This window comes from Fulvivirga sp. M361 (genome assembly GCF_007097395.1).
GTDB lineage: Bacteria > Bacteroidota > Bacteroidia > Cytophagales > Cyclobacteriaceae > Fulvivirga.
This window is the reverse complement of record NZ_VKDC01000012.1, coordinates 57,672-115,342: the sequence shown is the minus strand read 5'-3', so window position 1 is coordinate 115,342 and position 57,671 is coordinate 57,672. Positions and strand designations below refer to the sequence as shown.

General features: G+C 40.6%; 52 protein-coding genes and 1 tRNA gene (2 of these 53 cut by a window edge). 31 read left to right on the top strand and 22 right to left on the bottom strand.

Annotation, left to right across the window (positions count from 1 at the left end):
• Positions 1-728: the 5' end (the start) of a GAF domain-containing protein gene (locus tag FNH22_RS15210; RefSeq protein ID WP_143399264.1), read on the bottom strand. 1,552 nt of this gene lie to the left of the window's left edge; 728 of the gene's 2,280 nt are visible here — the first part of the coding sequence; its start codon is at positions 726-728; its stop codon lies off the left edge, out of view.
• A 78-nt stretch (positions 729-806) separates the two neighbouring features.
• A complete protein-coding gene (gene cdd, locus FNH22_RS15205) occupies positions 807-1,271 on the bottom strand; it encodes a cytidine deaminase (protein WP_143399263.1) in 465 nt (154 codons plus the stop codon).
• A 139-nt stretch (positions 1,272-1,410) separates the two neighbouring features.
• Here cdd and FNH22_RS15200 point away from each other — a divergent pair, with 139 nt between their 5' ends.
• Positions 1,411-2,742 carry a saccharopine dehydrogenase family protein gene (locus FNH22_RS15200; protein WP_143399262.1) on the top strand — a complete coding sequence of 444 codons (1,332 nt, stop codon included), beginning with the start codon at positions 1,411-1,413 and terminating at the stop codon, positions 2,740-2,742.
• On the opposite strand, the gene FNH22_RS15195 is transcribed toward FNH22_RS15200, so the two are convergent.
• Positions 2,739-3,257: a hypothetical protein gene (locus FNH22_RS15195; protein WP_143399261.1), complete on the bottom strand. Its 519-nt coding sequence runs from the start codon at positions 3,255-3,257 to the stop codon at positions 2,739-2,741. The two genes, FNH22_RS15200 and FNH22_RS15195, sit on opposite strands and share 4 nt — an antisense overlap.
• A gap of 20 nt (positions 3,258-3,277) precedes the next feature.
• Here FNH22_RS15195 and FNH22_RS15190 point away from each other — a divergent pair, with 20 nt between their 5' ends.
• The 5 genes from FNH22_RS15190 to FNH22_RS15170 all read left to right on the top strand — a co-directional run bounded on the left by FNH22_RS15190 (position 3,278) and on the right by FNH22_RS15170 (position 5,686).
• Positions 3,278-3,751: a DUF456 domain-containing protein gene (locus FNH22_RS15190; RefSeq protein ID WP_143399260.1), complete on the top strand. Its 474-nt coding sequence runs from the start codon at positions 3,278-3,280 to the stop codon at positions 3,749-3,751.
• Between the two features lie 61 nt (positions 3,752-3,812).
• Positions 3,813-4,289, top strand: coding sequence for a Spy/CpxP family protein refolding chaperone (locus FNH22_RS15185; protein WP_143399259.1), 477 nt, complete (start codon positions 3,813-3,815; stop codon positions 4,287-4,289).
• Positions 4,290-4,338: 49 nt separating this feature from the next.
• Complete coding sequence (locus tag FNH22_RS15180) at positions 4,339-4,887, top strand: RNA polymerase sigma factor (RefSeq protein WP_221420279.1); 549 nt, start codon at positions 4,339-4,341, stop codon at positions 4,885-4,887.
• A 2-nt stretch (positions 4,888-4,889) separates the two neighbouring features.
• Positions 4,890-5,192: a hypothetical protein gene (locus tag FNH22_RS15175; RefSeq protein WP_143399258.1), complete on the top strand. Its 303-nt coding sequence runs from the start codon at positions 4,890-4,892 to the stop codon at positions 5,190-5,192.
• Positions 5,189-5,686 carry a Spy/CpxP family protein refolding chaperone gene (locus FNH22_RS15170; RefSeq protein WP_143399257.1) on the top strand — a complete coding sequence of 166 codons (498 nt, stop codon included), beginning with the start codon at positions 5,189-5,191 and terminating at the stop codon, positions 5,684-5,686. Before FNH22_RS15175 ends, FNH22_RS15170 begins: the two co-directional genes overlap by 4 nt.
• Positions 5,687-5,750: 64 nt before the next feature.
• Here the strand turns inward: FNH22_RS15170 and FNH22_RS15165 are convergent, their stop codons facing one another.
• The gene (locus FNH22_RS15165) at positions 5,751-6,191 is read right to left on the bottom strand and encodes a Dps family protein (RefSeq protein WP_143399256.1); all 441 of its coding nucleotides are present in this window, start codon (positions 6,189-6,191) and stop codon (positions 5,751-5,753) included.
• 154 nt (positions 6,192-6,345) lie between these two features.
• Here FNH22_RS15165 and FNH22_RS15160 point away from each other — a divergent pair, with 154 nt between their 5' ends.
• From FNH22_RS15160 to FNH22_RS15135, 6 genes are all read left to right on the top strand, one after another.
• Positions 6,346-6,822 carry an NADH-quinone oxidoreductase subunit A gene (locus FNH22_RS15160; protein WP_143399255.1) on the top strand — a complete coding sequence of 159 codons (477 nt, stop codon included), beginning with the start codon at positions 6,346-6,348 and terminating at the stop codon, positions 6,820-6,822.
• A 121-nt stretch (positions 6,823-6,943) separates the two neighbouring features.
• Complete coding sequence (locus FNH22_RS15155; RefSeq protein ID WP_143399254.1) at positions 6,944-7,462, top strand: NADH-quinone oxidoreductase subunit B; 519 nt, start codon at positions 6,944-6,946, stop codon at positions 7,460-7,462.
• A gap of 2 nt (positions 7,463-7,464) precedes the next feature.
• On the top strand, positions 7,465-7,950 hold the full coding sequence (locus tag FNH22_RS15150; RefSeq protein ID WP_143399253.1) for an NADH-quinone oxidoreductase subunit C: 486 nt from the start codon (positions 7,465-7,467) through the stop codon (positions 7,948-7,950).
• Positions 7,950-9,167: an NADH-quinone oxidoreductase subunit D gene (locus tag FNH22_RS15145; RefSeq protein ID WP_143399252.1), complete on the top strand. Its 1,218-nt coding sequence runs from the start codon at positions 7,950-7,952 to the stop codon at positions 9,165-9,167. Before FNH22_RS15150 ends, FNH22_RS15145 begins: the two co-directional genes overlap by 1 nt.
• Positions 9,164-10,654, top strand: a complete 1,491-nt coding sequence (locus FNH22_RS15140; RefSeq protein WP_255518063.1) for an NAD(P)H-hydrate dehydratase — start codon at positions 9,164-9,166, stop codon at positions 10,652-10,654. The genes FNH22_RS15145 and FNH22_RS15140 overlap by 4 nt, the downstream gene beginning before the upstream one ends.
• Before the next feature lie 144 nt (positions 10,655-10,798).
• Positions 10,799-11,167 (top strand): T9SS type A sorting domain-containing protein, encoded by a 369-nt coding sequence (locus FNH22_RS15135; RefSeq protein ID WP_143399251.1) that lies wholly within the window; start codon positions 10,799-10,801, stop codon positions 11,165-11,167.
• Between the two features lie 25 nt (positions 11,168-11,192).
• On the opposite strand, the gene asnS is transcribed toward FNH22_RS15135, so the two are convergent.
• Positions 11,193-12,635 (bottom strand): asparagine--tRNA ligase, encoded by a 1,443-nt coding sequence (gene asnS / locus FNH22_RS15130; protein WP_143399250.1) that lies wholly within the window; start codon positions 12,633-12,635, stop codon positions 11,193-11,195.
• 145 nt (positions 12,636-12,780) lie between these two features.
• Here asnS and rpoN point away from each other — a divergent pair, with 145 nt between their 5' ends.
• Together rpoN and FNH22_RS15120 are read left to right on the top strand one after the other, a co-directional pair.
• Entirely contained in the window at positions 12,781-14,220 is a 1,440-nt protein-coding gene (gene rpoN, locus FNH22_RS15125; protein ID WP_143399249.1) for an RNA polymerase factor sigma-54, read from the top strand.
• Positions 14,221-14,270: 50 nt separating this feature from the next.
• On the top strand, positions 14,271-14,840 hold the full coding sequence (locus FNH22_RS15120) for a phosphatase PAP2 family protein (RefSeq protein WP_143399248.1): 570 nt from the start codon (positions 14,271-14,273) through the stop codon (positions 14,838-14,840).
• Between the two features lie 17 nt (positions 14,841-14,857).
• Here FNH22_RS15120 and FNH22_RS15115 read toward each other — a convergent pair whose 3' ends face one another.
• Positions 14,858-15,511 carry an outer membrane beta-barrel protein gene (locus FNH22_RS15115; RefSeq protein WP_185154242.1) on the bottom strand — a complete coding sequence of 218 codons (654 nt, stop codon included), beginning with the start codon at positions 15,509-15,511 and terminating at the stop codon, positions 14,858-14,860.
• Positions 15,512-15,724: 213 nt separating this feature from the next.
• Here FNH22_RS15115 and FNH22_RS15110 point away from each other — a divergent pair.
• Both FNH22_RS15110 and FNH22_RS15105 read left to right on the top strand, forming a co-directional pair.
• A tRNA-Arg gene (locus tag FNH22_RS15110) sits at positions 15,725-15,798 on the top strand.
• Between the two features lie 173 nt (positions 15,799-15,971).
• The gene (locus tag FNH22_RS15105; RefSeq protein ID WP_185154241.1) at positions 15,972-16,556 is read left to right on the top strand and encodes a phage integrase SAM-like domain-containing protein; all 585 of its coding nucleotides are present in this window, start codon (positions 15,972-15,974) and stop codon (positions 16,554-16,556) included.
• 132 nt (positions 16,557-16,688) lie between these two features.
• Here FNH22_RS15105 and FNH22_RS15100 read toward each other — a convergent pair whose 3' ends face one another.
• The 5 genes from FNH22_RS15100 to FNH22_RS15080 all read right to left on the bottom strand — a co-directional run bounded on the left by FNH22_RS15100 (position 16,689) and on the right by FNH22_RS15080 (position 26,377).
• On the bottom strand, positions 16,689-16,985 hold the full coding sequence (locus tag FNH22_RS15100) for a HigA family addiction module antitoxin (RefSeq protein WP_143399245.1): 297 nt from the start codon (positions 16,983-16,985) through the stop codon (positions 16,689-16,691).
• A gap of 11 nt (positions 16,986-16,996) precedes the next feature.
• On the bottom strand, positions 16,997-17,278 hold the full coding sequence (locus FNH22_RS15095) for a type II toxin-antitoxin system RelE/ParE family toxin (protein WP_143399244.1): 282 nt from the start codon (positions 17,276-17,278) through the stop codon (positions 16,997-16,999).
• Between the two features lie 1,073 nt (positions 17,279-18,351).
• The gene (locus FNH22_RS15090) at positions 18,352-19,743 is read right to left on the bottom strand and encodes a hypothetical protein (RefSeq protein WP_143399243.1); all 1,392 of its coding nucleotides are present in this window, start codon (positions 19,741-19,743) and stop codon (positions 18,352-18,354) included.
• A 45-nt stretch (positions 19,744-19,788) separates the two neighbouring features.
• Positions 19,789-25,413, bottom strand: coding sequence for a T9SS type A sorting domain-containing protein (locus FNH22_RS15085; RefSeq protein WP_143399242.1), 5,625 nt, complete (start codon positions 25,411-25,413; stop codon positions 19,789-19,791).
• Between the two features lie 79 nt (positions 25,414-25,492).
• Positions 25,493-26,377, bottom strand: a complete 885-nt coding sequence (locus tag FNH22_RS15080; protein ID WP_143399241.1) for a type IX secretion system membrane protein PorP/SprF — start codon at positions 26,375-26,377, stop codon at positions 25,493-25,495.
• A gap of 147 nt (positions 26,378-26,524) precedes the next feature.
• Here FNH22_RS15080 and FNH22_RS15075 point away from each other — a divergent pair, with 147 nt between their 5' ends.
• Positions 26,525-27,097: an RNA polymerase sigma factor gene (locus FNH22_RS15075; protein ID WP_185154240.1), complete on the top strand. Its 573-nt coding sequence runs from the start codon at positions 26,525-26,527 to the stop codon at positions 27,095-27,097.
• A gap of 3 nt (positions 27,098-27,100) precedes the next feature.
• The gene (locus tag FNH22_RS15070; protein ID WP_143399239.1) at positions 27,101-28,243 is read left to right on the top strand and encodes a hypothetical protein; all 1,143 of its coding nucleotides are present in this window, start codon (positions 27,101-27,103) and stop codon (positions 28,241-28,243) included.
• A gap of 70 nt (positions 28,244-28,313) precedes the next feature.
• Here FNH22_RS15070 and FNH22_RS15065 read toward each other — a convergent pair whose 3' ends face one another.
• Positions 28,314-29,390 carry a hypothetical protein gene (locus tag FNH22_RS15065; RefSeq protein WP_143399238.1) on the bottom strand — a complete coding sequence of 359 codons (1,077 nt, stop codon included), beginning with the start codon at positions 29,388-29,390 and terminating at the stop codon, positions 28,314-28,316.
• Positions 29,390-29,737: a lipocalin family protein gene (locus FNH22_RS15060; protein WP_143399237.1), complete on the bottom strand. Its 348-nt coding sequence runs from the start codon at positions 29,735-29,737 to the stop codon at positions 29,390-29,392. Before FNH22_RS15060 ends, FNH22_RS15065 begins: the two co-directional genes overlap by 1 nt.
• Before the next feature lie 305 nt (positions 29,738-30,042).
• Here FNH22_RS15060 and FNH22_RS15055 point away from each other — a divergent pair, with 305 nt between their 5' ends.
• From FNH22_RS15055 to FNH22_RS15045, 3 genes are all read left to right on the top strand, one after another.
• On the top strand, positions 30,043-30,912 hold the full coding sequence (locus FNH22_RS15055) for a GyrI-like domain-containing protein (protein ID WP_143399236.1): 870 nt from the start codon (positions 30,043-30,045) through the stop codon (positions 30,910-30,912).
• A gap of 69 nt (positions 30,913-30,981) precedes the next feature.
• The gene (locus FNH22_RS15050) at positions 30,982-32,058 is read left to right on the top strand and encodes a DUF418 domain-containing protein (protein ID WP_143399235.1); all 1,077 of its coding nucleotides are present in this window, start codon (positions 30,982-30,984) and stop codon (positions 32,056-32,058) included.
• A 191-nt stretch (positions 32,059-32,249) separates the two neighbouring features.
• Positions 32,250-32,585, top strand: a complete 336-nt coding sequence (locus FNH22_RS15045; RefSeq protein WP_143399234.1) for a YopX family protein — start codon at positions 32,250-32,252, stop codon at positions 32,583-32,585.
• 51 nt (positions 32,586-32,636) lie between these two features.
• Here the strand turns inward: FNH22_RS15045 and FNH22_RS15040 are convergent, their stop codons facing one another.
• Genes FNH22_RS15040 through FNH22_RS15030 form a run of 3 tightly spaced genes read right to left on the bottom strand, consistent with a single transcriptional unit; the run spans position 32,637 to position 35,649 of the window.
• The gene (locus FNH22_RS15040; RefSeq protein WP_143399233.1) at positions 32,637-32,873 is read right to left on the bottom strand and encodes an acyl carrier protein; all 237 of its coding nucleotides are present in this window, start codon (positions 32,871-32,873) and stop codon (positions 32,637-32,639) included.
• A gap of 39 nt (positions 32,874-32,912) precedes the next feature.
• A complete protein-coding gene (locus FNH22_RS15035; protein WP_143399232.1) occupies positions 32,913-34,268 on the bottom strand; it encodes a PAS domain-containing sensor histidine kinase in 1,356 nt (451 codons plus the stop codon).
• A complete protein-coding gene (locus FNH22_RS15030) occupies positions 34,258-35,649 on the bottom strand; it encodes a sigma-54 dependent transcriptional regulator (protein WP_143399231.1) in 1,392 nt (463 codons plus the stop codon). The genes FNH22_RS15035 and FNH22_RS15030 overlap by 11 nt, the downstream gene beginning before the upstream one ends.
• A gap of 215 nt (positions 35,650-35,864) precedes the next feature.
• Here FNH22_RS15030 and FNH22_RS15025 point away from each other — a divergent pair, with 215 nt between their 5' ends.
• The gene (locus tag FNH22_RS15025; protein WP_143399230.1) at positions 35,865-36,539 is read left to right on the top strand and encodes a hypothetical protein; all 675 of its coding nucleotides are present in this window, start codon (positions 35,865-35,867) and stop codon (positions 36,537-36,539) included.
• 283 nt (positions 36,540-36,822) lie between these two features.
• On the opposite strand, the gene FNH22_RS15020 is transcribed toward FNH22_RS15025, so the two are convergent.
• Positions 36,823-37,368 (bottom strand): redoxin domain-containing protein, encoded by a 546-nt coding sequence (locus tag FNH22_RS15020; RefSeq protein ID WP_143399229.1) that lies wholly within the window; start codon positions 37,366-37,368, stop codon positions 36,823-36,825.
• A gap of 442 nt (positions 37,369-37,810) precedes the next feature.
• On the opposite strand from FNH22_RS15020, the gene FNH22_RS15015 reads away from it, so the two are divergent.
• Together FNH22_RS15015 and FNH22_RS15010 are read left to right on the top strand one after the other, a co-directional pair.
• Positions 37,811-39,811, top strand: coding sequence for a PAS domain S-box protein (locus tag FNH22_RS15015; protein WP_143399228.1), 2,001 nt, complete (start codon positions 37,811-37,813; stop codon positions 39,809-39,811).
• Positions 39,812-39,841: 30 nt separating this feature from the next.
• Complete coding sequence (locus FNH22_RS15010) at positions 39,842-40,222, top strand: hypothetical protein (protein ID WP_143399227.1); 381 nt, start codon at positions 39,842-39,844, stop codon at positions 40,220-40,222.
• Positions 40,223-40,729: 507 nt separating this feature from the next.
• Here the strand turns inward: FNH22_RS15010 and FNH22_RS15005 are convergent.
• From FNH22_RS15005 to rsfS, 4 genes are all read right to left on the bottom strand, one after another.
• Positions 40,730-41,566 carry a hypothetical protein gene (locus FNH22_RS15005; RefSeq protein ID WP_143399226.1) on the bottom strand — a complete coding sequence of 279 codons (837 nt, stop codon included), beginning with the start codon at positions 41,564-41,566 and terminating at the stop codon, positions 40,730-40,732.
• Complete coding sequence (locus FNH22_RS15000) at positions 41,511-42,290, bottom strand: UDP-2,3-diacylglucosamine diphosphatase (RefSeq protein WP_143399225.1); 780 nt, start codon at positions 42,288-42,290, stop codon at positions 41,511-41,513. Before FNH22_RS15000 ends, FNH22_RS15005 begins: the two co-directional genes overlap by 56 nt.
• Before the next feature lie 64 nt (positions 42,291-42,354).
• On the bottom strand, positions 42,355-44,412 hold the full coding sequence (ftsH, locus tag FNH22_RS14995) for an ATP-dependent zinc metalloprotease FtsH (protein ID WP_143399224.1): 2,058 nt from the start codon (positions 44,410-44,412) through the stop codon (positions 42,355-42,357).
• A 59-nt stretch (positions 44,413-44,471) separates the two neighbouring features.
• A complete protein-coding gene (rsfS, locus tag FNH22_RS14990) occupies positions 44,472-44,849 on the bottom strand; it encodes a ribosome silencing factor (protein WP_143399311.1) in 378 nt (125 codons plus the stop codon).
• 40 nt (positions 44,850-44,889) lie between these two features.
• Here rsfS and FNH22_RS14985 point away from each other — a divergent pair, with 40 nt between their 5' ends.
• The 7 genes from FNH22_RS14985 to FNH22_RS14955 all read left to right on the top strand — a co-directional run bounded on the left by FNH22_RS14985 (position 44,890) and on the right by FNH22_RS14955 (position 56,160).
• Entirely contained in the window at positions 44,890-45,642 is a 753-nt protein-coding gene (locus tag FNH22_RS14985) for a biotin--[acetyl-CoA-carboxylase] ligase (protein WP_143399223.1), read from the top strand.
• 374 nt (positions 45,643-46,016) lie between these two features.
• Positions 46,017-49,286 carry a hypothetical protein gene (locus FNH22_RS14980; RefSeq protein WP_255518062.1) on the top strand — a complete coding sequence of 1,090 codons (3,270 nt, stop codon included), beginning with the start codon at positions 46,017-46,019 and terminating at the stop codon, positions 49,284-49,286.
• Positions 49,287-49,290: 4 nt separating this feature from the next.
• Positions 49,291-51,210, top strand: coding sequence for a CocE/NonD family hydrolase (locus FNH22_RS14975; protein WP_143399222.1), 1,920 nt, complete (start codon positions 49,291-49,293; stop codon positions 51,208-51,210).
• Positions 51,211-51,356: 146 nt separating this feature from the next.
• Positions 51,357-52,493: a hypothetical protein gene (locus tag FNH22_RS14970; RefSeq protein ID WP_143399221.1), complete on the top strand. Its 1,137-nt coding sequence runs from the start codon at positions 51,357-51,359 to the stop codon at positions 52,491-52,493.
• Between the two features lie 85 nt (positions 52,494-52,578).
• Complete coding sequence (locus FNH22_RS14965) at positions 52,579-53,493, top strand: glutaminase (protein WP_143399220.1); 915 nt, start codon at positions 52,579-52,581, stop codon at positions 53,491-53,493.
• 96 nt (positions 53,494-53,589) lie between these two features.
• Entirely contained in the window at positions 53,590-54,687 is a 1,098-nt protein-coding gene (locus tag FNH22_RS14960; RefSeq protein ID WP_143399219.1) for a hypothetical protein, read from the top strand.
• A 138-nt stretch (positions 54,688-54,825) separates the two neighbouring features.
• Positions 54,826-56,160 (top strand): sialidase family protein, encoded by a 1,335-nt coding sequence (locus FNH22_RS14955; protein WP_143399218.1) that lies wholly within the window; start codon positions 54,826-54,828, stop codon positions 56,158-56,160.
• Between the two features lie 7 nt (positions 56,161-56,167).
• On the opposite strand, the gene FNH22_RS14950 is transcribed toward FNH22_RS14955, so the two are convergent.
• Positions 56,168-57,671, bottom strand: the 3' portion of a protein-coding gene (locus FNH22_RS14950; RefSeq protein WP_143399217.1) for an ABC-F family ATP-binding cassette domain-containing protein. 113 nt of this gene lie beyond the right edge of the window; only the last 1,504 of its 1,617 coding nucleotides appear in the window; the start codon falls outside the window, past its right edge; it ends in the stop codon at positions 56,168-56,170.

Sequence of the window (57,671 nt, the reverse complement as noted above, 5' to 3'; positions counted from 1 at the left end):
GAAATTACCTCATGATCACCTTCGCTTATTTTTTTGGCAGTATCACTGATGTTTTTCAACGGTTTGAAAAAGTAATGGATGATGGTGAAAACAATTATCATTAAAATGACAAGGTTAACTCCCAAAAAGAAAATGAGGGAATAGTTCAGCCGACTGCCCTTTTCTTCTAATTCGCTTAATATGGTCTTTGCCATTTCCTTGCAATCCCTGAGCAGCGTCTCAGAATTTTTATTGATAAAGCCTAACGCCTCTTCTTTTGACGTAGCAATGTCCCAATCCTGGTTATTTTCATCCGAATTAGTTTTTTGGTTGGGAGCTTGTCGGGCACCTAAAAGTATTTCGAGATTTACTTTATAGGTGTTCCAGCCTTTCACAACTTTTAACAAACTAGCTTTTGCAGCGCCGGTGAGAGGCTCCATAGTAGAATTATATCCAGGTACTTTACCGCCAAATTCAAATGCACCCAGAATGTTTTCTTGTTCGTCTATTGCTTTTTTTAATTCATTTTTCAGATCGTCATCACCTCCATCAATACGATTTGCTATCAATGCAATTTGTTGCGATAGCATTCTGGTTTTTCCCGCAATATCCATTTTTTGCGAAGCTGTCTGATGCCTTCTTACAGCATCGTTCAATACCAGAAAATTGATGATCGACAATAAGGTGAGAACGCCAAAAATAACAAACGCCTGCGCTTTTATACTAAGGTTTCGGAGATCAAATTTCATATTAACGCCTGAATACTAAAGACCGAGATGGACTAAATTACAATTTATTGTTAAATATTATACTCTTAATAGATGTGCCTACAGATTATCTCTATCAAAGCAAAAGGGAAGTAATACCCTGCTATTTTTAGTGATGATCCACTGCTTGTCTTGTGTTTGAAAAATCAATTGAATTGGAACACCTTGTTTCATTTCATACTCCAAAACCACTTGCCGGCAGATTCCACAAGGAGATACAGGCTTAAATTCTGTTTCCCTGGCGCTTCTTGCCACAACAGCTACAGCTTTGATCACCTGATCAGGATACGATGAAGCAGCATAAAATAAGGCTACTCTTTCCGCACATAAACCGGCAGGGTATGATGCATTCTCCTGATTTGATCCTGTTAAAATTTGTCCATTTTCCAGTAACAAAGCTGCGCCTACGCGATAATTGGAATAGGGGGAATAACTTGAATTAGTAACACTTCTTGCACGGTTGATCAATTTTAAAAAATATGGATCGAGAGTGCCTTCATTTGTGTAGGTATTAAAACCTTCCATAGACTTTTAACATCCATTTATTGTCAAATAATTGCAATATAACACTAGATATCGGGCATCAAAATATTATGTATGATTATTGCCAAATAAGCTTGACAAATCTTTTATCTTGGTCGCCCTTGATATACATTTGGATCATATGAAAACAATCCTTGTTCTTGGGGCCGGAAGGTCTGCTACCTCTTTGATAACCTATCTGTTAGGCCATGCCAGTGATGGCTGGAAAGTGAGAATCGGAGATTATTCATTGGAGTCGGCCCGAGAGAAGTGCCCGCCACAGTCTTCTGGTGAAGCATTTCAGTTTGATATCCATAATGAAAGCCAACGGGAGCAGGAAATTGCCCGGGCCGGCATTGTAATTTCTATGTTGCCGGCACGTTTTCATCCTTTGGTAGCTACCTTGTGTGTGCAACATAGTGTTAACCTTGTCACGGCCTCCTATGTGAGCGATGAGATGCGTGCACTTGATGCAGATGCCAGGAAAAAAGGAGTGACCTTATTGAATGAATGTGGGTTGGACCCGGGTATTGACCATATGTCGGCGATGAAGGTGATTGATAAGATCAGGCACGCAGGTTCACAGCTTATCGGTTTCGAGACATTTACCGGAGGATTGTTGGCGCCAGATGCAGATCAGGAAAATCCCTGGGAGTATAAATTTACCTGGAACCCAAGAAACGTGGTATTGGCAGGTCAGGGTATTGTTAAATTCATACAGGAAGAAAAGTCCAAATACATTCCATATCACAGACTTTTTCGTAGAACGGAGCAGGTCCATATACCAGGTTATGGCTATTTCGAAGGATACGCTAACCGTGATTCTTTAAAATACCTTGACGTATATGGACTTCGTGATATTAAAACTATGTATCGTGGGACTTTCAGGAGACCGGGTTTTTGTCGTGCCTGGAATATTTTTGTTCAGCTAGGCGCTACAGATGATACTTATGAGATGGAAGCTGTGGGTGATATGACACACAGGGATTTCATTAACTCATTCCTGTCATACAACCCTTCTGATTCTGTAGAGTTAAAACTGGCGCATTACATGGGAGTAGATCTGGATGGCCCGGAAATGTATCGGCTAAAATGGGCAGGCATGTTTGATGATACCAAAATAGGGTTAGATAATGGCACTCCTGCGCAATTACTTGAACACATCCTGAAGAAGAAATGGACGCTGAAGGAAGAGGATAAAGATATGATTGTTATGTGGCACAAATTTATTTACCTTGAAAACGGTGTTCAAAAAGAGATTAACAGTACATTGATTGCTGTAGGAGATGATTCACGTAGTACTGCTATGTCCAAGACAGTAGGTTTACCGGCGGGAATTGCCGCCCGGCTTATAATGGAAGGCAAGATTGATCAACCAGGTGTTCAAATCCCTATAAAAAAGGAGATTTATGATCCTATTTTACAGGAGCTCGCAGAGCTTGGTTTTAACATGACCGAGCAGCAGGTGAATTAAGCCCGGCTTCTGAGTTTTTTTAGGATCTTTCCCCCTCGATTTTTAAATCCAGCGGATCCGTAGGGCATCTGGTCTTCGATTAAGAGTGCCAGTTCATTTTTGAGTTCCGGTTCTTGTTCACAAATATTAGCCAGTACAGTCATGGCGAAAACTTTTACAGCTATAGGTTGATTGCCAGATTCCATGATCTTAAAGCCAATATCTGCCATTTCACCTAGTAGCTCATTGGGAATTTCAATGAATTGAAGTATTCTCAATGTATTTCGGGTAACAGCTACAGGTATAGGGCCTCTAAGATTTGAAATTACCTTTTTTAAATGCGGTACTATCAGGTGCTGATGGGTGTCAACACAATGACTCATTACCCAGGCCGCCCGCTGGCTTATCCTATATTCCTGATCTAATAGAAGGTCTAATAATTCCTCAAACCGCTCTTTATCGTCTGCTATATAATTGGCGATTTTAACAACCTGCTGTTTGGAATGTTCCTTAAGAATTTCTTTTTTGATGTCCACTGTCCTAATATAGTAGAAGTATGGATATTGTATTGTTTGTTATTGTGGGAATTTTAATGCTGGTAGGCATCATAGGCTGTTTTCTTCCAATACTTCCCGGTCCGCCGATCACGTATACCGGGTTGTTACTGCTACAGTTGCGTTCGGAAGCGCCTTTCTCCACTAAATTCATGGTCATTTGGCTGCTCATCACTATTGCAGTGACCGTGTTGGATTATATCATCCCGGCATATGGTACAAAGAAGTATGGAGGGAGCCGTTTGGGGGTGATAGGCACTTTCGCAGGATTGATCATTGGCCTGTTTTTCAGCCCGGTAGGAATTATCGTGGGACCTTTGTTAGGTGCGTTGATCGGTGAGTATGTGGCAGGTAAAAATTCAAAACAAGCGCTTAAGGCTGCCTGGGGCTCTTTTGTTGGGTTTTTATTGGGTAGTTTAATAAAGTTAATCGCCTGCCTGTTTATGTGCTACTACTATTTTTCAGTTTTATTTTAGTTGTAGCCGCAAGTTTTTCAGTTGGATGGCATCCAAAACATTGAACTAAATAAATAATGTTATGAAAAACTCAAAATTATTAATGACGGGTGCCATATTATTTATCATGATATCGGCATTTACAACTACTTATGCTCAGCAGCATGAGAGGGGCCGGGGAATGAGAGATAATGTTTCACGGAGAGGTGCACTATTAGACCAAATACCCGATCTGACAGATACTCAAAAAGAAAAGCTGAATGATTTGAGAGTGGATATGCAGAAGCAAATGCTTCCTTTGAGAAACCAGCTACGTGAAAAAGAGGCCAGACTCAACACCCTTTCTACCACTGAAAAAACCAATTTGAATGATCTTAACAAACTGGTTGACGAGATGGGTGTGATAAAAATCCGAATGATGAAGGTAGCAGTAGCACATCGTCAAAAAGTAAGAGCTGAATTAACGGAAGAGCAGCGCCTGTTTTTTGATAGTCATGCTGGTAGAATGACTGGTCACAAAAGAATGAAACGATCAATGGGACAAAGAGGCGATAAATAACGTGCAACTGACGTCACCAGGGTTGAAAGAAGATGATCTAGTTAATCAATTGAAGAAACACAATGAAGATGCCTTCAAAACGCTGGTGACATATTATCAAAACAAGGTTTACAATTTATGTTATAGTTATCTCAGAAGCCGGTCTGAGGCAGAAGATTTAGCACAGGAAGTTTTTATTGAGGTTTATCAGTCCATCGGTAACTTCCGGGAGCGATCCGGACTGGGTACCTGGATATATCGTATCACAGTGAATAAGTCTCTTGAATATATACGGAGGCTCAATCGCAACAAAAGATGGGCGTTCGTATATTCTCTATTCGGAAAGGAAGAGTACGTGGCCCGGTATCATCGGGATGAGATGCATCCTGGGGTAAAACTTGAAAACAAAGAGAGAGTGACGTTACTGTTTTCCAAGATAGATGAGTTACCGGAAAAGCAGCGTACTGTTTTCTTATTGCATAAAGTAGAAGGGCAAAGCTATGCCGAAGCAGCAAAAATTATGGAAACTACTGTTTCATCTGTGGAATCATTAATGCACCGGGCTAAAATGAATCTGAGGAAGAGTTTAAGGGAATATTATAAAAGCGAAAAAGATTGATTATGGAAGAAAGTTTCAAAAATGAAGTGGAGAAAACACTGGCTAGTGTAGATCAGGTCGATCGATTGGAAGCAGGTTCTTATTTCTACTCAAAGTTAAGAGCCAGGATGGAGGTATCGGAACAGCCTGTTTTCAAATTAAAGTGGGGCCTGGCAAGTTTGTGTATCATTACTATTTTTAACGTTTTTACTTATCTCAATTTTTCGATGAACCAGGAAGAGGATAACACCGATAATGTAGCGCAACTGGCCTCCGAATATAATATGGAGTGGACTTCGATTTATACTAACGAACTTGTAGAATGAGAAAAATAAATAATAAAAGGTGGGTATTCACGGTGGCAGTACTGATTGTCATTAATCTGATCACCTTATCATTTCTTTGGTTTTCAAGATCGATTAAAAAAGATCACGTCAACTTATCCGATGAATTTAGGGTAGAACGTTACCTGCGAAAAGAATTAAACCTTAACGAAGAACAGATCAGGTTTTTTAAGGGCGCCCGGCGCGAACATTTTAAATCTATACAAACGTTGACACAGGATATGCATAGTGCCCGTGTAGCACTAACCCGATTATTGGCAGAAGAACCTGATACGGCAGCCGTGGAAGAATTGATCCGTGCGGTAGTTACTAAACAGGCTGAATTAGAAAGGTATAACTTTCAGCATTTAAGGAAATTACGCAGTGTGTGTAATGAGGTTCAAAAACCTAAGTTCGACAGTGTCATGTTAAAAGTCGTCAACAGAATGCAACGCCTCAGGCACGCCAGACATAAAAGAAAGAAAAGGCCCGAATAAACCTAACACAATATTATAGTTAGTTATAAAGGGGCCTTGTTTGTTGCTGAAAAAGGCCCTTGGTTTATTTCATCCAGGCCTTCATCATCCACATGGTCTTTTCCTGTTCGTCAATAAAACCAGACATAAGATCTTCCGTGGCGTTGTCATTGACCTCTGCGGCCATTTCTTTGATTTTGCGTTCCAGTTCCAATACCGCAGTGAGGTTTTCAATAATTGCACCGACAGCTTTTTCGCCGTCATGTACATTCTTTTTTGCAGCGATATTGGCGGTATCGATATAGTCAGCATAGGAATGAAGCGGGACTCCTTCAATGGTTAAGATTCGTTCCGCAATTTCATCTATTTTTTCCGCTGAGTCGGTGTATAGCTCTTCAAACTTGGCATGCAGTTCGAAGAAGTGTTTTCCCTGTATATTCCAATGGAAGCCACGCAGGTTTTGATAGTAGATCTGGTAGTCTGCCAGTAGCAAATTCAGTTGGTCAATTATTGCTTGATTATTCATAACTTCTGATTATTTATTTAAGTCAAAGGTACCCATTAGGGGATTTGAAGGATAATATTCCAGATCATTTATTCCAATGGTAAGATAGCTTTTACTTATAATTAATTCAGTGTGGCTAACATGCTCAAAGTACTTTTTCTATCTTTGATTAGATATGGAGCAACTGACAGTTTCAGGCTTTGGAGAAGTGCTGCTTTTTTTTGTAGGAGGGTTGGTTTTTTTGTGTGGAGGGTTACTTACCTCCTGGATTATCCGTCCTTCCCGACCTAACGAAGAAAAGCTGACCACTTATGAAAGTGGTGAAGAACCCATGGGGAGTGCCTGGGGGCGGATCAACATTAGATTTTACCTTGTTGCATTGGTCTTTTTACTTTTTGAGGTGGAAATTATTTTTCTTTTCCCATGGGCCACAATATTTGGCAACAAATCATTAATAGAAAGTACGAATGGGATGTGGGGGAGGTATGCGTTAACTGAGATGTTTATCTTTATCGCTATACTCGGCCTTGGGCTGGCATATGCTTGGGTAAAAGGGTTTCTTGACTGGCCTAAACCGTCTGTTAAAAAAGAGGAATACAATTCTCCTGTGCCCAAAGAATTGTATGAGAAAATTAACGATCGATATAAATAGTTTAGTGATTATGAAGTCTTTCTATCCAATTTTTTCATACATACGTGAGCAGCAGAAGGATGAATTTGGTGAATTACACTGGGGAAAGTTAAGTAAAGCAAAGAAATGAAAAGAATACACGATGGGGTTATTGGATAAGCAATTTAACAGCGGCGGAGTAATGATTACCAAAGTGGATGACTTCATCAATTGGGCCCGCCTCTCTTCGATGTGGCCCATGACGTTTGGTTTGGCCTGTTGTGCCATAGAGTTCATGACAGCCGGAACACCTATTTATGATTTAGATCGGTTTGGGATAGTTCCCTTTGCCAGTCCCCGGCGATCAGATGTTATGATCGTAGCGGGTACTGTTACGTTTAAAATGGGCGACAGGTTGAGAAGGCTTTATGAACAAATGCCAGAACCAAGGTATGTGATCTCCATGGGATCCTGTGCGAATTGCGGAGGACCATACTGGGAGCACGGCTATCATGTGGTCAAAGGGGTAGACCGGATAATACCCGTAGATGTTTATGTGCCTGGCTGCCCGCCCAGACCGGAAGCATTGATAGGTGGATTTTTAAAGCTTCAGGAGAAAATACGTAGTGAGTCGCGTATGGCACCCAAAGCCCTGGAAAAGATGATGAGCGAAAAGGCCTGAACATGCAGCTTGAAGATATTATAAAAATACTGGAGAATAAGTTAGACAAGACGTCATTTCTGACCATAGACGAGCAATCATCTCCGACAGCGCTAATAGTGCCAGACACGGATCTAAGATCGGTTTGTCAGGTGCTTTTTGAAGACTCTAAGCTTTATTTTGATATGTTGTCTTGTATTAGCGGGATTGATAACGGTGTGGAGGCCAATACATTTGAAGTAGCCTACAACCTGTACTCTATTCCTTTTGATTTTCAGCTTATGCTTAAGGTGATACTGGATAGAGAAAATGCAAAGATAGATACGATCTCAGACATATGGAAAACAGCCAACTGGCATGAGCGGGAAACGTATGATCTCTTCGGTATAACGTTTGAAGGGCATCCGGATTTGCGTCGAATATTACTTCCTGCTGATTGGGAGGGATATCCGTTAAGAAAAGACTACAAGCATCAGGAGTATTACCGTGGAATAAAAGTGGAGTATTAATGGCAGGTAAGATCCAATACGAATACAAAGACGACAATCTTGTAAAGTCGGAGCCAAACAAATATGTTGAGGAAGAACTTAAGTCGACGGAAGTAGTCATTAACCTTGGCCCTCAACACCCTTCTACCCATGGGGTATTACGTCTTGAAGTACTGGCAGAGGGTGAGTTGATCAAAGACATCGTTCCACATCTGGGTTACTTACATCGTTGCTTTGAAAAGCATGCTGAGTCGCTGCCATACAATCAGATCATCCCCTATGTAGATCGTATGGACTATCTGGCAGCTATGAATTCGGAGCATGCTTATGCCATGGGGGTAGAGAAAATGTTGGGCATTCAAGATAAAATACCCAAACGTGTGGAATTCATACGGGTATTGGTAGCTGAATTAAACCGTATGTCATCCCATTTTGTTGCGATAGGCACTTATGCTATGGACATTGGGGCTTTTACCCCATTTTTCTGGATGATGCGTGATAGAGAGCACATCCAACGCCTGCTGGAATGGGTTTCCGGTGCCAGAATGCTTTACAATTATATTTGGATAGGTGGGTTGTTTTATGATCTGCCAGTGGGGTTTGAGGAGAGATGCATGGAATTTGTGCGTTATTTTAAGCCTAAACTCAAAGAGTTGGAGGAGATCGTGATCCAAAATAAGATATTTATAGAACGTACGGCTAATGTAGGGGTACTCTCACGTGACGTGGCTATTAATTATGGAGTTACGGGCCCTATGCTCAGGGCTTCCGGACTACGTTTGGATCTTAGAAAAGTAGATGGGTATTCTGTATATCCTGAATTAGATTTTGATATACCCATTGGAGAAGGTAAAATGGGAGCGGTAGGTGATTGCTGGGATAGAACTTATGTACGTGTTTTAGAAGTTCATGAATCTATTAAGATCATAGAGCAATGTCTCCATCGCTTGAAGACGGACCACAAGCGTACCAGGGAGTTCAACCCCCAGGAAGTAGTGCCAAAGAAAGTACGTCCTAAATCCGGTGATTTTTATGTACGTGCTGAAAATCCGAAAGGAGAGCTTGGATTCTTTTTTCGATCGGATGGCCGGAGTGACATCCCATTTCGATGTAAAGCCCGGGCTTGTTCCTTTGTTAATTTATCTGTGATACCTGAACTTGGCAAGGGAAATCTAATTGCAGATCTGGTAGCCATTTTGGGATCAATAGATATTGTACTTGGAGAAGTGGACCGATGATCAAAATACTGTCAGCAGAACAAATCCGGCAGGCTGATCAATTTACCATTCGAAATGAACCTATCCCGTCCATTGCTTTAATGGAACGTGCATCACTGGCATTCACGAACTGGTTTGTTACTCATTTTAGCCCCATTCACGTCGTACATGTCATATGTGGTACAGGCAACAATGGTGGAGATGGATTAGTTGTGGCGCGTCTACTGCTGGAAAGAACGTACAAGGTGCAAGTTTATGTGGTGGGGAACATTGAGGCTGGTTCAAAAGACTTTACTACCAATTTGAATAAGTCAAGTGGATTTTCTCATGTAAAAGATGTCGAAGACCTACCCAAACCCGGACCTGAAGATGTTATCATTGATGCTCTTTTTGGCTCGGGACTGAGCAGGCCGGTAGCTGGATTGTATCAGGAGATTATTACTCATTTAAATTTACTTCCATCCATTAAAGTGGCAGTAGACATTCCCTCAGGGCTGTTTGCCGATCAATCGTCACAAGGAACTATTTTCACAGCTGATCATACGGTTTCTTTTCAACAGCCCAAACTGGCTTTCTTTTTTCCTCAGAATGCTCCATACGTTGGAGAGTGGTATACAATACCTATTGGTTTGGATCAAAGCTTTATTGAAGAACAACCCACTTCGCATTTTGCGCTGTCCCGTTCCTACATACAGGATAAGATCAAATCAAGGAAAAAGTATGATCATAAGGGGACATATGGTAAAGCATTGATCATGGCAGGGAGTTATGGAAAGGTAGGGGCAGCTGTACTAGCCGCTCGTGCGGCACTACGATCGGGAGTAGGCCTGCTGACAGTTTATACACCTGCATGTGGGTATACTATAATTCAAACAGCAGTACCTGAGGCAATGGTTATTGCTGATAATCAGGATAATGAGCTCAGCGATATCCCTTCATTTGATAATTATGAAGCTATTGGCATAGGCCCCGGAATCGGGAAGAGTAGGTATGCTCTTGAAAGCATTAAAAAAACGTTGGAAGTGGCACAGTTACCTTTGGTAATTGATGCCGATGGACTGAATCTTATCTCAGAAAACCGTGAACTCCTGCAAATGGTGCCGGAGCACTCTATACTGACCCCACATCCTACAGAATTCAGGAGGCTGGCCGGAGATTGGAAAGATGACTTTGAGCGCCTTGGAAAACAAAAAGCATTTTCTCAAGAGTATAATGTAATTCTTTTAGTAAAGGGGGCACATTCCACGTTGACTACACCTGCAGGAGATGTTTATTTTAATGTAACAGGTAACCCTGGTATGGCTACGGCTGGTAGTGGTGATGTACTTACCGGCATCATTACGGCATTACTGGCTCAAGGATATGCACCGGAAGATGCGGGAATAATTGGCATGTTCATACATGGTATGGCCGGAGACATAGCTTGCGAAGAAAGAGGACAAACAGGGCTGATTGCCAGCGATATAGTCGCTAATATCTCTGCTGCATTCAAAAAAAATCACAGATAAACTGGCAGAAGAGGTGAACAAATTGCCAGTTCATGCGTATTACTTTAAAGCTGTAAACGGAAAACAGTTGGAAAAATTATAATTTGATCAAAATAATGGACTGATTTTTGCTTCATTTTGATTGTTGATTAATCCCCTGTTGATATGAAGAAAATAGTACTTTTGTTTTTTATTGGTTGTGTATTAGTCTCTGTAAATACCTCTTTTGGTCAAGGTCAGAGTGGTGAGCTCGAGAGGTTTACCAATGAAGAACTCACTCCTACAAATGAGATAAAACTCTACCCAAACCCTGCTATAGAGTACCTTAAAGTCAGAATTAGTAATTCAACGATTAAATCACCAAGAATTGTCATCCACACTATTATAGGTAGTGTAGTAGAAGCAGATATAAGACCCATTGGAGCTTCTGAATATATGGTGAAGGTCAAAGATCTGTCACCGGGTTATTACCTTGTCGCCATCCGGGACGATCAGGGTTCTTTCAAGGAGACCTATAAATTTTTGAAACGTTAAAATCAGTTTCTCAATCTTTTCTGAATTAAAATTCAGCGCTCTCAGGTGTTCTTGGAAAAGGTATCACGTCTCTGATGTTTTCCATTCCTGTTATAAATTGGATGAGTCTTTCAAACCCCAGGCCAAATCCGCTATGAGGTGCGCTACCAAATTTTCTTAGTTCCAGATACCACCAAAGATCTTTTTCGGGAATATCAAGTTCTTCAATACGTTGCTTTAATACATCATAACGCTCTTCTCGTTGTGAGCCCCCAATGATTTCTCCTATACCGGGAAATAGTACATCCATGGCGGCCACGGTTTTATCGTCATCATTTTGACGCATGTAAAAGGCCTTGATGTTTTTAGGGTAGTTATAGAGTATAACCGGTCTTTTGAAATGTTTTTCAACTAAAAAGCGTTCATGTTCGGATTGAAGGTCTGCGCCCCATTCATTGATAAGGTATTGAAATTTCTTTTTCTTATTAGGCTTGGAGTTTCTTAATATGTCAATGGCCTCCGTATAACTTATTTTTTCAAAACTATTAGTTACTACAAACTGTAGTCGCTCTAACAAGCTTAATTCGTTTCTTTCAACCTGTGGTTTTGATTTTTCTTCCTCCGTTGCTCTTTTATCCAAAAATTCGAGATCTGACTTACAGTGGGCCAACGCATAATTCGCCAAATATTTTAGAAATTCTTCGGCGAGGTCCATCGTATCATGAATATCATAAAAAGCCATTTCAGGTTCTATCATCCAGAACTCTGCCAGGTGCCTTGATGTATTAGAGTTTTCAGCCCTGAAGGTAGGGCCGAATGTATAGACATCGGATAATGCCAGACACGCTGTTTCTACCTCAAGCTGACCAGATACAGTCAGGTTGGTTTCTTTTCCAAAGAAATCTTTGCTGTAATCAACTTCACCGCTATCTGTTTTTACCGGATTGGCAGGGTCAAGTGTGGTAACACGAAACATTTCCCCGGCACCTTCTGCATCCGATCCTGTAACGATTGGAGTATGGATATTATAGAATCCCTTTTCTGTAAAAAATTTGTGTACTGCAAATATCATCGCGTGACGCACACGGTAAATCGCGCCAAACGTATTTGTCCTTACTCTTAGATGCGCAATTTTCCGCAAAAATTCAAGCGTATGTTTTTTAGGTTGCAGAGGATATTTTTCCGCATCAGCATCTCCTAAAATATCGACCTTTTTGGCAGTAATTTCTATTTTCTGACCTTTACCTTGTGATTCCACTACTTCACCTGTAATGGACACACACGACCCGGTAGTGATCCTTTTAAGTATGGACGGGTCCAGGTCCTCATAGTTTACCACTACCTGGATATTTTCTAGCGCAGATCCATCATTCAATGCTATGAATTGGTTATTCCGAAAGGTGCGTACCCATCCTTTTACGATTACCTTTTCTCCTACAGGAGCAGTGCTCAGTAGTTCATTTATCTTGGTTCTTTTACCCGGCCTCACCTTTTTAAAATGCTTAGATTTACAGTTTGATTTTGCGAAATAAGCGGCAAAAAAACGATTATTTGAGCTTTTTGTCAAAGAATGCTGGAAATATAATAACTTTAAGACATCTTTAACTTGCACATCTTTTAATAGTCTTTACCGGATGCAAAAACTTGGTTTAACCCAAAGTTTACAACAGAAATTATCTCCTCAACAGATACAGTTTATTAAACTGTTGCAAATTCCTACAGCAGAACTGGAAACACGTGTAGAAGAAGAGATGGAAGATAATCCCGCCTTAGAAGAAGGTGCCGATGAACCTGAGGATTCTGCTGATGAATATGGAGATGAAGAGGCTGGGGATAATAATGATGAGTTGGATGTAGAAGATTACCTGGGAGATGACGACCTCAGCGGATATAAAATGCAGGGGGATGGAGATAACTCGGAGGATAAAGAGATGCCTATTGCCATGTATAATACCCTGAATGAGCAGCTGAAAGACCAGTTGGGTTTTCTTAAGCTGGATGACAGGCAACAGGCTATTGGCAATCAGCTTATAGGTAGTATTGAAAGTGACGGATACATACGCAGAGAAATTGAGTCCATCATCAATGATATGGCATTCTCACAAAACATCGAGACCGATATAGATGAAGTAGAAGAGATACTCAGAAAAATACAGAATTTTGATCCTCCCGGTATTGGAGCCAGGAATTTACAGGAATGTCTTTTACTACAGTTAGAAAGAAGAGATGATGAACAGAATGTAGACGTTTACGTAGCAAAACAGATCTTGGAAAACTGTTTTGAGGAGTTTACTAAAAAGCATTACTCCAAGATCATGAAAAAGCTTGATATCGAAGACGAGGACTTTGTCAAAGATGCCATAGAACTTATCCGGAAATTAAACCCAAAGCCAGGAGGAAGTTCTGCAGGGTTGCTACGGACGCAGTACCTCATACCTGATTTTATGCTTACTAATAATGATGGAGTACTTGAAATAGCGCTGAATAGCCGTAATGCTCCTGAACTAAGGGTAAGTAGATCTTATTCTGAAATGCTTCAGGCCTATGATAAGAGTAATAAAAGGGATAAAAAATTGCGTGAGACGGCAAGTTTTGTGAAGCAAAAGCTCGATGCTGCAAAATGGTTTATTGATGCTATCAAGCAACGGCAGAATACCTTACTCAATACTATGCAGGCCATCGTTGATTTTCAGTATAACTATTTCCTTGAGGGAGATGAGAGTAAATTACGCCCAATGATCTTAAAGGATATTGCTAACCTTATTAATATGGATATCTCCACAGTTTCCAGGGTGGCTAACAGCAAATCAGTGCAAACAGATTTTGGCATTTTTCCTTTGAAGTATTTCTTTTCAGAAGGTATTGCCACTGATTCCGGTGAGGATGTAAGTAGTAGAGAAGTGAAAAATGAGCTGAAAAAACTCATTGACGATGAAGATAAAGCCAAACCTCTGTCTGATGATAAGCTGGAGAAACTTTTGAAAGCTCAGGGGTATAATATAGCCAGGCGTACAGTGGCAAAGTATCGTGAGCAGTTGGGCATACCCGTCGCCCGATTAAGAAAAGAGCTGTAGTGTTAAAAAAGGGAGCTGAAATAATTTCATACGCGTTTCACCCATTACTAATGTCTACGTTAGTAATGATCATATTGTATTTGTACGCTCCTTCATCGCTCAGGCCCATAGATGCTGAGAGTATTTTATCAATTCTCACCATGGTTTTTATTATCACTTTTCTGGTACCTGCCTTGAGCATAGGTATGCTTAGACTTACAGCTTCTATTACCAGTATGAAACTGGAAGACAGACGTGAAAGGATAATGCCACTTTTTTTTGTAGCGGCTTATTACGCATTGACAGTTTACCTTTTTTCTTATAAGCTGGTATTGAGTGAGACACTGATTGTTCTGTTCAGCGCTATTACCGCCACTATTTTACTCGTTGCTATAGTGACCACTTTTTTTAAAGTAAGCGCTCACGCTGCCGGTATTTGGGGAGTTACAGGATTACTACTTTCTATTCAGATTAAATTTCCTGATAGCAGGCTCTTATGGCCCGTGTTCTTTATGATGTTGCTTTCAGGACTGATCAATTCATCACGGCTGTTGCTCAACGCGCATAGCCCCAAAGAAGTGATGCTTGGCTCTGTTCTGGGCTTTGGCACCTGTTTTGGTGCGATTTACCTGTTTATTTGAAAGAGTATGAGAGTTTTTCAAAAACCAGTAAAGGATAGTCCTACGGTAATATTGGTAGCTGTCGATTCTAAGGGACCTTCTCCACTTTCGAAAAGATCTGAAAGACTTTGATAGTAGAACACGTTAAAACCACCAATGCCAATTCGTCCGGTGACACCGTACCTGAAGCGATTTAAACCAAAGCTGCGTTTGTTCTTGTTCTTGATGGCATCACCGTCATCCTCATATTTGATCTTGGTATGTGAGCTGAATCGTATGCCAGCTTTAAAACCTACACCCACTTTGAAACTTCTGCGTTTATCATTTGGGTTAGCATAAAAGCGTAACTCCACGGGAATATCGAAATAGTTAGCCACTAACATTGACTTACTTACGTCGTCGAGGTCCAGCGTGTCTATAGAAACGACACCGTTACTACCATTACTTTCAGTAAGAGTGATATCATCATCAAATTTATAACGGTCAAGCCCTACACCAAAACCGGGCATAAGCTCGAAACGCCCACCACCTATAGGCAGTTCAATATTGTAGAAGTAATACAAATTCAGTGAACGTGACCCTATGGTGGAAATCTTCATAGCATCCGGGTTGTCTTGAAGTACATTCCAGCCCAGTTCAATAAGAAATGTTCCGGGAATGTCAGGTCTTGCATTTCTTTTTCGGATTTTCATGGGCGACAACTTTTTTGAATGAGGCTTGTCCCCGTCACTTGCCATTGAACCAAAAGATATGCTGGTGATTATAAATAAAAGAAAAAGCTTTTTGATCATACCTACCTAAACCTAAATTCCTGTGAATTATTGTGGCGGCAAAGATAAGGTTTTTTGAAAAAGTACCTTTTTTTCAGCTAGATAATTATATACCTTTGCAATCGCAAAATAAATGGCCTCCTAGCTCAACTGAATAGAGCACTTGATTACGGCTCAAGAGGTTGCAGGTTTGAATCCTGCGGAGGTCACGAAAGTGGGATGAATCGGTATCCTGTAGAAGAAAAAAGCCTTCAAATTAAATTTTGAGGGCTTTTTGTTTCTATGCCTTCCCATCGTATTCCAGGTTTTTGTCACAATTTTGTCACAAAAATACTAACCTTTAACTTACAGGTTCATTTATTTAGTGCCGTACAAATTGAAATTGGCTAAGATCACACCGGTATACAACTACAATAATTCTGCTAATAAGAGAGGGGAAAGTGCTATACATATCAGAGTATATTATGGTAGCAAAAGAAAATTGGTGGGGACAGGTACTCATTTGAGGCCCGAACAATGGGATGCCAAACGCAATAAAGTCAAAAATCATCCGGCTAAGGAGAGTTTTAATATCCGAATTAAGAATGAGCTCAGGCGTATAGAAGATAATGAACAATGGTATATCGCCAGGCGAAGAAAATATTCCGTCACAGATTTAATCGCGGATCGAAAACTGAATCAAGAATACCAATCCTTTTCTCAATTCATTAAATTGGATTTAGCAAAAAGAACTGATCTGTCTCCTGGGACGATCAGGAACCATCAGGGATTTATTAATCGCTTGGCTGAATTTAAAAGCTTTATAGCCTTTGATGACGTCAATTATTCATTTCTTAATAATTTTGAGATTTTTTTGCGCGGATATTCCTTCACTAAGGGTGGTATTACTAAAAGGTTGGAGCTTACCCGTGTGGTTAAATATCTGAAGACATTAAACACTTATGTTAAAAGAGCGATTAAAGATTAAATTTGATCTCTTGGAAGATAGAAATAATCCTTTCAAACTTTTTAATTGGTCAGATTATTCGAAAGCAGAACGCCAGTCCAGGTATTCTTTCTTTTCATACAATCTGTCTAAAAGAATTCATGAAACTGAGAATCATGCGGCATTAGTGATACTTTTAATCTCGTTTAAGAGCTCTATTTTATCTGATTTTTCTTCTTCAAGATCATAGTCGTCCTGAAGACCAAGCCAGAATTTAGCCGTAGTACTAAAGAACTTTGACAGCCTCAGGGCTGTGTCAGCTGTAATTCTTCGTTTCCCTTTTATGATTTCGCTGATCCTGGTTTGTGGAATAAAAGTAGCTTTCGCTAATCTGTAAGCTGATATATTCAATGGAACTAAAAACTCTTCTTTAAGAACTTCTCCTGGATGTATGTTAGCTAATTTTTCCATATCATTTTCGTTTAATGGTAATCTGTAATTTCCACGTCAAATGCATTATCATCACTCCAAATAAAAATGACTCTCCATTGCTTATTGATCCTTACACTGTGAAATGCCTCTAGATTACCTTTTAGTTTTTCTAATCGGTTAGCCGGTGGTATTCGAAGATCATTAATATCTTGGGCGTTATTGATCATTCTCAATTTCCTTCTAGCGATATTTTGAATCTCATTTGGAAGTTTTTTTGAACGAAATCCCTCCCAAACCTTCTGAGTTTCTTTGTCGCCAAATGATTTTATCATGTAGTAATGCTATCCGTTAGTAACGAGTAAAGTTACTAAATGGTTTCCGGGCTATGTCAAATAGAATAAAATATTTTATTCATTTGTTTGTCACAAGAACTGCAAAAAAATGCTTTGGGGGCAGTTTAACGGCTATTTTCACAATCCTGTGGAAGTCACAAAAGTGGGATGTAATCGGAATCCTTCGAACATCAAAGGCTCTTGGATTTTATTCTAAGGGCTTTTTTATTGATTAATGCATTGACATATTTTATGCTCTTCAGAAAAAAAGTGTCAAAACTTAGATTTCCGGCAATCAATAGGTTGTTTTAATTCTATTGGTATTAACACTCGATTGATCCAGACTGATAGCTTAATATCCACGATACCCCAAGAATGATATTGCAAGGTTAAAGTATCACATTTCCAGTGTATCTGAGCTTATGATATGAAGGAATCTGGAAATACGACAGGTAAAACGGTTATCATATGCTGGCAATTGAGCTATTTTCTTGAAATGGTTATTGGGTCAGTTAATGTAACCTTTCAAAAGAGTGATGAATCATTGGTAAGCATTATCCAGTACCATAAGCTTAAAATAACCAACCTTGGTCATTGACTATGTCATAAATTATTTTTCATATTTGCCCTTAGGGATAATGCAAGTAGTTTTAAACTAAGCTGTAACCATCGGGGCTCTGTCAAACGTGTGTTCTTTTAAGAATAAATTCAATGATACAAATCGTTCCGCAGAAACACCTCCCTTTAAAATGAGAGACTCATTGGTAAACCGGGGCCGTGTAGGGTTTATTTTAGTTTTGTCCCTGTCCATGCTGTTTTCATGCAGTTCAAGTCGTGGATATACACGATACACTTCTGATATGATGAAAAAAGACAATCAATCAATTTGCCCGGCTTATCGTAGTACTAAGCCGGTAAAACGAGAAAATTGGAAGAGATATGCCAAGTACAAAAGGAACTGAGAGAGGTATGGGCGGAATAACCTATATGAATGTCAGGTACTTGCTCATGAGTTAAGGAATGCCATAGGGTTCTTTAAAAAGGCATGATTTGGATAGCCAGGTTTGACTTATTTATTTAACAATAGTGACGGTCATTTTTTTTGTGCCGTTGACTATGATCAGGTAGGTACCCATGGGTAATACATTTCCGGATTCATTTCTACCATCCCAATATGCAGGAATAATGATTTCATTTCGGATTACCCCATTACGATCATAGATCTTAGCCAGTCCGTTTTCTTCAATATAAAGTGATTCCAATGAACCATCATTATTTGGAGTGAGTACGGCGTTTTTACAAGATTGTTGATTTCTGAATTCAACACTATAAGACTCCGATAAGCACTTTAAAGAGTCAGAAACTGTAAGTTGATAATTACCTTCCGGAAGTGATCCAAATATGCCATTGGATGAAGTAAATACATTTCCTGTTATATTTTCCATTGTGAAGCTAAGCGGAGGAATACTGCCGGTCGTTGATTCAAGTTTTATAATAAGCTCTCCTTCAGTACCACATGGGATGAAATTTTTTTCAAGATTGATATTGTCAATGGATATGGGTGAACTGACAAGGACCTCGATTGTTTTTTCCAGCGTGCATTGATTGGAATTAGTAACTCGCAAAGTATAATTTCCGCTATTTTTAATGGTTATTTCTGCTGATTGGCCTATCCCATCTGACGTATCTTCATTTACCCAACGATAATTATATTCTGTGTCTTCACCAACGTCGATAAATACCGAGTCACAACCTGAAAAAAGGGTGGCCAGGTCAACAATGGGGGCTTCCCGAATGGTAATTTCAAATTCATCTGATAACAGACAGTTGGTTGATTGAAAGGAAATGGTATAAATACCTGCTTCACTTTGTGCAGGATCAACGGTACCTGTGTTCCCATCGAGCCATAACCCATTGGAAGAAGAGAAAAAGGTTTGTTCTGTGTTGTCCGGAACGTCAGGTACCAGTATCGGATCACCGGTACATAACGCAGCTGTCGAATAAGTAATCCCGATGGGAGTTCCTGCTAACTTTGATATTCCGCTGATCCCATTGGTTTGAAATTCCCCTGCACTATTGTAAATTCCTCCGGTTAAAAAATCTACGTCAAATTCCAATAGAGTACATTCGTTCACCCTACGCCAGATCCTAAAACCAAATACTTCTCCCGGTTGGAACCCGTCCGTAATGCCATCGTCACCATAAGCGGTTATAAATGTGTCGTTTCCCTTCCATTGCGTAAAACCAGCATTCTGAGCTTTTTGGTTATCATCCAGGAAAAAAACACCTATGTAATCACCGGAATCCAGTGGTACCTGGCTAATGGTGGGTACGTTTTCTTTAGAGATGAATATAGTATGTGATAACGCAGAGGGAGTAAAGGTCCAGGGTACTTCCTGAGCGTAGGCGGAACTGACGCTCAGGAAGATAATGAGTATTGAAATAATTTGATTTCTAGTGATCATACCCTGTGACCTTATTTTTCTACTTTAAAACTAATATAGATTCCATTAATCGGCAATTGCAATTCTTTTGACTACTGACCATGTGGTATCGTTTACACTCATATTGATCTCAAGCATGTAAATACCTTTTTCCATGTCAGAGACATCAATGTCAATAGGATCATTAACCGCTTTAATGTCACCATTCCAGATCACTCTACCGGTTACGTCAGTAATATTCATTACACCCGTTTCATTATTATTAAAGGGTATACGAACATGTAACTGCGTTGTAGCGGGATTTGGATATGCCATGAATTCAGTCGCTGGTAACATTGGATTTCCCTTTGGTGCATTTTTCAAATCTGATACTTTCATCAATCTTCCGGATTGATAACCTTGATCTGTTGTAAACGAAGTTTTCAATTTTTCTACCTCGTTGGATGCTGAATGCCATACCTCTATTTGTAATAAATCCCCAGGCTTTAATCCTTCCACATCCCATGCAGTTATTGCCATAGACTCGCCAGAGAAGATACCTATGCCCATAACACTCCCTGAAGGTGTTTTTATGGCTAGTTCATCTCCATACTCAATACCTTCCAGTTTTTTCAAAACATCTGCAGGTACAATTATAATGGTATTGTCCAGACTTTTTTGAGGGCTCTGACCGTAGTATCGGAAGCTATGATCGTGTGTCCTGGTAAAGATATCTGCTATTCTGCCATTTTGGACAGACACATTTGGGAATGCGTACCGTGCCGGGCCATTCATTTTAACTTTGTATGCGAGTCCAGGTTCCATACTTCCTATTTGGTCTATAGGTGGATCTATGATGTGTGAGGGGATGTAGTTATCAGCAATAAAACGTCGCTGCCTGACATCATACTTCACTCTTTGCAGGTAATCATACTTTCCTTCTACCGACGCCATTATTTCATTCACTGGTGCAGGCTGTGCATCCCAGTAAGGCAGGAAGTAAGGATATGTATTGAGGGGAACATCAATGGAAGAACCGTCCTGAACAGGAGAGCCACATAAATGGAGTGTATCTTGCGTTATGACAAATACCTGGTAACCCTGACGGTGGTCCCATAGACCTGTTGTGATCCCGTTTTGCGGAGCGTAAAGAATGCTTCCAAGGTCATCTTTTACGATTATCTGATTGAAACCTTCAAAAATATCATTCATAGTAGTTTCTTCCGGAATGATATAACTTGAAATGAGGTTCCATCCAGGGTATAATGGAATAGATTGAGTAGTGCAGGGAGGGTCAGCTTGAATAGCGTTGACCTTGCTCATACTATTAGGATTAAACAGGCCAGTGGCATCAAAAGGCACCTGATCTTCATAAACAATTACATCCACAATGAACTCCTCTCTACTGTCCTGTTTCCAAACTTTCATTTTCAACGTTTCATTGAGCGCATATCCGTCCTTTGGGATACTGCCTGATGATAACCACGGATTCAGCGCTAAGCTTTCTCCTGTCCATTGGGCCAGATCGCTGCAAACCCATGCTCCATCTTCTGCTTCAAAGAAGAGTCCTATATAATCGCCTGTTTCCAAAGGCTGTCCCTGTATATCTGCTGAGACATCTGCAGGTATAATGACCAGTTGATTGTCCGGACCTCCGGATATTACTTCCCATGGAGGGGTATTTTTACCTACCAGGTTTGTTACTATAGAAAACGCAAAATTTATTCCAACTACTTTATTTTCGGCATCTAGTATAGCATTTGACGGGTGGAATAATCCGTCATTATGTACTTCGGTAGTATAACTTAAGCCTTCTTCTTCATTTAAACCTGACGGCTCCTGGAAAATAGAATTAGCAAGCCAGCGGTCACTATATTCTGCCTGAACATCGTATTCTTTTTCCCGTACAGGGTCCCAAAGTTTGTAACGTAATGGCTCATTTTCTTCAAAGCCTGTCTTGGGGTCTACGCCATCCACATCTATCTGCAAATGAAAGAGACCTCTAAGCTCTTTTCCTGACCAGATCCCAGCCTTGGCCGCCTGCATAACACCATTTTCATCTTCATAAAATACACCTACTACATCACCGTGTTCAATGCCTCCTTCGATTAAGAGGTCATTATTACTGAATGTCAGTAAGGCATCTCCATAGGCGTCCCCGGCACCATGAACAGGTACTTCATGGGGCCACCAGGAAGGGATGTTATCAATCGCAAGAAAAATCGATGCAAAATGAAGTGTATCTCCGGGGAATAATGGGTTCGTTACCCGGGCAGAATAAATACCTACATCGCTCCGTTGGTGGAAAGGAATACTGACCCCATCTTCTTGTCCTGATTGGATAATCACATCATCTTTATACCAATGCCAGATACTTTGTTCATGTATATCTTTGAGAGAAGTATTCTTAAGAGTGATATCTGTACCCAAATCAAAAAATCTCCCATCAGATTTGAATAGTGTCCGGTAGGGTTCTTGTGGCTGGAATACGAAATGACCATTACTAATGTTTATAGAATCAGCAACGAGATTTTCCAGTCCCAATAGTTGGTTGAAAGACAGATTGGCACCGGTAGCTACGAAAGTCTCGAGAGCATTCAGCCTGGAAAGGTCGGGAACTCGTTGGATATTGGATTTGCTGGTAAATTCACGAAGTTGAGTGAAATATTGCAAACCATCCAGGTCTTTTATGCTGGTAGTGCCAATATTCATACTTGTGATCTCAGTGGCTTTTGCTATGTCCAGTTGATCTCCGTTGACGATCAAGCCATTGATATTGCTATCAAGCCAGTTGGCAAAAGCAGGATCTTTGAGTGTATAATAAGACAGCTGTTTGCCTGTAATATTAGAGATCAAGGACCAATTCCAGCCCTTGCCTTCATCATCAGCTACATCATTACCTTTGGTGGGATGGAACAGGCCATCGGTATGGAAAGTGATTCTATCCAGAAATTCTTCAGCTATAACCCATCCTGTAGACTCTAACAAGGGTAGGGCTTCTGCAGGCTGTACGTATTCCGCCATAACATTATACTCTTTTTCGATGAGGGGATCCCACAGCTTATACCTGAACGGCTCATCTTTATCAAAACCGATCTTTGGATCGATGCCGTCAGGATCTCCTTGTAATATACTTAGCGCTCTTAAGAACTTTCCATCCCAGATCCCGGCTGAGCTTACTTGTAAGGCACCTTGTTCATCTTCAAAAAAAACACCCATGTAATCACCTGGTTCTATAGCCCCTGCCTGTAAGTGATTATTTTCAACAAATAACATGAAGAATGTACTGTCAAGGCCCGGGTTTATTATTTTGAACTCTGCAGGCCACCATGAAGGTTTGTTGCTGCTGGCAATAGTACGAGGCCAAAAACGTAATGTATCTCCGGGAAACAGGGGATTCGTTACTTTCGCTGAGTAGGTGGCAATATCTGAACGTCTGAATTCTTCTATCATAAGAGAGTCGGGTTTGCCGGATTGTATGAGTCCATCATTTTTGTACCAATGGAAAGTACTTTGCTCGTGCATTGACTTCAAAGAGTTATTCTTTAGTGTGATCTTATCACCAAAATCAAAGCCGCTTATGGATGGCCTCAAATTCTCGTAGGGTTCCAATGGCTGGAAAATAAAATCAGTGTTTTCGATCAGCATTGAATCTGACTTTAGACCTTCCAGCGACTGCAGGTAGGTAAACGATAAGTTAGCATGTTGAAGGATAAACAACTCATTGATAGCCAAATTAGAAAGATCAGGTACGCTTTGGACGGATGAATGACTACTTGTAAACTTTTTCAGGTAAACAAAATGTTGCAGGCCGTCCAGGTCTGTTATTTTTGTTATCCCATCTATGTGAAGTTCTGTGATCTCCGCAGCCCTTGAGATATTCAGTTCATTTCCATTTACGATCAATCCATCGAAATTCGTATTGAGCCAATCGGCAAAGACCGGATCATTCAGGGTATAAAAACCGGGGCCGGGACCATTGATGTCTTTCACGTTATATACTCCTGAGAGAATGCTGTTTCCCGGAAACTCCGGATGGATGATCCGGCACCGGTAAAGCCCTTCATTATTGGCCGAGAGGCTTGGTATCACCAAACGGCCTTCGTTCGTACTCGTTACATATACTCCGTCTTTATACCACTCGTATACATTACCCGGTAGTGGATCACTGATCGCTAAGTCAAGCGTAACAGGATCACCCAGGGACGCTTCCATTAACCCCCCGTCGTTAAATGCTTTTTGCGGGAAAAGTTTCAGGCGCCTGATATCCAGGTCTTTTAACGGATACAGGTCTTCAAAGGTGAGTCGGTTATTACTTACATCTACAATGGATAATGCGGTATTGTTGGCCAGAGCGGGAATTTTGGTCAACTTGTTGTCGTTGAGTTCTACAATACGTAATTGACTAAATCCCGTGAGTGGTGGCATGATCTCAGCCGTAGAGTGTGAGATCTGTATTTCCTCTGCATAGATAGCTTCTTCAAGAAATGAAAGGTCCTTTAGTTGTGCTTTGAGAGAATCAGAATCTTCGACCCGGTCAAGATAGATATACTTTAGTGCTTTGACTGCATTTTGTATCAAATCACCGTCTGAAGTGAAATACGCGCCATGCGAATGTCTTCGAAGGTATTCCTTTGCTATCGGATCATTGACAGGAGTGGTAGGGAGATCATCAGGGCTGTTGGCCACGCTCAAAACAGATACATCCGATCGTAACGTTACTTTGGGGTAATTGACATTGGTGATTTCACAATAATATGCCCCGGCATTTGTTGTGGTGGCATTTGATGTCAAAGTGAATGTTATATCTTCCGTGGTTGACAGGAAAGCGCCATCCTTGTACCAGTGATACCGATTGTCGTCATGGAATAGACCTGATCCCCCTATGTACTGGGTGAGGCTTACGGTGACCTGATCACCCGGTTGGGCTATCATGAATTGATGTGTTCCACCACCATGAAGCCCGGGTCTTATTTCAAAATTCTGGACCTGGAGCCTCACACGGATCTTCTGAAAGTTATCGAAAAGAAAATCGTTGTAGACCTTTAAGCCGTCTACAGAGTTAAAATCCAGAAAAGTAAGAAAAGTATTGTTCACTGATACAATCGGCGGAGTACCGTCTTGGTAGAGGTACTGAGATATACCATGAAAGTGGTAGATCGGATTTTCATCTACAATAATACTGTCCATGTTGATAAAATAACCTATCCCGCGGATATCACTAATATTTTGATTAAATAGATCCAGTGTGCCGGTGGTGTTAATCGCTTCAGTAATAATGAGTTCTCCGTTGGAAGTAACTGCGTTGGGCAAGTTTCTACGTAGCGCATTGCGAAATGGAATGCTCACAGGGTATTCATTGGGTACACGCTTTTCGGTAATGTTAGAGTAACGGTCTTCTTCGGGATAATAGACCCTGTAATAATAGGTTTGACCATATTGGCGTTCGGGCAGGTCCGTATAAAGATTGTTCTCTATGGTATCCAATGTGACGAAATTCTGATCGTTACCTATGGATTCCTGCACATATACAGGTTTCATGTATCCAAAGCACCCATACGTCCAATTCAACTCAAACCTAACGTTTACGGATGCATTGGAGGCTACAGTCCTGACCTGAATATCACAGTCTGTGGGTGGGGGTAGTTGCGCCTGGGTAAGATTGAGCCAAGCTACGCCCAAGATTAAAAAAATTGTGAATAAGTGTCTCATTTCAATAGATTAAAAATTTGATTCTATACTTAGACTACATGGCATATCATCAAAAGTAACCGTGCATGGATGAAATAAATTAAAAGTCATTCAACCCCATATGTGCTTCATATAATTTGAACTGATCAAATACTTCAGGCCCAAAGGGTACGGTATAAGAAAACTGAATACTGAGATCAGCTTGGATGAACCGGATATTTTTCATTCCTACTGAGAAACTTAAATTTCTTTCGTGAAACCATAACGTTTGAAAAGAAAATACCTCATTCAATTTTGCTTCCAGACTCAAGGTGTATTCATGAAAACTATCCCTCAGCCAACGTGACCATAATGCCGGTGTCAATACCAATGCGTTACTTATTTGCAGGTCATAGTCAGAAGTTAAATTGATATGACGATTCAAGCGTATGGGCTGTTCCACAGGGACCAGTATGGCCTGGTTAGCCTGATTGATGGCAATGCCTAGATGGCCGTGGTCATTACGGAGCTTCAGACCTACGGAGATGACAGGGGCAATGTCAGAGCCACCGGCGCTTAAGGCCGTATTTTGCACACCGTAGTTCATAAGCCCTATATGCGCCCCACTTCCGATCTTGACGTTTTGGGAAATGGGTATTTCAATAGCATACATTAGTTTTAACCAACTCCGTGAGATCAACTCTCCTTCCCAATCCCCAATGACAGAAATACCCAGACGATGGGAAGGCCTTCCATTAGGAAAAATAGTTAGCGCTCCATTTACATAGAAGGAATATACATTATCAAAACCGCCAGCGGTCAGCTGGGTGCCCATGGCCAATGATCTGGGGTCTTTCATATTGATCAAAGCAGGGTTTAGCATAGGGTAGTTTGCCGTGAACAGGGAAAAGCGGACCGGTAATAGTTCCTCTTGCTGTGCCCGAATGGAAGAAAATTTTGACAGACAGAAAATGAGAATAATAAAAACGGGAGTTGGTTTTCTCATTTAACTTCAAATTGCACTTTACTATAGACAGAGGGCTTTTGTTTTGCTAATATGCCCTTTTTTTAATTATGAGTAACAGGCCATAAATTTTTTCTATTAGCGGTTACTTTTAAGGGTTGACATTGTAGCCGTAATAAACGGACCATTTTGAAAAGGAGAGATACAGAGATCTTGAAGTATATCCGTGCTGGAAAAAATGACAAAGCCATAGCGCTATTGTACAAGAGTGAATTTAAAAAAATTGCTTCTATGGTTAGGAGCAGAGGAGGAGATGAAGAGGACGCCAAGGATGTCTTTCAAGACACTGTCTTAGTTTTCTACAGGCAGTTGAAGTTAGGGAGGTATAACGAAAGCTATGAGGTCGGAGCTTTTATTTTTACCATAGCACGGAACCTTTGGATCAATAAATTAAAGAAAGACGGCAGGCTTACCGACCTGGAGGAAGTGGCTGGCAAGCTGACAGACGAGGAAGACGTTCTTGAGCAGGTATTGACCTCGGAAAGAGAAAAGAAAGTTAATTTACTTTTTGCCCAGTTGGGAGAAACTTGTAGAAAGTTACTGGTATTGGCATATTATCAAAACCTTTCAATGACTGAGATCGCCTTGAAAATGGGTTTTAAGTCGGAAGATGTAGCCAAGTCAAAAAAATATAAATGTAAAAAGTCCTTGATAGAGAAAGTCAAGATGCAGACTGAATTCAGAAATGAACTGACCCAATAGACGATGGACGAGTACATAGAGAAAATTGAAGCTTATTTAAACAACGCGTTAAGTGAAGCAGAAGCCGATGCTTTCGAAAAAGAGATGAACTCTGATAGCGCTCTTCGACAAGAAGTAGCTGCTCACAGAGCTGTACAAGAGGCCATTGTCGATCACGAGTTGATAACAGTCAAAGGGGATATAGAAACTTTTATGGACCACCAGGTCCATTCCAGTTTCCCTCGAAATGGTAAGATAGCTTTGGGAGTTGGGGGGTTAGCTGTAGCTGTTTTGTCTACCTGGTCACTGATATCAACGGAGTCAGAGTTTGTACAGACTGAAGACACTAAGCTGGAAATTATCAGTGCTCAGTCTAAAAATGAAACAACAATTCCATCCGACATCACAAATGAAAATAAAGAAGATGAAATAGAAAAAGAGCAGCTTATAGGAGGGTCTTCGATGGCCTCTTCATTACAACAAGAGGAGTATTCAACACATATACCTGTTACCATGGAGTCTGATCATAATGGTCAGGCTCCTGTTTTGCTACCTCGTATTCAGAAGAAAATACCTGACCTAAGTACTCAAAAACCTGTTAATAATTTTACCAAAATCGTCCCGGTGAAACCATTTACTTTTCCTGGCGGAGATGATTGTTTTGCAAACCTCGCAGAAGCTGACCTGCAAGTCACAGATCAGTGTAAATCAGGTTCTATACAAATTCCTGATGACTTGATTCAACGGGTAAAGAATAATAAATTGAGCATACTATTATTACCTGATTCCATTCTAATAAGGGAAAACATCAAATCAGGAATTAAGCCCGGGGCTTATCAACTTTTGCTATCGGATGAAGGTGATTGTACGCTTACTAAAACATTTGTTATTGTCGGTGATGAATGTTCGAAAGAGCAAAAGGCGTTTTCACCTGAGAGAGGAGAAAGGTGGGTCTTTGAGCTTCCTGATGATATGACAGGAACCGTAGATATTTTTAATAAGAGTGGTGTGCTGATAAAGCGGCTGAATGTTGTGTCTACCCAAGAGACATTTTGGGATGGCTATACAACTACAGGTATCGTAGCTCCAATGGGAGCCTATTTTTATAGAGCTGTCGATCAAAAAGGTATGGAGGCAGATCGCGGTACGATGTATTTGATCCGATGATAAGATTGATGTATCCCGGTTGAGTTGTTTAAAACATTGTGTGGTTGGGCTGTCAGGCTATGCTGTCTTTTTAGAAGTTGATCCCTAGCTCCAGTTCAAAACCAAGATTTGCTTTGTTTATTTTCGAAGTTTGTATTTGTTGAAAGAAAGTAGCGCCAATAACTACTCCAAAGTCTCTTAAGGATATAATTCTTATTCCTTGTCGCGTATTAATGCCTATAAGGAAATTGTTGGTTTTCCTGCTTTGCTTATCTTCCAGCGCTTCAATGCCAACTGGTATTTCTAACCCTATGTTAGCGTACACTCCCGATGCTATTTTGAGAAGACCGTTGAATCCTGTACTTAATGCGTATGTGTTAATAGCGCTGTATTTATCAGGTATAGTGCCAGACCTGACTTTAGACTGACCGTAAGATATAACAAAGGGACTAATGAAATCCTTATTGTCATCTGCAAAACCGATATAACTTACTGTCCATCCTTGATTATACCTGCTACGTATTTTTTTTATCGTTAATAAGTTGAACCATCTTCTTAATTTTGGATTATCCGGTATTGACGCATTTTCTTTGTTTCCCCCTAAACTATCGATTGGCAGAGGTTGAAAACCGTTTTCTTTCGCATGAATAAAATTTCTCATGCAATATTCCAACCCTGCCCGGATGCGTTTTTCGTGTGTTTCAAATGACTCAGCTCTGCCGGATAATGGAAAAGCCTGGTCGTCATGATGCCTGATATTATATAATACTTTGAATCCCTGCTCTTGTTTTTCTAAAAAAGTAAGTTCCATATAAACTCTCGATGTCAGTTCAGTTATACTAGTTTGAGCTTGATCAACTTCAAGTACTTTCACATTAATGCAGATGGGCTTTTTCCATGGAGCAGGAGAAAAAGAAGTATTCATAAATTGTTTGATAGCGCTGGAGGCTCCACCGTATAATATTAAAGTATCCTTTGTCCTGTTTTTGTTTTCTTTATAGCCTAAGATTTTATCCGCTCTTACATCTATGACTTCATGTATGTGAACGGATGAATCATTGGTATCAAATGGGACGGTATTGAGAACAATGCCGGTCTGAGAAAAAGCCTGCCCTGAAACAAAAAGGAATGTGATTAATCGGGCCGGTTTCATTAAATAAAGGATCATTAATGCGCTTGATAAATTGCCTGCATATCCCGTATTTCTTCCACATCAAACCGGAGTATCAGTAGGTTGGCTGTGATGGTGATCACATATGCTTTTACTTTTTCACCCGTACCGTCTAGCATCTCGATGTAACTTCCATTAGTGTTAAATGACCAACTGCCTTCTTCCATTTTTCCTTCAGACCTGGAAATAAATGTCATGTCTTCCTTGAAAAGGATATAATCATCTTTTTCTACCCTGGAGGGTGGATACGCTTTGTTGGCTATTTTGTACTTGTCCAGGTACCATCTTTTAAGAAGACCTTGTTTTATCCGGATGCTGGCCAAAGGCAAAGTGTATTGAAGCACCGAGCAGTAAAGATAGAATCGCTTTTAAGCCGAAATATTTCATGTAGCTATTTTACTTTTTGACAAAAGTATTGCGCAGTTTCGAGCCACCGTTTGTCCATTTTAGACAAAACTCATTCGCTGAAATCCTTAAATAGAAGGTAGCTGTGGTTGAATGAAGTAGCCGTATTATAAAGAGATTGTTTAAAACGGTAACTCATGATTGGTGAATCGCCACTGTTTTATCAACTTGTTGGATCAGTACGTGGCCCTGTGAATGGATAGTGCTTCGGGCACAGCTTAAATTAAAAGGATTGTTAGCTATCATGAAAAATTCTACACAATTGGACCGGTATAAAAAGCTGATTGAATTTATCGAGGCAAAGTTTAAGGAAGACTTAAGTGTTGAGGATATAGAGGATATTTCGTTTTACTCTTATCGAAATATCAATAGAATATTCGAGGCCTTACATAATGAAACTATTGGTCAATACATAAAAAGAATAAAACTGGAAAAGGCAGCTGAATATCTAAAATTTTCTACAAATAACATCACTGAAATTGCTTGTGACGTGGGGTACAGTGATATCGCAGCATTTAGCAAAGCATTTAAAAAGCACTTTAATTGTTCGCCTTCTGCTTTTCGAAGTTCACATGAACTTAATAAGCGGTACATTACACGAAGCACTATTTCTATTCCCGAGGAGCCGCATTCTGCGTTCAGTTTTGACGTAGAAGAAATTCCGGACCTTGAAGTGGTATACTTAACTTTTCAGGGAACTTACGATAACATCTACGGCATTAAAGACACCTGGAGGCAATTAATAGACTATGCCTTGAAATACGATTTACTCCATGAAGACAGTATTGTGCTGGGAGAGGTACTGGACGATAATGAAATTACTGAAACGATTAATTGTCGTTATAATGCGGCTATTGTATTAGAAAAGCCAATAGATTTTTCACTGGGAGGCCTTTTTAAAGTAAAAAGAATTCAGAAACAGAAATATGCCAAATTTGTACATAAAGGAAGTCATGAAAGTTGCCAGGATACATATAATGAAATTTATGGACATTGGATGACGCAGGTCCAACTGGAATTTGAGGACAAACCTACACTGGAGTTTTATTTGAATGATACAGACAGCACTCCGGAAGAAGACCTGTTGACAGAGATCTACATTCCTGTAAAGTAAAAGATGTCCAAAATGAACAATAATTGACATTGATGACATTTCTACTTTTGTGAGTCAAGGTAGAAATGTATGCAAACAAGAATAACAGGGATTGATGTAGCACGTGCGTTGGCCGTTTTCGGTATGATCATCGTCAATTTTAAAATGGTGTTTGGTGATCAAGGCAATCCGGATCTGAATAATTTTTTAAACGTACTAAGCGGTAAGGCGGCAGCTACCTTTGTTGTACTAGCCGGAGTTGGAATAGCTTTGATATCTAATGAAGCATTAAAGAAAAATGATGCGGAGAAACTTAAAAAGAAGCAGGCCAGGCTTTTCAGAAGAGCTATAGTACTATTCCTGATAGGTCTTTCGTACCTCAGCATCTGGCCGGCAGATATTCTACATTTTTATGGAGTTTACCTGGTGATCGCTTTGATCTTGCTGAAAAGCAGTCAGAAGGTATTGATGATAAGCGCTTGTATACTGGTAGTGCTCTACCCGCTGATCATGTTATGTTACAATTATGATACTGGTTGGGACTATGATAAAATGGAGTACCGGGATATTTGGACCGTAGGTGGCTTTATAAGAAACCTTTTTTATAATGGTTTCCACCCGGTAGTCCCCTGGAGTGCTTTCATGTTAGTGGGGTTGTGGTTTGGGAAAATGGAGTTGAATCGTCAGGCGGTGGTTAAAAAAGTGATGTGGGGCAGTCTGTTTACATTTTTATTCGTTGAGGTGTTATCCATCTTTTCTGTTTCATTTTTTTCAGGAGGAGATCCGGAACTTAAAAAAGAGCTGAGTTATGTGCTGGGGACAAGCCCTATGCCGCCACTACCGCTATATATGATTTCAGGAAGCAGTATTGCCCTGTTTATTATTTCATCCTGCATCATACTAGCGAGAAAATTTGAAACAAGCCGGACAATAATAACGCTAAGAAATACCGGGCAACTGGCTTTAACATTTTATGTAGCGCATGTCGTGTTGGGCATGGGGATAATTGAAGCTATTGACCCGGAGAAAATGGGGGACTATACCATTCATTTTTCATTTATATATGCTTTGGCATTTATTACAATTTGTATTATTTCTTCTGTTCTGATCATGAAATATAAAGGATCCGGGCCGGTGGAGTGGGTATTTCGAAAACTGACGGGTTGAGTTATTTTTTAAGATAGCCGGTGCTAATTTGATTTTAATGAGGCAACCTCGATACCGGTTTATCCATTCAGTAAATAGTTAGGTAATCTTTATACTGAAGTGTCATCAGGGATCCAAGGCCCGGGTGCCTGAAGGAAATAAAGATCAGTGATGACTTTTGTACTTGTCCGGAGTCTGCCTAATTTGCCTGTATGCTTATCCGACCATTTAAATTTAAAGCCTGGGACCAGGAGAATAACCTGATGGTGCGACTTAACCAGATTGAATGCAAAAAAGGGTTGCTTATAAAACAAAATCATATTCTTTTACAATTTACCGGTTTCCTGGATCAGGCAGAAACGGAGTTGTATGAAAATGACATTGTGCTCAAGGGCCAGCATAAATATATGATCTGCTGGGATCCGGAGGAGGGAAGCTGGTATTGGCAAAGCATGGCCGGTAACAAGGAAAGATTACCCACAAAAAACTTTAACCTGAATGAAGTGGTGAAATTGTGTAATTATTATGAAACAACGGAATTAAGTTAGAATAAGCAGTGCGTTCATAAAATGAACAAACAGCTTCATCACAATGCTAACCTAGCTTTTTATCTTGGCCTCAATATAAGTTACTGCCTGATTGATGGTTTGTAGTTGTTCTGCATCTTCATCCGGGATACGAATACTGAAGGTTTGTTCGAACTCCATCACTAATTCGGCATAGTCCAATGAATCGATGCCAAGGTCTTTAACGAAGTTGGCATCCGGGGTGACCTCTGTCTCGGCAATTCCAAGTTTATCTACCAGAATTTTAGTGATTTGTTCGGTGGTATTCATAGTGCTTTTTTAACGAATTCCGTAAAGCTAGGAAAATAATTAAAACCTCAAAAAGAACTCTGTTCCCTCGTCCACTTTTGACTTTACTCCCAAAATACCCTGATGCTGACGCATGATCTGGCGTGACAAACTCAGACCTATACCCGAACCCGCTTTTTTAGTGGTAAAGAAGGGGATAAATATCTTCTCCAGTGCCTCATCATCAATACCATTCCCATTGTCTTTTACCGAAATGATCGGACGGCTTTTCTCATCAAAAAAGGCCTTTAACTCGATTAGTTTTGAAGTATGATCGTCAAAAGCCTGTAAAGCGTTTTTCAGTAAGTTGATCAATACCTGTTCTATGAGGTCCTTGTCGGCATTGATCGTGAAGTTTTCGGGATCCACACTCATCGTTACTGTCACCCCTGATTTCTCTATTTCATTTTTGTGGAGCATTACCAACTCATCCAATAGCTGCTTTACACTTATCTCCGCAATTTTCGGTTTGGGTATGTGGGTCAGGTTGCGGAAATCCTGTACAAATCGAATAAGACCCTCACTTCTTTTTTTTATGGTTTGTATCGCCAGGTGAATGTCTTCAATTTCATGATTGGGAATAGCCGTTATTTCCTCCTCACTGGTAAGCTGTAGACTAAGTTCTTCTTCTACGGTAGTGGCCAGAGAGGATATGGGGGTTACCGAGTTCATTATTTCATGCGTGAGTACACGTACCAGGTTCTGCCAGGCCTCCATCTCCTTCTCTTCCAGTTCATTTTGGATATTTTGTATTGAAACGAGCTTGTATAATTTGCCCCGTAAGGTAAGCTCAATAGCGTAAATAGCCATTTGAGCTATTTCTCCACCAATCTCAAATCGAAGTAGATCGCGCCCTCCCGTGCGCAGCCTGAAAAAGGTATCGACCAACTGACTATTGACACTTTTTAGTTCAGATACATTTTTGATATTACCTACCCTGAGCAGTTTTTTAGCCGAGGTATTCATAATCTGCACTTGCCCCTCTTTATTAAATGTAATAAGGCCAATACCAATATGCTGCACGATGTTTTTCAGGTATTGAAATTCAGCTTCTTTTTCCTTACCTAATGCCTTAAAATCTTTCAGTACACGGTTTAATTCTGTGTTTAACTTATTAACATCTTCATTTTTTGAATTGGTTTTATAAGAACGTGCCAGGTCATCGTGTTTGATGGAGTTAAAAAAGTCAATGATCTCCTGGCTGCTTTTTTGAGTGTATTTCATTAGGAGTACTACCTGAAATATAAGAAGGCCAAAGAAAAAAAGCTCTGTAACGATAAAGCCGTCATTAAAAAGCTGGCTGCATAGCATGATGGTGGTAAGGATGATCAGTCCTACACGATAAAGAATGTTTTTTTTGGTGTTATTAAAGTCCATGCTTTTCTAACCTCCTGTACAGTGAAGCCCGGGTAAGCCCCAGTTCCTTTGCTGCTTTGGAGATATTACCGTCATGTATGTCAATGGCCTTTTGTATGATAGACCTTTCTACTTCATCAAGGTTCAGGTTATCACTGGGCATAACTTCCTGAGTGCTGCCGGACTTACTTTGGGTGAGAAAGAAAAAATCTTCAGGTTCCAGGTAGGCGTTATCAGACATGATAATAGCCCGCTCTATGGCATGCTGTAGCTCTCTGATATTTCCCGGCCAACTGTACTTTCTCAGTTTCAAAAATGCTTCTTCTGAAATGCCACTGATCTCTTTGCGGTACTTTTTGCTATACTTTTGTAGAAAGTGATCGGCCAGCAGCGGGATATCTTCTTGCCGGTCCCTCAATGGAGGCAGGGTGATTTCAACGGTGTTGATTCTATAAAGCAGATCTTGCCGGAAAGTATTTTCCTGGATCATTTCATGCAGCGGCATGTTAGTGGCACATACGAGTCGTATATCAATGCTCATGGGTTTATTAGACCCGATCCGGGTGATCTCACGGTTTTGGAGCGCCGTTAAGAGCTTAGACTGCAGCGGCATATTGAGATTCCCTATTTCATCCAGAAATAATGTGCCGCCATTGGCTACTTCAAACCTTCCGGGCCTGTCTTCTTTGGCGTCGGTGAAAGAGCCTTTCTTGTGACCGAAAAGTTCACTTTCGAAAAGCGATTCCGTAATGGCTCCCATATCCACTCCGACGAAACTGGCGTCGTGACGTTCTGAACGCTGGTGGATAGCTCTGGCAATAAGCTCTTTACCTGTACCATTTTCCCCCAGGATCAGTACATTGGCATCTGTTTTAGCGACTTTGTCAATAAGGTTAAATACTTTTTTGATAGACCCGCTCTGCCCTATGATATCTTTGAAAGGTTGATTGATATCTTCTTCCAGCTGTTTTTTGGCTTTTTTGAGCTTGTCTACCTCTTTGTATGTTTTGTTGAGTTTGATAGCAGTAGAAATAGTAGCCAGCAGTTTTTCATTTTGCCATGGCTTCAAAACGAAGTCAGTAGCGCCCTCCTTCAGTGCTCTGACGGCCATTTCCACATCACCAAAAGCAGTGATAAGAATAACAACGGCGGAAGGGTCTTTTTCCAGGATCTGGCTTAACCAGTAAAAACCTTCTTTACCACTGGTGATGTCCTTGCTGAAATTCATGTCAAGAAGGATAACATCATAGGTGTCATTATTGAGCAGGAAAGGAATTTTCTTGGGATTCTTCTCAATAATTACCTGGTGAGCATGTTTCTTGAGAAGGAGTTTGGCTGCAAGCAAGACATCTTCGTCATCATCAATCATTAAAATTTTACCAATCTCTTTGCTTGAAGTCATTACGTCTAGGTTTAAAAATATGCTATATGACTAAAATGATGCCAAACTGCGTCACGGTCCGGAGAGACATTTCTTGCTGTCTGGCTGTTCTCTATTGCACAAATATGGCCGATAACGAACATAAGTTAATCAAATTGTGAGGAATTGTTAATCAATACTTTAATCACACATTAAATAATTTTACCTTATGCTCCTAAACCAGATTATTAATCACTATGAAAAAGAATTTACTTCTGTCTGTTGCTATTTGTTTGACGGTCAATGTGGTAACATATGCCCAGTGTAATCCTTTTTTTAATTTTAAGGAAGGTAGTAAGTGGGAGCTCACTAATTATAACGGAAAAGGAAAAATAGAAGGACGGCAGGAAAATGAAATAAAAGAGTTAAAAGCTAATGGGGACGGTTGGGATGCCAGTTTGCACATGGTGCTTTATGATAAGAAGGACAGAGTAGTTTATGACAAAAATATCGAGATGGGCTGTGCAGCAGGTGTGGTAACGCTGGACATGACACGATTGATCTCTGATGAACAACTGGAAGCATTTCAGGATATGAATATGAAATTGGAAATGGATAATATTGAAATACCTTCCGGTCTTGAGGTAGGTATGACGCTGGATGACGGTTCAGTGATCTTAACCGGTGACCTGCCCATGACCGTAAAAGTTACGGTTACGGATAGAAAGGTTGAGAGCAAGGAAAACATTACTACTCCGGCAGGCACCTTCGAATGTTATAAAATTAGCTATAAAGTCGCCACTAAAATGCTGATGAACATTGAAAGCACAGGTGTAGATTATATTTCAAAAAATGTAGGGATGGTTAGAACAGAGACGTTCAATAAGTCAGGAAAATTAGTTGGCTATAGTGAGATAACAAAGCTCAACTAGGCCGTACGTGTCCTAAAGTAGAATGATCCACCTCTAAACCGTCCGGTTGAAAAAGTTTTCACAGGCATAGATATTATGTTTACGGTATGTCAACCTGCTGATAATTTTTCAGAAATAGATAAACTCTTTTTCAGATATTCTTGTTATATTGGCAGTGTTGTTATTGGATGAATTAAGAATTTATCCTATTTATTTTGAGTTTTTGACCTTGGAAATGCCTCCGACCAGAGGCATTTCTCTTTTTTATCAGTATCAGGCCTTCCGTGAAGTTTGTCCTTCGAAGCTAATCTGCGAAAGCTCTGACTTCCTCAATATCTATACGATCCGCTAAACTTTTAGAGTAATGAACTTTTTTGATCACAAGATCATGGTCCACCAGGAATTCTGCAGGGATAGTTTTGATTGATTCGCCATCCGCCATCATATGCATGGGTACCTTCTCTTGATAGGCTTTGAAAGCTGTCTGCACAAAAGTGGTAATGTGGCTTACCGCGGAGATATAACCTGAACTTTCCAGTCCGTAGGCGTCGTACCATTTCTTTTCCGGATCGGCTATTAAGGGTATTGGTGATATTTCTTCGTGAAAAGTGCTACGCAACAAAATGTGCTTTTTGGATTCGAAAAAGAATATCATTTCCATGCCCTTATCCTTTAATTCTTGTGAGATCTTCATCAGGTTATGAACTCGTAAATTGCAAAAAGGGCATCCTGCATGACGAAAAAAAGCAATCAATGTTTTTTTATCCCTGTAATCATTCAAGTCGATTTTTCTATCGAAAATATCTATTTCATTGAACAAGGGAGCCTGTATTTCTCTGGTTAATTTCATGGGTGTAAAACGACATCTTTAATGAAGATACAAAAAGTAAGAGCAGTGCTAAAAGTTGTCTTTAGAAACTTCCTTCATTGTCCGGCCCGCTACGGAATAGTAAATACTTTGCTGTCTGACGTATAACAACTTAGCTTCTTAACATTCAACAATAAAAAACAGCTGTGAGCGGCAAAAGTTTATTGCCTCCATCCGAACCGGTTAAAAGCGAATATCTAACTACGTAATCTATAAGGGTAATTATCCGGTGCAAAATCAGGGACATCCCTTTTATCAAATTGTATCGTATCTACTAGTTTTAAATTATACAACCGGATGATGGAATCAGCCTTCAAAAGCGGATTGAGTTCATTTCGGAACATAACATTTGTCGTATCACTTATTCTTAAATAAGAGCGGTATAGGCTTTTTTGATTGACAGCATAGTAATTTCCTGTAGAAAATGAGAGTATTCCCGTATAAGATCCTTAAGGCAGAAGAAGTTAGACATATTAACCAATCGATGGCTCAACTTCATGTTCAAATCAACAACGCCATTGAATTTGTAGAGGGTATAGAGCGAGGTGAACGGGACATTCAACTGACCAATAATAATGGAGAAGCTAATCCATTGATTGAGTCTCTTATAAAAATGCATCATAAAATGATGGAGACCTCTGAAGCTGAAAAGCAGCGTAACTGGACTTCTGACGGGTTAGCGAAATTCGCCGATATTCTAAGAGATAATTATGAGTCACTGGAAGATTTCTCAACGAAGGTCATCAGTTCTTTAGTCAAGTATGTAAAAGCAAACCAGGGGAGCATTTTTATATTAAATGAAGAAGAACCTGAAAACCCTTTTCTTGAGTTAATGGGGTGTTATGCTTACGATAGAAAGAAATATGTAGGCAAGAAAATAGCGATTGGTCAAGGCCTGGCAGGGCAGGCTTTTTTAGAAAACGAATACTTATACCTAAAAGAAATTCCTGATGAGTATGTAAATATAACTTCAGGCCTGGGTGAAGCTAAGCCTGATACCCTTTTGGTTTCACCATTAACGGTGAATGACAAATCATATGGAGTTATAGAACTAGCCACATTTGAGCATTTTGACCAACATGAGATTGATTTTGTCCGAAAAGTTGGTGAGAATATAGCCGCTACTATTTCCAATATCAAAACAAGTGCACGTACCAAGCATTTGTTAGAAGAATCTCAACAAATGTCTGAAGAGCTAATGGCTCAGGAAGAGGAAATGCGTCAAAATATGGAGGAACTTCAGGCCACTCAGGAAGCTATGACGCGCAGCGAGGCCCGCACGAGAATGATCTTTGATAATGCTATTGATGCTATTATAACTGTGGATAGTAAGGGTTTAGTGGATCAGTTTAATCCTGCAGCAGAGGAAATGTTTGGTTATAGCTCGGATGAAGTATTTGGGCAAAGTATAAAGAAGATATTAGAAGCAGAAGATTTTTATAACCGAGAAGACAAATTAACCGCTGAAGCCAGAGAGATTAGTGGAATAAAGAACAATGGAAACACATTCCCTGTTGAGGTCCGCATCAGTCAAAGTCAAATAGGGGCAGCTAAAGTTTTCATACTTTTTCTTCGTGATATAACGATAAAAAAACAACAAGATAACCTTCTGAAGGAGAGCGAAGCTAAAGCCAGGTCTTACTTTCAGAGCTCCGTAGATGCGATTATTACTACAGATGAGAATGGTCGCATAATAGACAGTAATCCTGCATCAACTCAAATATTTGGGTTCGATCAAACACAAATGAAGTCAAATCATTTTAATGACATCATCCAGGGAGTGGACCTAAAGGCTCCTGAAGTGTATTTGAACAAAAAGAGAAAAGTAAAAGGGGTTAATGACCAGGGGACCAGTTTTAAAACGGAAATGTACCTCACCAGTGCGGTTGTTGGAAATGAAAAACTCTTCATTATTTACATTCGTGACATTCTCAATGAGCTGAAAAAGGATCGTGAGCTGGCAAAAAGTATGATGCAAATGGACCAGTTAAAAAAGGACCTTTTGGTCAAGGAAGAAAAATCCCGTTCCTATTTTGAAAACTCAATAGATGCCATTTTACACATTACTTCCGATGGATCGATACTTGATTTCAACCAGGCTGCCAGGGACCTTTTTAAAATAACAGGTGAAAATGATGTGCCTGATAACTTCAATCAACTGATTCTTAATGTAGATATTAAAAACTGTCCTACCTATCTGAATGCTAAAAGAAAAGTAAAGGCCAAAGATGTGACTGGTGGTATATTTAAGACAGAATTGTACCTGACTGAAGTATTTATCAATCATAAGGCTGTTTTTCTTGCCTACGTCAGGGACATATCCCAGGAACTCAAAAAAGATAAAGAGATTGCCCGTAATCTAATGCAATTGGATGAGATGAAAATTGAGATTCGAAATCTTAAAAATCAGTCAGAAGCCAGTTAAATCAAATATAAATTAAACACTAAGTAAAAAATGCAAAAGAAAGTACACGAGAGTGAGTTGCTTGAGAATAAGGTGGCTTACTTCAAATTTTTGAAAGGTAATCCAACCTCCAGTTATCAACATGGATTAGATGAGTTTATGAAAATGGTGACTGATAACCCTGTAACCGCACTCATGGTAGTGGTAGAAGATGACGATGCTATGTTCGGGGAAGAGATGCAGGACATATGGTTGAACACAGGTGTTTTCGCCGAACAAAATGGGGTTAAGAAATGGGGAGTAGTTGTGCCTAGTATGACCAAAGAGTTAACTATCCAGTATTTAATAGAAGGTGGAGAAGATGTAAGGAATTATGAAACAATGATATTTCATAATGATGAAGATTCCTGTGCATCCTGGTGCCTGCAATGATCATAGTGCTATGTATTAAGTATAAAATAGCCAATAAAAAGTGTATTGGACTTTCTAGCTAATCAAATGGGTCAGGTATTCATGATGGAAAGTTCAGAATAAATCAGAACTTATTAAGAAGTTGAGGTTGAAGAATACCGCGGTCTCGACTTCTTGTAAATACTGGCTTTACCTGATCACACCCTACGACTTGCGTCTTAGAGTAGAAAAGTATCATACTGTAGTGAAACTATGGACGCTTCCCATATTAGGAAGGCTCCAACTGACGCTGTATTAGCTGCTATATACGACAAAGCAATAGTGATTGTCCTGACAATTAAGATCAATAATCAACAAATAAGAGTAGAATAGTCTAACCTGTCAGGAATCCGGAATATGAGGCCATATAAAAACTTCCCTCTAATATAGTTTTAACACCATAACAAAGGGAAGCTTTTGAATCAATCAGAACTTAAACGAAGTTCCTACTATTGACGAACAAATGAATCCCCCAATTGACGTTAAATCTCATTCATTAATAGCATAGATCAAGAAATTATGATCTGTTACCAAGACCAGTTGAGTGTCAAACCAAAAAGCAAAGTGTGCACTTTTTGGTATTTCTACTTCTCGTTTTGCATGGTTATAAATATCTTGAAAGTACAACACATTACCTTTCAGATAGTAAAGCTCATTCTCAAAGAAGCTGAAGTAATCAATCCCGGCTTCTTGAATTGAATTCAGGTAATTTCCCAGATTATCAAAAACTAAAATACCGCTTGATGATTCAGATAGAAATAGCAGGTTCTGATATTCCCTCATAAACGTCAGGTCGTAGTCATTTGGATCTAATAACAGATCGAAAGGCCGTTGAATAGTCACTTGGCCAAAAGGCAGGTCGTATTTTTTTAAGCTGAAATCACTATAATCCACCAGCCAAAGGTTGTTATCAGCACTTATTGTGGCCAGGCCAATGTAACTGGAGATAGGCGTAAGAGAAAACCGGTTTTCCGCGACCAGAAAACGATCTAAAAATAAACACTCCTGGAAGTCTCCGTAGAGAGCAAAGACCTTCAGTGGGTTCCAGGCTTCTATCAAGGTAACGTCTCCAGGTTTATTAGGAGAAAAATGAGTTAGTAATGTGCCATTGATATCATATTTATCAATACCACCATTTTGGCTTACCAGGTAAATATTATTGAATTTGTCAATCGATGCCTTCTGTAAAGATCCGATCCTGAGTGAATCTATCAGTTGATATTCCTGCGCCGATGTAGCAGAAGCTGTCATCAAAAGGAACAGCAGTATCCTACTGATCCTTTTCAAAAGTAAGTAACTGCATATTCTTACCGTCATACTTTGCATAGGTGAAATGGTTTACCCATTCGCCAAGGTTAATGTATTTGCTACTTTCTCCAATAGGGACTTCTAATGGAAGATGTCTATGACCGAACACATAAAAATCATGATGCTCCCTAAGCTCTTGCTCTTTGCAATATTGTATCAGAAACTCTTTTTCTCCCAGAAATTTGTCCTCGCTCTTGCCACCGGTATTTCTGATGCGGCTGCTTCTGCTCCAGAAGTTTGCAATACTTATACCCAAATTTGGATGTATTCTTTCAAACAACCATTGGCACAAAGGACTGCGAAAGACTTTTTTGAGTAATTTATAAGTATGGTCTCCAGGACCAAGGCCATCTCCATGGCCTATGAATAACTTTTGCTGACCTACTTTTAGTACCTGCTCATCACGGTATATTGGTATACCTAACTCTGAGGGAAAATAGTCAAACATCCACATGTCATGGTTGCCAGTAAAAAAAACCACAGGTATCCCGGCGTCTGTCAACTCTGCCAACTTACCCTGTAACCTGATAAATCCTTTGGGAATGGCCTGCCTGTACTCAAACCAGAAATCAAAGATGTCTCCCATCAGGTATATGGTATGAGCATCTTTTTGTATCATATTCAGCCATCGGACTATCTTTTTTTCTCTCTCGCGGCTATTTTCTTTAGAGATGGCACCTAAATGAAAATCAGAAGCAAAATAGATGTATTGATTGTCTAATGATGATACCTCTGCGAGCATATAGATTCGGGCAAAAAAAAATCAGACACATACATGTGCCTGATTTTTTATATATAATTGATCTTTAATCTTCTTTTTTTACATCTACCGTTTCTTCTTCCTTGGAAGGGTTATCGGTATCAGGAGTCAATACTTCAGGCACAACTTCATCTTCACTTTTTGCAGGCTCTTCTTCTTCATGCCCATTATTGGTAAAAGCTTCATAAGAGGTTTGGTGTACAAACGGTCTTTTACCAATAAGCCTTTCCAGGTCCGTTTGGAATATGATCTCTTTTTCTAATAGCTCCTGGGCCACCACTTCCAGCTCTTTGCCATGCTTACTCAATAAAGCTTTGGTACTATCGTAAGCTGAGTCGATCAGCTTTCTTACTTCTGCATCGATGGTTTCTGCTGTAGCTTCAGAGTAAGGTTTGGTGAAGTTGTAATCTGACTGCTTGGAGTCGTAGAATGATAGGTTGCCTATTTTATCATTCATACCATAAACACTCACTATGCTGTAAGCCATTTTTGTTACTCTTTCCAGGTCACTCAGCGCTCCTGTTGATATTTTACCGAACGTCAGCTCTTCAGCAGCTCGCCCTCCCAACGCCATACACATTTCGTCTATAAGTTGTTCAGTTTGATAGAGAAACTGTTCCTTAGGCAAGTATTGAGCATAGCCAAGTGCGGCCACACCTCTGGGAACAATACTCACTTTCACCAAAGGGTCAGCATGTTCCAGGAACCATCCGGCTACGGCGTGTCCGGCTTCATGATAGGCTACGATCTTCTTTTCCTCAGGTGAGATTATCTTACTTTTCTTTTCAAGCCCACCAATTACACGGTCGATGGCATCCTGAAAGTCCTGCATGTCTACCGCTGTCTTATCCCTTCGCGCAGCGATCAATGCCGCTTCATTACATACGTTAGCGATTTCAGCTCCTGCAAAACCAGGTGTTTGGGCAGCCAGTTTTCTGGGATCAACCACTTTTGCCATTTTAAGGGGCTTTAAATGCACCTTAAATATTGCTTCACGACCAACAATGTCCGGTTTATCAATACTAATTTGCCTGTCAAATCGTCCGGGTCGCATCAGGGCGGAATCCAATACGTCAGGACGGTTAGTAGCGGCAAGAATAATGACACCGGAGTCCGTAGAGAAACCATCCATTTCTACCAGCAGTGAGTTCAATGTATTTTCACGCTCGTCATTGGATCCGGGCATTTGTCCTCTTCCCCGTGATCGCCCTATGGCGTCAATCTCATCAATAAATACAATACAAGGTGCTTTTTCTTTTGCCTGCTTAAACAAGTCACGTACTCTTGCAGCACCTACTCCAACAAACATTTCTACAAAGTCGGAACCTGAAAGTGTAAAAAATGGTACCGCTGCTTCACCTGCCACGGCTTTAGCTAATAATGTTTTTCCTGTTCCCGGAGGGCCTACTAATAAGGCCCCTTTAGGAATTTTTCCACCGAGCTTTGTGAATTTCCCAGGGTTCTTAAGAAAATCCACGATCTCCTTTACCTCTTCCTTAGCTTCGTCCAGTCCTGCTACGTTACCAAAAGTGATTTTTACTTTATTCTCAGCATCAAAAAGTGCGGCCTTTGATTTTCCAATATTGAAGATCTGCCCACCAGGTCCTGCACCACCTGTCATGCGACGCATTAAAAACCAGAAGCCAAATAAAATAAATGCTAAGAAGCCCCACTGCCATATGATGTTGGTGAAGTCTGACCGCTCGTCATATTCCATGGCTACCTGCTGTTCTTTGGGCAGGTTTTCATTCCATTCGTCATAATCGTTTTCAAATTTGGCAATGTCGCCAAACTTGCATTTGAAATGCGGCCCGGAACCTACGCCGAAGGCGCTGTTTGATTCCAGTTCCGACTTATATTTTGCATTATCCAGAGCCTCTGATTTCAATGTGATCTCTACAAAATTCTGATTCCTGATCAACACTACTCTCCTCACATCATTGCTTAGTAACATATTCTCCAGCCTGTTACTGGAAACAACCGGTAGCGAATTAGCACCGTTGAAATAAGTTACACCGAATATAAGCGCAATCAGTACCGCTATTATCCAAATCTGATAATTTGGCTTTGGCGTCTTCGGTATTATTTTTTTCTTATCTGGCATCTTCCTCTTCTAAAATTAAATCTCTTGTTTAACGGCTTTAACTTACTAACGTTTACTTTTTAATAGGTTTCTTGATAAGAATGGATCAATGCATCTCCCCAAAGCTTTTCAAGAGCGTAAAACTCACGTTTCTCTTTCCTGAAAATATGAGCAACCACATTCACATAATCCATTAGCATCCACTCTTTATTATCTTTACCTTCTTGATGCCAAGGGTTTTCACCTAGCTCTTTATTCACCTCTTCATCAATTGATTCAGCAATAGCATCAATCTGAGTGTCTGAACTGCCGGTACATAGAACAAAAAAATCTGCTACGGTGTTTTTAACACTTCTTAGGTCCATTAAAACTATGTCGGAAGCTTTTTTCTCCTGCATTCCCCTCACCACTGCCTGACTCAACTTTTCGGAAGGTGATAAATCGCTATTTACATCCATTAAGTATCTTTGGTTGTATCTATCAAAACTACATAAATAGTTGTATAAAATTCTTGCCAAAACCTTAATTCTGGGAAAAAAGGTCGTTTTCCTGCCATCTTGTCATTCCACTAACATAGAGGCTGTTGAACTGACTAAGTCCGGTCCGTTATTTGAAGGCACCCTGATAATTACAGATAATCAAACCCGGGGGCATGGTCAGCGTGGAAATATGTGGGAGTCCGAGCCTGGAGAAAACCTGACATTTTCACTGATATTAAAGCCTGATTTTCTACAAGCAGGCCATCAATTTGAGCTGACCATGGTGGTGTCTTTAGGGATAATAGATTATTTGAATAATTTGAAGGCAGGCTTTTTAGTGAAATGGCCTAATGACATTTACTTCCGGGATCAGAAGGTATGTGGAATACTTATTCAGAATAGCCTCAAAGGAACATTCATAGAAAACTCCATCATTGGGGTTGGGCTTAACGTAAATCAAACGCGTTTTATTTTCCCGACGGCTACCTCATTGAAAACAATATTGGGTAAGAGGCAGGAATTGTCAATAGTACTTGAAGAAGTCTGCAATGCCATTGAAAAACGGTATTTACAACTCAAATCCGGTGAGACCATTCTTTTAAAAAGGGATTACCTCACTCATCTTTTAGGGTTTAGAGAGGACAGGCTGTATGATGACGGTGAAGTTTTCAGTGGGAGGATTGTAGACGTTCAGGATAATGGCCAAGTGGAAATAGAACGTGCTAATGGATCACAAATGTACGATTTTAAAGAAGTGAAATTTATCTTCTGATCCGAATTCCAGACAACATTTGCTAAAACCACCCTGTTAGCAGGTCCCTTAAAAGCTGATTATGAAAAAGCAGGGTGTTTACTTTCTATGGCAGTGTGCCTAAACGGCATAATCCAGGTTTAAGAAGATGGCTTTTGTCTTTTCGTGCTATGGATAAGGTGTTTGAAAAATTAGTTTTGTGATTTTATCTCTCACTTAGATCTTGAAGGAAGGTCGGATGTAACAATATCTGTCTGATATACTGCGTTATGGCCAGGTTTGGTCTACCGCCAATCGTCATACTTGCCATTCATGGAAACAATAGCCTTGTTCCATAAATCTTAGTTGGATGGGCAGCTTCATTGGCTCATTTTAGGTATTATAAATTTTTTCTTATGATCAAATCAATTCAGATTTTCCTGGTATTCTCTTTTTCTCTTGTAGTCAATTTAGTCCATGCTCAGATGTTGGATATGGAGTTGTTGAAGGGAATGAAAACCAGAAGTATAGGCCCTGCCGGAATGAGCGGGCGTGTTACTGCCATAGATGTAGTTCATAATAGTGGTAATGTAATATACGCTGGTACAGCTTCAGGAGGGTTGTGGAAGTCGGAAAGTGGAGGGATACATTGGAAGCCGATCTTTGATGATGAAAAAGTTATGTCTATCGGATCAGTGGCTATTCAGCAGGACAACCCTGATGTGGTGTGGGCTGGTACAGGGGAAGGCAACCCCAGAAATAGTCTGAATGGGGGCTATGGGATCTACAAAAGTCTGGATGCAGGGAAAACCTGGAACTTAATGGGCCTCGAAAAAACAAGAAATATACATAGGATCATAATTCATAAGGACGACCCAAATACGGTATATGTGGGTGCAATAGGGTCACCTTGGGGGGAGCATCCCGAACGTGGCGTTTTTAAAACTACCGATGGAGGTAAAACCTGGGATAAGGTGCTGTACATAAATGAGAAAACAGGTGCTGCAGACCTGGTTGCAGACCCTTCTAATCCTAATAAACTTTTTGCAGCTATGTGGGAACATAGAAGAAAGCCCTGGACGTTTCATTCCGGCGGACCCGGATCAGGGTTATATGTCACCGTTGACGGTGGAGAAAACTGGAAAAAGATCACGGAGGAGGAGGGCTTTCCGAAAGGTGACTTAGGCAGAATAGGGGTCACAGTGGCGCGTAGTAATCCCAAGCGAGTATATGCCCTGGTGGAATCTGAAAAAAATGCACTTTACCGGTCAGATGATGGTGGTTTTAAATGGCAAAAGGTAAATGACAAACCAGGTGAAATAGGTAATCGTCCGTTTTATTATGGAGAAATATACGCTGATCCCAAGAATGAGAACAGGCTCTACACCATTTTTACCTATGTGAATGTAAGCGAAGACGCCGGTAAATCCTTTAAACAACTTATGCCGGCTTATGGTGTAAATAATGGGGTCCATCCTGATCACCATGCCTGGTGGATACACCCTGAAAACCCGGATTATATAATTGAGGGAAATGATGGGGGATTAAACATTACCCGTGACAGAGGTAAGTCCTGGCGATTTGTGGAAAACCTTCCACTAGCTCAATTTTACCATATTAATGTGGACCTGGAATACCCTTATAACGTGTACGGTGGAATGCAGGACAACGGCTCCTGGGGAGGGCCGGCTTATGTATGGAAGACACAAGGGATCCGTAATGCTTACTGGCAGGAATTATCTTTTGGAGACGGTTTTGATGTGATCCCTGACCCTGATGATTCAAGATACGGTTACTCTATGTCGCAACAAGGATTTGTAGTACGCTATGATAGGGTGACAGGGCATTACTATATCATACGACCCACCCATCCTGACCCGGATAAGTTGCTAAGATTTAATTGGAACGCGGCTATAGCTCAAGACCCCTTTGATAATTCAACACTCTATTTTGGTAGCCAGTTTGTGCATATAAGTACAGATAAAGGAGCTACCTGGAAAATTATCTCTCCGGATCTCACCACAAATGATCCCGAAAAACAGCAGCAGCATAAAAGCGGTGGTTTAACGACAGATGCTACCGGTGCGGAAAATCATACTACTATTCTGACTATAGCTCCCAGCCCTATAGAAAAAGGATTGCTTTGGGTGGGTACGGATGATGGCTACATTCAGATCTCACGCAATGGCGGCGATACCTGGAGTAATGTTACCCCTGCAGCAGCAGGTATGCCCGAAGGTAGTTGGGTAGCGCAAATTAAAGCATCTACTTACAATGCCGGGGAAGCTTTCGCTGTGGTAAACAACTATCGGAATTTTGATTTTAAACCCTATTTATTTCATACTGCTGATTATGGTAAAACCTGGACCAACCTCGTTAAGGAAAGCCAGGTGTGGACCTATACTCTTTCTTTCGTTCAAGACCTGGAAGAGCCCAATTTAATGTTTTTAGGCACTGATGGTGGTTTGTTCGTAACCATTGACGCCGGGCAAACCTGGACACAGTGGACCAGTGGTTTTCCTAAAGTTTCTACAAAAGATCTGGTGATCCATCCCAGGGAACATGACCTGGTAATTGCTACATTTGGACGGGCTGCCTATATACTTGATGATATCAGGCCTCTTCGAATATTGGCTAGTGAAGGGGCCGCCTCGCTGAAAAAACAGGTAAAGATTTTTACACCACCAACTGCTTACACATGGTTAGCCCAGGAGCCTTCCGGTACCCGTTTTGGTGCAGACGCTATATTCAACGGAGAAAATCGCCCGGCCGGGGCCATGATATCTTATATCGTCAACAAACCAGGGGAAAAAGATGAAACGAAGGTGGAAGTCCCGGAAAAAGGTAAATCAAAAAAACGCAGGCCCAAGGTAGCTACACCCGTGGCGGAAGAAGTACAAAAAGATACTTCTGCAGTGAATTATGATAGCCTTACTTTAGAGATTTTCAATAGCGGAGGCACACTAATTCGTACATTGAAAAAGAAACTGGACAAGGAAAAAGGGATACAGCGCATATTTTGGCAATTGGACGAGAAAGGTATACCTGCTATCTCCAGACAACTGGCGAAGGAAAATGCACCTGAATCGGGCGGCGTGCAGGTATTGCCTGGCAAGTACCAGTTAACGTTGACTTATGGTGAAATGAGTGACACTACAGAAATAGAGGTGATGTTTGATCCAAGGGTGACTATGCCCACTTCAGTACTTAGTGCAAAAAGAACTATGTTAAAGCGCCTGGAAAAGAGTCAGTCCATTGCTGCCGAGGCCATGACTCGCCTTGTGGAATCTAAAACGATAGTGGAAGATTATATGAAGAGAATGAAGAAAAAGGATAAAGCCGGTTTCAAAATGCTCATTGAAACAAGCGAACAGTTAAAAGATAGTTTGGATGCTTTGATGGTTCCATTTGTTGGAGAAGATACCAGCGATAACCAAGGGATTGTCCGTTCTCCCATTCCGTCTGTTTCCACAAGACTGAATACTGCCAGATACTATGTGGGAAGTGCACGGGAAGCGCCTGGTGACACGCAACTGAGACTTGTAGAGCATGCTGAGCAGCATTTAGAGCAGGCTATTCAAAAAGTGAATCAATTCTATGTTGAAGACTGGGCTGCTTACAGTAGTGAGATCAAAGCTGTAGACCTTTCTCCTTTCAAAGATTATCAACCCTTGCAAAACCGCTAGAACCATGTCTAAAAACCCATTAAAAATTGCATTAAACGCGTTGTTTATTCTTATGGCCGCTATCCCTCCGGCCACAGCACAAGATTCGCTGTTTGTGAAGCAGCATTATGACAAATTTGAATACAAAGTGCCTATGCGCGATGGCATTAACCTGCATACTACGGTGTATATGCCTAAAGATAAAAACCAAAAGTACCCTATTCTGATGCAGCGTACGCCATACAGCTCTCGTCCGTATGGTGAAGGTCAGATGCGCGAATCCATAGGTCCGTCACCCCACCTGATGAAGGACCTTTACATTATTGTATACCAGGACGTTCGCGGACGTTGGATGTCAGAAGGTGATTATGATAATATGAGACCGCATATCAAAGGAAATAATCGCAGGAATAAAAAGGAAATTGATGAAAGCTCTGATACTTTCGATACGATTGATTGGCTTTTGAAAAACCTGAAGGGGCATAACGGCAAGGTAGGGCAGTGGGGAATATCGTATCCTGGTTTCTATACCGCGGCGGCTTTACCGGAGGCGCATCCGGCACTGGTAGCATCTTCTCCCCAGGCACCTATTTCCGATTTCTTTTTTGACGATTTTCACCACATGGGGGCGTTCTTGCAAAGTTACTTAGCGGCTTATCCTGTTTTTGGTTATCAAACAGAACCTACCTCAGAAAGCTGGTATGATGACAAATGGGGCGCTATGAGGAATTATGCTGACACAAAAGATGGCTACTCTTATGGGCTGGAGCTTGGACCGTTGAAAAATGTGACAGAGAAGCTACTACCTGATAACTTCTTTTGGCAACAGACTGTAGAGCACCCTAATTATGATGAGTTTTGGCAGAAAAGAAGCATCTTGCCTCATTTGTCCGGCATAGACCATGCGGTAATGACTGTAGGAGGTTGGTTTGATGCGGAGGATCTGTATGGGCCGTTGAATATCTATAAAACCGTAGAAAAGAATAATCCAAAAGCTAAAAACAGCATCGTGATGGGTCCTTGGAGTCATGGGGACTGGGCAAGAGAGAAGGGACACCAGGCGGTAAATCATATTTATTTTGGTGATAGCATCTCCACTTTTTATCAGAAAAACATAGAACGTACTTTTTTTAATTATCACTTGAAAGGAGAGGGCGTTGCCAACCTGCCGGAAGCCTATATGTTTGATACCGGTGTTAATAAATGGCAAAAGTTTGATGTCTGGCCTCCTGCCAACATTGATCCTGTGAAACTCAGATTTGCTTCCGGAGGTAAACTATTAATAAATGAAGAGGTGGATAAAGAAGCTGTATTTTCCTATGTCAGTGACCCTGCAAAACCCGTGCCTTATGTATCAGAAACAGAGCCTGTCACATTTACTCCACGCAAGTTTATGACAGATGATCAGCGTCATGCCAGCAAAAGACCTGATGTGCTTACCTTTCAAACCGGTCCATTAAAAGAAGACGTGGTGCTGGCGGGAGAGATAGTAGCGCGCCTGAAAGTAGCGTTGTCAAGTACGGATGCTGACTTCATTGTCAAGTTAATTGACGTAAATGGTCCGGATGTTAAACCCACTAAAGTCACTCCTGATCATGTGGTAATGCCAGGCTATCAACAATTGGTGCGTAGTGAAGTATTCAGAGGGAGGTTTCGTAATAGTTTTGCCAAACCCGAACCTTTCAAACCCGGAGAAATAGAAGAGGTAAATTTTCCATTACAAGATATCCTTCATACTTTCAAAAAAGGCCACCGCATTATGATACAGATCCACAGTACCTGGTTTCCTTACATCGACAGGAATCCCCAGAAGTATGTAGATAATATTTTTAAAGCTGAGGCAGATGACTTTATTAAGGCTGAAATAAAAGTATTTGGAAGTTCAGCCATAGAGATAGGAGAAGACCAATCCATGAATATTCCATTGGATATGTTTAAAAAATAGCTTCTTGATTAATTTTCTATAATTCAGTGGCTTGTGGTTGTGATGGTGATGTGATATAAATAGATTATCAAATGAAAGATATGGATCAGCCGGAGTTATGAATCCTGGGTTTTATTTTTAAATTGTGGCAAACATCTTAATTGCCAATGCCTGATTTTAATACCTTTTACGAGGATGAATTGACCTCTGAAGTTGCTGCCATAGAAGCTCAGCGCAAAAAATACGGAGAGAAAAGGAAAAGACTCGTCCGGATACTGATGATAGTGGTAGGATTAATTTCTGTTGTAGCAGGTATTGTCTTAAACAAGCTCTCTGACTCTTTTGGCATTGCTTTGGTTACCATTTTTTCTACCGTCATATCAGGATATCTTTTGGTAGACCACCTCGTGAAGCTGCGACTAAAGAAAATCGGACTGGGTGAACTTCAAAATCGTTTTAAAAATGAAGTAGTAAAAAAAGTACTGCTTTTTATTGATCCGAGCCTTAATTATGACCCCGATGGAAACCTGAGTAAAGAGGAGTTATTACGATCTCAGTTATTGAATATCAAACGTAATACTACCGTAAAGGTAGATGATGTCGTAAGCGGTCTCTGGAAGGGGAATCAGTTGATGATCATTAATTTGATCATGCGTTCACGGGTACGCAAAGACCAAGGCTTTACAAAAGATGATAGCACACAAGGGTTTAATGGATTACTTGTAGAAGTGAAAAAAGAATTTCAAGGGAGTGCCTTTGTAATTCCTAAAAGTAAAATGAATAAATCCATTAGCAGTGTCGCTGGTATGAAGTTTAAGCGTGATCCGGGTATGAGCTTGACAGAACAAAAAGCTTTTAACATGCAGGTAATGAGTCAGGGTATGAACATGGATTTTTCCTGGTCGCCATCCATGTCTGCACTGGCAGCTGGCATGGATGAACATGATTTAAATGCAGATAGCCAAAAGCCTTATAAGGCATATTGCGATACAGACAATACTTTTCAACAGATCACTAAAAATGAGAAACTTCAACGTTTGTTAAGTGATGGATTTGTCGACCATGCAGCTATTCAGGAACTTGCTGAAGTGAAAAGCTTTCAACTTTTAGATCACCGCCTACTGGATAGCACTGTTCGTACTACATTAACGTATGCCATACATTCGGGAAGTATTTGGGTGCTAATTCCCGGCTGGCAGGATAAGTTTGAGCTTACACTGGACCAAGAGGTCACAAAAAAGGTTGTAGAAAGTGCTTATGATGACTTTCGGTTAGCACTGGCTAGTGTTGAGCCTTTTTTATAACCAAAGGTTTAATCAATATCACCCTTTTCAATAGGATATTCCTTGGGTTTATCCATTGAGTTAACTTTAGCCAAATCACTAATCCATGAATTACGCACAAACCCTCTCTACTATCTATGATGAAGTTTTACCGCTTATCCGCAAAGGGCAGGTAGCAGATTATATTCCGCAACTGGCTAAGGTAGACCCTGGCAAGTTTGGTATCTACTTACATTTTCTGGAAGGAGAGTCCTTTGCTATGGGAGACGCTGAGGAACAGTTTTCCATACAAAGTATTTCCAAAGTGCTAATGCTTTGTATGGCTGTGGGTAAGTTAGGCGAGCGTGTGTATCAAAGAGTAGATGTCGAACCCTCTGGTGACCCTTTTAACTCATTGGTGCAGCTTGAATATGAACAAGGTATTCCCAGGAACCCTTTTATTAATGCCGGGGCTTTAGTGATAACGGACATGCTCATTGACGCTTTCGATGATCCCAAACAGTACTTTCTTGAATTTGCCAGAGCGATCAGTGGTAGCCAAGGGGTGGCGTATAATGCTGGTGTGGCAAAGTCTGAAAAACAATGTGGATTCAAAAATGCCGCTATTGTCAACCTCATGAAATCTTTTGGTAACATAAAAAATGATGTAGAAGACGTATTGGAACTTTATTACGACTTCTGTTCATTGGAAATGAGCTGCCAGGAGCTGGCAAAAGCGTTTTGTACGATCGCAAATCATGGCAAAAGTATTATAAACAAAAAAAAATACCTAAGTGAAAGTCAGTTCAAGAGGATTACGGCTATTATGATGACTTGTGGTTTTTACGATGAGGCCGGGGAATTTGCTTTTAGAGTGGGTCTGCCGGGTAAAAGTGGCGTAGGTGGTGGGATTGTAGCTATTCTGCCTAACAAATTTAGTATAGCTGTTTGGAGCCCCGGGCTGAATGAAAAAGGAAACTCACTTGTCGGTATGAAAGTACTGGAACTCTTTACTACAAAAACAAACTTGTCGATCTTCTGACAAACGTGTGTCTTTCCGTGTTAAAGGATAGTCACGCTTACCTTTATGTCCGTTCGATGTATAGATAATTTTACGTTTGGCTTTAATTCGGCAGTTATGAAGTACTTGTCTATTCACCTGGTACTGATGTTGTTTGAAGCAGCAGTCTACGGTCAAAGCTCTGTCAACGAGGCATCGGGCTTATGGATAGATGGCTCCAGCTGGGTTGGCGGCGCAGCACCAGTCACCAGTGCAGCTAATCTCCAAAATATTACTATCGATGGATTCATTCGTAGAGAAGGCGATATCACCAGCACCAGTAATTTTGGGTTGACGGTTCAATCAGGTGATACACTCATTATCACAGGCGGTCTTAACATTCAAAATGGAAATTTATCGATAGAATCCGGAGGAGTAGCAGTTGTGGGGGGAGATACCAACGGGTTCGGGAACTTCAATATAAATATCAATGGTGGGGATCTTGTGTTGGCAGGAGCAGTTACCAACATCAACTTTGTGACGACCAATGGGAATGGACATTTTTATGTTTTTGACCCGACTCCCAATATCTCTGGAAATGTTAATGGCAGTAATGGACAGGAAACTGAAAACGACCTTTTGAACAATAATCCCGATCTGTTTAGCTTGGTTACCGGTCAGGTACTTCCTGTAGAACTGACATTATTTACTGCTACTGGTGAAGCCAGGGAAATCATATTGAACTGGAGGACTGCAAGTGAATGGAATAACGATTATTTCGAAGTACAACGATCAGATAATGGCTTAGACTTTTCTGAAATAGGCCTTGTGGGAGGAAGCGGGACAGTACAAGAAACTATCAGCTATCAGTTTATTGACACCTCCCCGTTAAACGGTATTAACTACTACCGGCTGAAACAATATGATTTTGATGGTGCTTTCGAATACAGTCCTGTTATCAGAAGTTTTTTTGATACTAACAGGACTGGTATACACGTCTTTCCGAATCCAGCGGCAGAACAACTTCAGATAACTCTCGATGATCGCTTCATTAATACAAATGTGCGGCTGGAACTCTATGATAGTAAAGGCATGGTTATCATGTGGGATGATTTTTTGCCAACAACACCTTTATCGACCATTGGACTTGAAAGTATAGTAGTTTCAGGCCTGCACCTTTTGAGATTAACGAATGGCTCTTTCGAAGAATTCGACCGTGTGCTAATCTCAAAATAGACTGATTTTTATAGCTTGGATACAGTACCCGGAGCATAAATCATAACTGTAGCGTGAGAGAATAGTAGTAATATTTATAAGGAGTATCCATGGCAGGCACCTATGGTCTTTTATATTTGTGGAAAACGCCTGCCTACTATGAGAATCTGCCTGCTATTTTTTTTACTTTTTGCCACTTTTTCAACCCATGGCCAATTTAAAAATATTGTACTGGATCAACAGCAGGAAGGTGAGCGCGCGCCTGCTGAACCTAGTATTGCTATAAGTTTGAAAGACAAGGACAATATTGTGGGTTCTGCTATTTTAGATAAGGTTTATGTTACCAAAGATGGTGGCAAGACATGGACCAAACAAAAGTTGACCTCTTCTATGGGGGTTTGGGGCGATCCTGTAGTGATCTCTGATAAAAAAGGAGACTTTTACTATTTTCACCTATCTGACCCGAAAGGTACTAACTGGCAAAGTGAAGAAATACTGGACAGGATCGTATGCCAAAAATCAGAAGACGGAGGTGAAACATGGAGTGATGGCGCTTCGATAGGCTTTAATCACCCTAAAGATCAGGATAAAGAGTGGGCGGTAGTGGATCTGAATACCAATGATATTTTTGTTACCTGGACCCAATTTGATGATTATGGTAGTAAAGACCCCGATTGTCAAAGTAATATATTACTATCTACCTCTTCCAATGGCAAAAAATGGTCCGAACCTGTTCGACTCAACCAATATTCGGGAGATTGTGTGGATGACGACAATACGGCAGAAGGTGCTATGCCTGCCATAGGCCCTCAGGGGAACTATTACGTGGCATGGAGTCATGATGAAAAAATTTACCTGGACAGGTCTTATGATAAAGGTAAAACCTGGTTGCGTAATGATATTAAAGTTGGGAATCAACCCGGAGGTTGGGCGTTTACTATTCCGGGAGTAAATCGTTCTAATGGTATGCCGGTACTCATAGCGGATAACAGTCCAACACAATATCAGGGAATGTTATACCTGAACTGGTCTGATCAAAGAAATGGTGAAGAGGACACAGACATTTGGTTTATGCGTTCTGCCAATGGGGGAGACTCCTGGACGCCAGCATTAAGAGTAAATGATGATGAACCCGGTAAACATCAGTTTTTGAGCTGGATGGCATTGGATAATACCACAGGTTACCTGTATATACTTTATTATGACAGGAGAGCCCATGAGGATAATCAAACGGATGTATACCTTGCCTATTCCAATAATGGAGGCCGTTCTTTTGAGAATGTTAAGATCAGCGAAACACCATTTACACCAGATGAGAAATACTTTTTTGGTGATTATACAAACATCGTTGCCCATGAAGGGCGAATTGCTGCTACCTGGACACGTATGGATGATGGTAAAACTTCCATCATTGCTTCTATCATAGAAGACACGGAGCTTTTTGGAGAAAAAGACAGTGGAAAAAAGAAGAAAAAAAAGAAGAAGAAAAAATGATGGTTAATTATCCGTACATTTCTTCCTGTTGTTCCAGCACACGTTCACTTGAAATATATTCATCATAGGTCATAAGCTTATCAATAAAGCCATTAGGGCCTATTTCCACAATTCTGTTAGCTACCGTTTGGGTGAAGGTGTGGTCATGCGAAGTGAACAGCAGTGTTCCCGGGAAGTCTTTTAGTGCATTATTTAGTGCCTGTATGGATTCAAGGTCGAGGTGGTTGGTAGGTTCATCCAACAGAAGTAAATTACCTCCTGCCAGCATCATCTTTGATAGCATGCACCGTACTTTTTCACCTCCGGATAATACACTACACTTTTTGAATACTTCCTCTCCTGAAAAAAGCATTTTCCCGAGAAACCCACGAATATAGACTTCGTCTTTTTCCTCCTCGGAATACTGGCGCAGCCAATCGATCAAGTTATCATCAGATTCAAAATAAGACGAATTATCGTTGGGCAAATAGGTCGGGGTGATCGTTTGTCCGAATTTAAACGTACCGGCATCTGGTGTTACATTTCCGCCCAATATCTGGAAAAAGGTGGAAATGGCCAGGCTGTCTTTGCCAACCACTGCTATTTTATCCCCTTTATTCACAAAGAGATCAAGGTCTTTGAACAGCGTTTTACCTTGAGTAGAGGCAGCAAGCCCTTCTATTTGCAATATCTGATCCCCCGCTTCTCTTTTCTGCTGGAAAATAACCGCAGGATACCGCCTGGTAGAAGGCTGAATATCCTCTACATTGATTTTTTCTAGCAGCTTTCTTCTGCTGGTAGCCTGTTTGGACTTAGACGCATTAGCGCTGAAGCGTGCGATGAACTCCTGGAGTTCTTTTTTCTTTTCTTCGGCTTTTTTATTGGCAGAAGATTGCTGACTAATAGCGAGCTGGCTGGACTCGTACCAAAAAGAATAATTACCAGTATAAAGCTTAATGGCTTTAAAGTCGATGTCCGCTACGTGTGTACACACTGTATCCAGGAAGTGACGGTCGTGAGAAACCACGATAACCGTATTTTTGAATTCCAGCAGGAAGTCTTCCAGCCATGAAATAGTCTGAATGTCCAGGTCGTTGGTAGGCTCATCTAATATAAGTATGTCAGGGTTCCCAAAAATAGCCTGGGCCAGTAGCACTCGTACCTTTTGATTACCACTTAAGTCCTTCATAAGCTGGTAATGATGCTCTTCGGCAATTCCCAGGCCACTGAGCAGGGCAGCAGCATCCGACTCTGCGTTCCATCCGTCCATTTCGGCAAATTCGGCTTCTAACTCTGATGCCCGTATGCCATCTTCTTCTGAAAAATCAGGCTTTTCATAGATGGCATTTTTTTCCTGCATGATACTCCAGAGTGTATTATGGCCCATCATCACGGTGTTCAATACGGATTCTTCGTCGAATTCGAAGTGATTTTGCCGAAGCACTGCCATCCGTTTGCCAGGTGATAATGTCACCTGACCGGAGTTAGGAGCAATATCTCCGGCCAGTATTTTTAAGAAAGTGGATTTCCCG

Coding starts and splice junctions, on each gene's coding strand:
- ftsH (WP_143399224.1), bottom strand. CDS start 44,412: ATGCCAGATAAGAAAAAAATAATACCGAAGACGCCAAAGCCAAATTAT.
- FNH22_RS15055 (WP_143399236.1), top strand. CDS start 30,043: ATGAAAAATTCTACACAATTGGACCGGTATAAAAAGCTGATTGAATTT.
- FNH22_RS15145 (WP_143399252.1), top strand. CDS start 7,950: ATGGCAGGTAAGATCCAATACGAATACAAAGACGACAATCTTGTAAAG.
- FNH22_RS14970 (WP_143399221.1), top strand. CDS start 51,357: ATGCCTGATTTTAATACCTTTTACGAGGATGAATTGACCTCTGAAGTT.
- FNH22_RS14955 (WP_143399218.1), top strand. CDS start 54,826: ATGAGAATCTGCCTGCTATTTTTTTTACTTTTTGCCACTTTTTCAACC.
- FNH22_RS15150 (WP_143399253.1), top strand. CDS start 7,465: ATGCAGCTTGAAGATATTATAAAAATACTGGAGAATAAGTTAGACAAG.
- FNH22_RS15140 (WP_255518063.1), top strand. CDS start 9,164: ATGATCAAAATACTGTCAGCAGAACAAATCCGGCAGGCTGATCAATTT.
- FNH22_RS15185 (WP_143399259.1), top strand. CDS start 3,813: ATGAAAAACTCAAAATTATTAATGACGGGTGCCATATTATTTATCATG.
- FNH22_RS15170 (WP_143399257.1), top strand. CDS start 5,189: ATGAGAAAAATAAATAATAAAAGGTGGGTATTCACGGTGGCAGTACTG.
- cdd (WP_143399263.1), bottom strand. CDS start 1,271: ATGGAAGGTTTTAATACCTACACAAATGAAGGCACTCTCGATCCATAT.
- FNH22_RS14975 (WP_143399222.1), top strand. CDS start 49,291: ATGTCTAAAAACCCATTAAAAATTGCATTAAACGCGTTGTTTATTCTT.
- FNH22_RS15095 (WP_143399244.1), bottom strand. CDS start 17,278: ATGATAAAATCATTTGGCGACAAAGAAACTCAGAAGGTTTGGGAGGGA.
- FNH22_RS15005 (WP_143399226.1), bottom strand. CDS start 41,566: ATGCAAAGTATGACGGTAAGAATATGCAGTTACTTACTTTTGAAAAGG.
- FNH22_RS15040 (WP_143399233.1), bottom strand. CDS start 32,873: ATGAATACCACCGAACAAATCACTAAAATTCTGGTAGATAAACTTGGA.
- FNH22_RS15090 (WP_143399243.1), bottom strand. CDS start 19,743: ATGATCACTAGAAATCAAATTATTTCAATACTCATTATCTTCCTGAGC.
- FNH22_RS15085 (WP_143399242.1), bottom strand. CDS start 25,413: ATGAGACACTTATTCACAATTTTTTTAATCTTGGGCGTAGCTTGGCTC.
- FNH22_RS15175 (WP_143399258.1), top strand. CDS start 4,890: ATGGAAGAAAGTTTCAAAAATGAAGTGGAGAAAACACTGGCTAGTGTA.
- FNH22_RS15135 (WP_143399251.1), top strand. CDS start 10,799: ATGAAGAAAATAGTACTTTTGTTTTTTATTGGTTGTGTATTAGTCTCT.
- FNH22_RS15100 (WP_143399245.1), bottom strand. CDS start 16,985: ATGGAAAAATTAGCTAACATACATCCAGGAGAAGTTCTTAAAGAAGAG.
- FNH22_RS15080 (WP_143399241.1), bottom strand. CDS start 26,377: ATGAGAAAACCAACTCCCGTTTTTATTATTCTCATTTTCTGTCTGTCA.
- FNH22_RS15020 (WP_143399229.1), bottom strand. CDS start 37,368: ATGAAATTAACCAGAGAAATACAGGCTCCCTTGTTCAATGAAATAGAT.
- FNH22_RS15035 (WP_143399232.1), bottom strand. CDS start 34,268: ATGGACTTTAATAACACCAAAAAAAACATTCTTTATCGTGTAGGACTG.
- FNH22_RS15200 (WP_143399262.1), top strand. CDS start 1,411: ATGAAAACAATCCTTGTTCTTGGGGCCGGAAGGTCTGCTACCTCTTTG.
- rpoN (WP_143399249.1), top strand. CDS start 12,781: ATGCAAAAACTTGGTTTAACCCAAAGTTTACAACAGAAATTATCTCCT.
- FNH22_RS15030 (WP_143399231.1), bottom strand. CDS start 35,649: ATGACTTCAAGCAAAGAGATTGGTAAAATTTTAATGATTGATGATGAC.
- FNH22_RS14965 (WP_143399220.1), top strand. CDS start 52,579: ATGAATTACGCACAAACCCTCTCTACTATCTATGATGAAGTTTTACCG.
- FNH22_RS14960 (WP_143399219.1), top strand. CDS start 53,590: ATGAAGTACTTGTCTATTCACCTGGTACTGATGTTGTTTGAAGCAGCA.
- FNH22_RS14980 (WP_255518062.1), top strand. CDS start 46,017: ATGATCAAATCAATTCAGATTTTCCTGGTATTCTCTTTTTCTCTTGTA.
- FNH22_RS15115 (WP_185154242.1), bottom strand. CDS start 15,511: ATGAAAATCCGAAAAAGAAATGCAAGACCTGACATTCCCGGAACATTT.
- FNH22_RS15160 (WP_143399255.1), top strand. CDS start 6,346: ATGGAGCAACTGACAGTTTCAGGCTTTGGAGAAGTGCTGCTTTTTTTT.
- FNH22_RS15050 (WP_143399235.1), top strand. CDS start 30,982: ATGCAAACAAGAATAACAGGGATTGATGTAGCACGTGCGTTGGCCGTT.
- FNH22_RS15025 (WP_143399230.1), top strand. CDS start 35,865: ATGAAAAAGAATTTACTTCTGTCTGTTGCTATTTGTTTGACGGTCAAT.
- FNH22_RS15120 (WP_143399248.1), top strand. CDS start 14,271: ATGTCTACGTTAGTAATGATCATATTGTATTTGTACGCTCCTTCATCG.
- FNH22_RS15165 (WP_143399256.1), bottom strand. CDS start 6,191: ATGAATAATCAAGCAATAATTGACCAACTGAATTTGCTACTGGCAGAC.
- FNH22_RS15155 (WP_143399254.1), top strand. CDS start 6,944: ATGGGGTTATTGGATAAGCAATTTAACAGCGGCGGAGTAATGATTACC.
- FNH22_RS15045 (WP_143399234.1), top strand. CDS start 32,250: ATGCTTATCCGACCATTTAAATTTAAAGCCTGGGACCAGGAGAATAAC.
- FNH22_RS15070 (WP_143399239.1), top strand. CDS start 27,101: ATGGACGAGTACATAGAGAAAATTGAAGCTTATTTAAACAACGCGTTA.
- FNH22_RS15000 (WP_143399225.1), bottom strand. CDS start 42,290: ATGCTCGCAGAGGTATCATCATTAGACAATCAATACATCTATTTTGCT.
- FNH22_RS15190 (WP_143399260.1), top strand. CDS start 3,278: ATGGATATTGTATTGTTTGTTATTGTGGGAATTTTAATGCTGGTAGGC.
- FNH22_RS15010 (WP_143399227.1), top strand. CDS start 39,842: ATGCAAAAGAAAGTACACGAGAGTGAGTTGCTTGAGAATAAGGTGGCT.
- FNH22_RS15065 (WP_143399238.1), bottom strand. CDS start 29,390: ATGATCCTTTATTTAATGAAACCGGCCCGATTAATCACATTCCTTTTT.
- FNH22_RS15015 (WP_143399228.1), top strand. CDS start 37,811: ATGAGAGTATTCCCGTATAAGATCCTTAAGGCAGAAGAAGTTAGACAT.
- rsfS (WP_143399311.1), bottom strand. CDS start 44,849: ATGGATGTAAATAGCGATTTATCACCTTCCGAAAAGTTGAGTCAGGCA.